The organism is uncultured Algoriphagus sp., assembly GCF_963974365.1.
Taxonomy (GTDB): domain Bacteria; phylum Bacteroidota; class Bacteroidia; order Cytophagales; family Cyclobacteriaceae; genus Algoriphagus.
Genome location: NZ_CAXBBX010000020.1, coordinates 1 through 57,671, shown reverse-complemented (window position 1 = coordinate 57,671; position 57,671 = coordinate 1). Strand labels below are relative to the sequence as shown.

At 41.8% G+C, this 57,671-nt stretch carries 53 protein-coding genes and 1 tRNA gene (1 of these 54 running past the window's edge); 29 read left to right on the top strand and 25 right to left on the bottom strand.

The features are described from left to right. Positions 1 to 60, top strand: the 3' portion of a protein-coding gene (locus AACZ87_RS21135; RefSeq protein WP_339870069.1) for an alpha/beta hydrolase. The gene continues 1,341 nt to the left of window position 1, outside the view; the window shows 60 of its 1,401 coding nt (coding positions 1,342-1,401); its start codon lies beyond the left edge, outside the window; it ends in the stop codon at positions 58 to 60. Positions 61 to 101: 41 nt separating this feature from the next. Here AACZ87_RS21135 and AACZ87_RS21130 read toward each other — a convergent pair whose 3' ends face one another. The 5 genes from AACZ87_RS21130 to dinB form a co-directional block, all read right to left on the bottom strand. After that, the gene (locus AACZ87_RS21130; protein WP_339870068.1) at positions 102 to 443 is read right to left on the bottom strand and encodes an STAS-like domain-containing protein; all 342 of its coding nucleotides are present in this window, start codon (positions 441 to 443) and stop codon (positions 102 to 104) included. Next, a complete protein-coding gene (locus tag AACZ87_RS21125) occupies positions 427 to 1,380 on the bottom strand; it encodes a hypothetical protein (RefSeq protein WP_339870067.1) in 954 nt (317 codons plus the stop codon). Before AACZ87_RS21125 ends, AACZ87_RS21130 begins: the two co-directional genes overlap by 17 nt. A 223-nt stretch (positions 1,381 to 1,603) precedes the next feature. Then, positions 1,604 to 2,185, bottom strand: a complete 582-nt coding sequence (locus tag AACZ87_RS21120) for a 2'-5' RNA ligase family protein (protein WP_339870066.1) — start codon at positions 2,183 to 2,185, stop codon at positions 1,604 to 1,606. Positions 2,186 to 2,203: 18 nt separating this feature from the next. Next, positions 2,204 to 5,170: a DNA polymerase III subunit alpha gene (dnaE, locus tag AACZ87_RS21115; protein ID WP_339870065.1), complete on the bottom strand. Its 2,967-nt coding sequence runs from the start codon at positions 5,168 to 5,170 to the stop codon at positions 2,204 to 2,206. A gap of 1 nt (position 5,171) precedes the next feature. After that, a complete protein-coding gene (gene dinB, locus AACZ87_RS21110) occupies positions 5,172 to 6,320 on the bottom strand; it encodes a DNA polymerase IV (RefSeq protein WP_339870064.1) in 1,149 nt (382 codons plus the stop codon). Positions 6,321 to 6,389: 69 nt separating this feature from the next. On the opposite strand from dinB, the gene AACZ87_RS21105 reads away from it, so the two are divergent. From AACZ87_RS21105 to AACZ87_RS21095, 3 genes are all read left to right on the top strand, one after another. After that, the gene (locus AACZ87_RS21105) at positions 6,390 to 7,199 is read left to right on the top strand and encodes a LexA family transcriptional regulator (RefSeq protein ID WP_339870063.1); all 810 of its coding nucleotides are present in this window, start codon (positions 6,390 to 6,392) and stop codon (positions 7,197 to 7,199) included. A 159-nt stretch (positions 7,200 to 7,358) separates the two neighbouring features. Continuing rightward, positions 7,359 to 8,237 carry an SMP-30/gluconolactonase/LRE family protein gene (locus tag AACZ87_RS21100; RefSeq protein WP_339870062.1) on the top strand — a complete coding sequence of 293 codons (879 nt, stop codon included), beginning with the start codon at positions 7,359 to 7,361 and terminating at the stop codon, positions 8,235 to 8,237. Between the two features lie 25 nt (positions 8,238 to 8,262). After that, positions 8,263 to 9,150 (top strand): sugar phosphate isomerase/epimerase family protein, encoded by an 888-nt coding sequence (locus tag AACZ87_RS21095; RefSeq protein WP_339870061.1) that lies wholly within the window; start codon positions 8,263 to 8,265, stop codon positions 9,148 to 9,150. 32 nt (positions 9,151 to 9,182) lie between these two features. Here the strand turns inward: AACZ87_RS21095 and AACZ87_RS21090 are convergent. Beyond that, positions 9,183 to 9,254, bottom strand: a tRNA-Arg gene (locus AACZ87_RS21090). A gap of 149 nt (positions 9,255 to 9,403) precedes the next feature. On the opposite strand from AACZ87_RS21090, the gene AACZ87_RS21085 reads away from it, so the two are divergent. The 6 genes from AACZ87_RS21085 to AACZ87_RS21060 all read left to right on the top strand — a co-directional run bounded on the left by AACZ87_RS21085 (position 9,404) and on the right by AACZ87_RS21060 (position 12,985). After that, on the top strand, positions 9,404 to 10,009 hold the full coding sequence (locus AACZ87_RS21085) for a 30S ribosomal protein S16 (RefSeq protein WP_339870060.1): 606 nt from the start codon (positions 9,404 to 9,406) through the stop codon (positions 10,007 to 10,009). Between the two features lie 11 nt (positions 10,010 to 10,020). Beyond that, positions 10,021 to 10,551 (top strand): ribosome maturation factor RimM, encoded by a 531-nt coding sequence (rimM, locus tag AACZ87_RS21080; protein ID WP_339870059.1) that lies wholly within the window; start codon positions 10,021 to 10,023, stop codon positions 10,549 to 10,551. A 3-nt stretch (positions 10,552 to 10,554) separates the two neighbouring features. Further along, complete coding sequence (gene trmD / locus AACZ87_RS21075) at positions 10,555 to 11,271, top strand: tRNA (guanosine(37)-N1)-methyltransferase TrmD (protein ID WP_339870058.1); 717 nt, start codon at positions 10,555 to 10,557, stop codon at positions 11,269 to 11,271. 49 nt (positions 11,272 to 11,320) lie between these two features. After that, positions 11,321 to 11,686: a 50S ribosomal protein L19 gene (rplS, locus tag AACZ87_RS21070; RefSeq protein ID WP_091692379.1), complete on the top strand. Its 366-nt coding sequence runs from the start codon at positions 11,321 to 11,323 to the stop codon at positions 11,684 to 11,686. An 85-nt stretch (positions 11,687 to 11,771) separates the two neighbouring features. Next, the gene (locus tag AACZ87_RS21065; RefSeq protein WP_339870057.1) at positions 11,772 to 12,581 is read left to right on the top strand and encodes a ThuA domain-containing protein; all 810 of its coding nucleotides are present in this window, start codon (positions 11,772 to 11,774) and stop codon (positions 12,579 to 12,581) included. 89 nt (positions 12,582 to 12,670) lie between these two features. Then, the gene (locus AACZ87_RS21060) at positions 12,671 to 12,985 is read left to right on the top strand and encodes a hypothetical protein (RefSeq protein ID WP_339870056.1); all 315 of its coding nucleotides are present in this window, start codon (positions 12,671 to 12,673) and stop codon (positions 12,983 to 12,985) included. Positions 12,986 to 13,130: 145 nt separating this feature from the next. Here AACZ87_RS21060 and AACZ87_RS21055 read toward each other — a convergent pair whose 3' ends face one another. Genes AACZ87_RS21055 through AACZ87_RS21040 form a run of 4 tightly spaced genes read right to left on the bottom strand, consistent with a single transcriptional unit; the run spans position 13,131 to position 16,301 of the window. Continuing rightward, positions 13,131 to 13,682, bottom strand: a complete 552-nt coding sequence (locus AACZ87_RS21055; protein ID WP_339870055.1) for an FKBP-type peptidyl-prolyl cis-trans isomerase — start codon at positions 13,680 to 13,682, stop codon at positions 13,131 to 13,133. A gap of 7 nt (positions 13,683 to 13,689) precedes the next feature. Then, positions 13,690 to 14,247 carry an FKBP-type peptidyl-prolyl cis-trans isomerase gene (locus tag AACZ87_RS21050; RefSeq protein ID WP_339870054.1) on the bottom strand — a complete coding sequence of 186 codons (558 nt, stop codon included), beginning with the start codon at positions 14,245 to 14,247 and terminating at the stop codon, positions 13,690 to 13,692. Between the two features lie 48 nt (positions 14,248 to 14,295). Then, positions 14,296 to 15,219 (bottom strand): FKBP-type peptidyl-prolyl cis-trans isomerase, encoded by a 924-nt coding sequence (locus AACZ87_RS21045; RefSeq protein WP_339870053.1) that lies wholly within the window; start codon positions 15,217 to 15,219, stop codon positions 14,296 to 14,298. 47 nt (positions 15,220 to 15,266) lie between these two features. Next, positions 15,267 to 16,301: a DHH family phosphoesterase gene (locus AACZ87_RS21040; protein ID WP_339870052.1), complete on the bottom strand. Its 1,035-nt coding sequence runs from the start codon at positions 16,299 to 16,301 to the stop codon at positions 15,267 to 15,269. A gap of 184 nt (positions 16,302 to 16,485) precedes the next feature. On the opposite strand from AACZ87_RS21040, the gene AACZ87_RS21035 reads away from it, so the two are divergent. The 10 genes from AACZ87_RS21035 to AACZ87_RS20990 all read left to right on the top strand — a co-directional run bounded on the left by AACZ87_RS21035 (position 16,486) and on the right by AACZ87_RS20990 (position 31,487). Then, positions 16,486 to 16,908, top strand: coding sequence for a nucleoside-diphosphate kinase (locus AACZ87_RS21035; RefSeq protein ID WP_283412333.1), 423 nt, complete (start codon positions 16,486 to 16,488; stop codon positions 16,906 to 16,908). A 419-nt stretch (positions 16,909 to 17,327) separates the two neighbouring features. Continuing rightward, positions 17,328 to 19,838, top strand: coding sequence for a nitrite reductase large subunit NirB (gene nirB, locus AACZ87_RS21030; protein ID WP_339870051.1), 2,511 nt, complete (start codon positions 17,328 to 17,330; stop codon positions 19,836 to 19,838). An 18-nt stretch (positions 19,839 to 19,856) separates the two neighbouring features. After that, positions 19,857 to 20,234, top strand: a complete 378-nt coding sequence (gene nirD / locus AACZ87_RS21025) for a nitrite reductase small subunit NirD (RefSeq protein ID WP_339870050.1) — start codon at positions 19,857 to 19,859, stop codon at positions 20,232 to 20,234. Positions 20,235 to 20,247: 13 nt separating this feature from the next. Further along, positions 20,248 to 20,826: a DUF4202 domain-containing protein gene (locus AACZ87_RS21020; RefSeq protein WP_339870049.1), complete on the top strand. Its 579-nt coding sequence runs from the start codon at positions 20,248 to 20,250 to the stop codon at positions 20,824 to 20,826. Between the two features lie 4 nt (positions 20,827 to 20,830). Beyond that, positions 20,831 to 22,642 (top strand): ATP-binding protein, encoded by a 1,812-nt coding sequence (locus tag AACZ87_RS21015; protein ID WP_339870048.1) that lies wholly within the window; start codon positions 20,831 to 20,833, stop codon positions 22,640 to 22,642. A gap of 63 nt (positions 22,643 to 22,705) precedes the next feature. Next, positions 22,706 to 23,368 (top strand): response regulator transcription factor, encoded by a 663-nt coding sequence (locus tag AACZ87_RS21010; protein WP_339870047.1) that lies wholly within the window; start codon positions 22,706 to 22,708, stop codon positions 23,366 to 23,368. Between the two features lie 145 nt (positions 23,369 to 23,513). Beyond that, the gene (locus tag AACZ87_RS21005; protein WP_339870046.1) at positions 23,514 to 24,938 is read left to right on the top strand and encodes an MFS transporter; all 1,425 of its coding nucleotides are present in this window, start codon (positions 23,514 to 23,516) and stop codon (positions 24,936 to 24,938) included. Positions 24,939 to 25,039: 101 nt separating this feature from the next. Then, positions 25,040 to 28,564, top strand: a complete 3,525-nt coding sequence (locus AACZ87_RS21000) for a molybdopterin-dependent oxidoreductase (RefSeq protein WP_339870045.1) — start codon at positions 25,040 to 25,042, stop codon at positions 28,562 to 28,564. Between the two features lie 48 nt (positions 28,565 to 28,612). Beyond that, positions 28,613 to 30,055: a rubredoxin gene (locus tag AACZ87_RS20995; RefSeq protein WP_339870044.1), complete on the top strand. Its 1,443-nt coding sequence runs from the start codon at positions 28,613 to 28,615 to the stop codon at positions 30,053 to 30,055. Positions 30,056 to 30,209: 154 nt separating this feature from the next. Continuing rightward, positions 30,210 to 31,487, top strand: coding sequence for an alginate export family protein (locus AACZ87_RS20990; RefSeq protein WP_339870043.1), 1,278 nt, complete (start codon positions 30,210 to 30,212; stop codon positions 31,485 to 31,487). Here the strand turns inward: AACZ87_RS20990 and AACZ87_RS20985 are convergent. Further along, positions 31,484 to 33,577 carry a cytochrome c biogenesis protein CcdA gene (locus AACZ87_RS20985; RefSeq protein WP_339870042.1) on the bottom strand — a complete coding sequence of 698 codons (2,094 nt, stop codon included), beginning with the start codon at positions 33,575 to 33,577 and terminating at the stop codon, positions 31,484 to 31,486. The genes AACZ87_RS20990 and AACZ87_RS20985 overlap by 4 nt on opposite strands. Before the next feature lie 46 nt (positions 33,578 to 33,623). Next, positions 33,624 to 35,012 (bottom strand): dipeptidase, encoded by a 1,389-nt coding sequence (locus AACZ87_RS20980; protein ID WP_339870041.1) that lies wholly within the window; start codon positions 35,010 to 35,012, stop codon positions 33,624 to 33,626. A gap of 191 nt (positions 35,013 to 35,203) precedes the next feature. Here AACZ87_RS20980 and AACZ87_RS20975 point away from each other — a divergent pair, with 191 nt between their 5' ends. Further along, positions 35,204 to 36,199, top strand: a complete 996-nt coding sequence (locus AACZ87_RS20975; protein ID WP_339870040.1) for an NADPH:quinone oxidoreductase family protein — start codon at positions 35,204 to 35,206, stop codon at positions 36,197 to 36,199. 52 nt (positions 36,200 to 36,251) lie between these two features. Here the strand turns inward: AACZ87_RS20975 and AACZ87_RS20970 are convergent, their stop codons facing one another. The 4 genes from AACZ87_RS20970 to AACZ87_RS20955 all read right to left on the bottom strand — a co-directional run bounded on the left by AACZ87_RS20970 (position 36,252) and on the right by AACZ87_RS20955 (position 39,726). Next, positions 36,252 to 36,674 carry an organic hydroperoxide resistance protein gene (locus AACZ87_RS20970; RefSeq protein WP_339870039.1) on the bottom strand — a complete coding sequence of 141 codons (423 nt, stop codon included), beginning with the start codon at positions 36,672 to 36,674 and terminating at the stop codon, positions 36,252 to 36,254. Further along, positions 36,675 to 37,109 (bottom strand): MarR family transcriptional regulator, encoded by a 435-nt coding sequence (locus AACZ87_RS20965; protein WP_339870038.1) that lies wholly within the window; start codon positions 37,107 to 37,109, stop codon positions 36,675 to 36,677. It abuts the gene before it with no gap. Positions 37,110 to 37,172: 63 nt separating this feature from the next. Continuing rightward, positions 37,173 to 38,390, bottom strand: a complete 1,218-nt coding sequence (locus tag AACZ87_RS20960) for a redoxin domain-containing protein (RefSeq protein WP_339870037.1) — start codon at positions 38,388 to 38,390, stop codon at positions 37,173 to 37,175. A 31-nt stretch (positions 38,391 to 38,421) separates the two neighbouring features. Then, positions 38,422 to 39,726, bottom strand: coding sequence for a Gfo/Idh/MocA family oxidoreductase (locus AACZ87_RS20955; RefSeq protein ID WP_339870036.1), 1,305 nt, complete (start codon positions 39,724 to 39,726; stop codon positions 38,422 to 38,424). 178 nt (positions 39,727 to 39,904) lie between these two features. On the opposite strand from AACZ87_RS20955, the gene AACZ87_RS20950 reads away from it, so the two are divergent. Further along, positions 39,905 to 40,837: a hydrogen peroxide-inducible genes activator gene (locus AACZ87_RS20950; protein WP_339870035.1), complete on the top strand. Its 933-nt coding sequence runs from the start codon at positions 39,905 to 39,907 to the stop codon at positions 40,835 to 40,837. Between the two features lie 3 nt (positions 40,838 to 40,840). On the opposite strand, the gene AACZ87_RS20945 is transcribed toward AACZ87_RS20950, so the two are convergent. The 4 genes from AACZ87_RS20945 to AACZ87_RS20930 all read right to left on the bottom strand — a co-directional run bounded on the left by AACZ87_RS20945 (position 40,841) and on the right by AACZ87_RS20930 (position 43,025). Further along, positions 40,841 to 41,299 carry a copper resistance protein NlpE gene (locus tag AACZ87_RS20945; RefSeq protein ID WP_339870034.1) on the bottom strand — a complete coding sequence of 153 codons (459 nt, stop codon included), beginning with the start codon at positions 41,297 to 41,299 and terminating at the stop codon, positions 40,841 to 40,843. Positions 41,300 to 41,463: 164 nt separating this feature from the next. Continuing rightward, complete coding sequence (locus AACZ87_RS20940; RefSeq protein WP_339870033.1) at positions 41,464 to 42,075, bottom strand: hypothetical protein; 612 nt, start codon at positions 42,073 to 42,075, stop codon at positions 41,464 to 41,466. A 132-nt stretch (positions 42,076 to 42,207) separates the two neighbouring features. Next, entirely contained in the window at positions 42,208 to 42,576 is a 369-nt protein-coding gene (locus tag AACZ87_RS20935; protein ID WP_339870032.1) for a glyoxalase, read from the bottom strand. Then, positions 42,573 to 43,025 (bottom strand): hypothetical protein, encoded by a 453-nt coding sequence (locus tag AACZ87_RS20930; RefSeq protein ID WP_339870031.1) that lies wholly within the window; start codon positions 43,023 to 43,025, stop codon positions 42,573 to 42,575. The genes AACZ87_RS20935 and AACZ87_RS20930 overlap by 4 nt, the downstream gene beginning before the upstream one ends. A gap of 196 nt (positions 43,026 to 43,221) precedes the next feature. Between AACZ87_RS20930 and AACZ87_RS20925 the strand changes: the two genes are divergently transcribed. The 4 genes from AACZ87_RS20925 (at position 43,222) to AACZ87_RS20910 (ending at position 45,929) form a co-directional block, all read left to right on the top strand. After that, positions 43,222 to 43,797, top strand: coding sequence for a hypothetical protein (locus AACZ87_RS20925; RefSeq protein WP_339870030.1), 576 nt, complete (start codon positions 43,222 to 43,224; stop codon positions 43,795 to 43,797). Further along, positions 43,784 to 44,071, top strand: a complete 288-nt coding sequence (locus AACZ87_RS20920; protein WP_339870029.1) for a transcriptional regulator — start codon at positions 43,784 to 43,786, stop codon at positions 44,069 to 44,071. The genes AACZ87_RS20925 and AACZ87_RS20920 overlap by 14 nt, the downstream gene beginning before the upstream one ends. A 47-nt stretch (positions 44,072 to 44,118) precedes the next feature. After that, on the top strand, positions 44,119 to 44,373 hold the full coding sequence (locus tag AACZ87_RS20915) for a hypothetical protein (protein ID WP_339870028.1): 255 nt from the start codon (positions 44,119 to 44,121) through the stop codon (positions 44,371 to 44,373). A gap of 332 nt (positions 44,374 to 44,705) precedes the next feature. Further along, positions 44,706 to 45,929 carry an alkaline phosphatase family protein gene (locus tag AACZ87_RS20910; protein ID WP_339870027.1) on the top strand — a complete coding sequence of 408 codons (1,224 nt, stop codon included), beginning with the start codon at positions 44,706 to 44,708 and terminating at the stop codon, positions 45,927 to 45,929. Positions 45,930 to 46,014: 85 nt separating this feature from the next. Here AACZ87_RS20910 and AACZ87_RS20905 read toward each other — a convergent pair whose 3' ends face one another. The 3 genes from AACZ87_RS20905 to AACZ87_RS20895 form a co-directional block, all read right to left on the bottom strand. Further along, entirely contained in the window at positions 46,015 to 47,898 is a 1,884-nt protein-coding gene (locus AACZ87_RS20905) for a mucoidy inhibitor MuiA family protein (RefSeq protein WP_339870026.1), read from the bottom strand. A gap of 166 nt (positions 47,899 to 48,064) precedes the next feature. Then, positions 48,065 to 48,625, bottom strand: coding sequence for a type 1 glutamine amidotransferase domain-containing protein (locus AACZ87_RS20900; RefSeq protein ID WP_339870025.1), 561 nt, complete (start codon positions 48,623 to 48,625; stop codon positions 48,065 to 48,067). Between the two features lie 211 nt (positions 48,626 to 48,836). After that, complete coding sequence (locus AACZ87_RS20895) at positions 48,837 to 49,826, bottom strand: SH3 domain-containing protein (protein WP_339870024.1); 990 nt, start codon at positions 49,824 to 49,826, stop codon at positions 48,837 to 48,839. 181 nt (positions 49,827 to 50,007) lie between these two features. Here AACZ87_RS20895 and AACZ87_RS20890 point away from each other — a divergent pair, with 181 nt between their 5' ends. Further along, positions 50,008 to 50,613, top strand: a complete 606-nt coding sequence (locus AACZ87_RS20890) for a DUF1684 domain-containing protein (RefSeq protein ID WP_339870023.1) — start codon at positions 50,008 to 50,010, stop codon at positions 50,611 to 50,613. 73 nt (positions 50,614 to 50,686) lie between these two features. On the opposite strand, the gene gldJ is transcribed toward AACZ87_RS20890, so the two are convergent. Together gldJ and mfd are read right to left on the bottom strand one after the other, a co-directional pair. Next, entirely contained in the window at positions 50,687 to 51,913 is a 1,227-nt protein-coding gene (gene gldJ / locus AACZ87_RS20885) for a gliding motility lipoprotein GldJ (RefSeq protein ID WP_339870022.1), read from the bottom strand. A 177-nt stretch (positions 51,914 to 52,090) separates the two neighbouring features. Next, positions 52,091 to 55,444 carry a transcription-repair coupling factor gene (gene mfd / locus AACZ87_RS20880; protein ID WP_339870021.1) on the bottom strand — a complete coding sequence of 1,118 codons (3,354 nt, stop codon included), beginning with the start codon at positions 55,442 to 55,444 and terminating at the stop codon, positions 52,091 to 52,093. Positions 55,445 to 55,818: 374 nt separating this feature from the next. On the opposite strand from mfd, the gene gltX reads away from it, so the two are divergent. Together gltX and AACZ87_RS20870 are read left to right on the top strand one after the other, a co-directional pair. Continuing rightward, positions 55,819 to 57,357 (top strand): glutamate--tRNA ligase, encoded by a 1,539-nt coding sequence (gene gltX, locus AACZ87_RS20875; protein ID WP_339870020.1) that lies wholly within the window; start codon positions 55,819 to 55,821, stop codon positions 57,355 to 57,357. An 11-nt stretch (positions 57,358 to 57,368) separates the two neighbouring features. Then, positions 57,369 to 57,572 carry a hypothetical protein gene (locus AACZ87_RS20870; RefSeq protein WP_283412301.1) on the top strand — a complete coding sequence of 68 codons (204 nt, stop codon included), beginning with the start codon at positions 57,369 to 57,371 and terminating at the stop codon, positions 57,570 to 57,572. Positions 57,573 to 57,671: the final 99 nt, after the last annotated feature.

Sequence of the window (57,671 nt, the reverse complement as noted above, 5' to 3'; positions counted from 1 at the left end):
ACCTTCTCCCCAAAAGCTCTCGAGGTGATTACCAATTGGATCAAGGAGCAGGTGAATTAAAATTAAGCTGTTGTTTTGATTACTTAAATCCATCTAACTTTTTAGTAAGCTAAACTTGCTTTTAGACGATCATTAATCGCCAAAGCAATCGTCTTTTTGACCAATTCACTAGCGTTGACAAATGTGGATTTAGACTTCAATTCTGGAAAGGGGAATTTCAAAAGCAACTTACCAAAACATTCATCAGAAAAACTGTGGGAAACGAAATCAACTCCTTTAAAATCAAAAATCACAAAATCATTTGATTCAAGAAGTTGTTCTATCTGCACACGTATTTCTTGCCCTAGAACTCTTGTTCCAAGGTTGCTAGCAAAACTATTAAATAAGATAGTGTGTGTCATTTTCGGTTCTAAAAGATTTTCAAATTTACCAAAGGTTCTCAAGATTGCCAAACTGGGATTCTTTAAACTCTTGAAACATATCGAGTTGACCCGAATCTTCCCCAAATATTTCTTTATAATTAACGGAAATATTCGTGTTAATTCTAAGGTAATTTATAGTGCCTTTCCATTGAGGAGTTTCATATAACGTTCCGTTACGAAGACATGAAGCTCCTGAATAGATTATAAAGTCTCCTTTATTTTTACTCATCATTTCTGAAGTAGCCCAAAGGCCAAAACCTAATCCTAGGCTATTGGTAACTCCCCTTTCTATACATCTAGTAACGGCTTCTGGTTCGGAAAGGTCTATAAATCTGGATTTTGGATGTCCTGTCAAAGCAGCATGGATTCCTTGCCCAGTGTCTGCAATGATAATCCTAATTTCTTGCGATCTGGGGAAGAATTGAGCAACTACAAACCCTGTACCAGCCCCATATCTGAATTCGGGACTAGAGTGGTTAAGTGTGTTGTCAAGAACTTCATACAAACAAAAATTCAGAACTGTTAGCATATCTTCATTCACACCGTTCACAATTAGGATTCGCATTATTTCTGCAAATACGATATTGATATTTGTCTCGTTGAACTTTGATATCTCGATAAATCTACCTTGCCTATCTCTTCTTATAAAACCCTCTTCAAGTTCAATCCCAAGAATTTCAAAAAAATTTATCCTACAGGCATAATTAGCTCTATTTGAATTTCGATTAAAATTAACCATAGAACAAATTACTTTTATATCGTTTCTTTTTAGGTATTCAATCCGAGCTACAAGAAGTAATAGTAAATCAGGGTAGATAAAGCCAGTACCATTAAGGTCAACTTGTAATTCTAATTCATCTCCAGACTCTAAGTGGTTTAGTTTTGTTAATGCTTCAAGTAAATCACGCTGTGATGAGATGTGATTAAAATCAATTAATACAGCAATTTGATGAGACATTTTAGAATTGAATACTGGTGGAGGAAGTTAAGTTGGTCAGCTCAATAATCGTTAATTCTAATTTCAAAAGTTAGGTATTTAATCGCTGATTTAGTTCGAAATCACCCTATCTAGTTATTTATCCTGTTTATAATTCCAATACCTTGTCTCAGTGTACGAATCAAACACACCTTCAATTCCATAGCCATGTTAAATTGCTCTGTCTATTCATTGGAAAATTATTTCAAAACCCAAAGCCTAGCTGTCTGATTGCTATTTCTTCTCCGGTGAAAGGAATAGTGGCAATCGTATAAAATTTCCGGATTCGCTTGGTGTCTATTTTGCGTCTTAAAAGTGTTAATTTATTCACTTCAAAAGACGCTTCAATCTCATGATTCTGCCAATCAGCCCAGGCTAGACTATGTTGTTCTGGAGTCATTCCTCTAGCAATTGAAATATGAGGAGTTTTATGGAATTGTGGTTTGTAGAGTAATGGGTTGGTAAACTGACTAAGCTCAATTATAATTTGCACGAGGTGATACTTATTGAAAATATCGACAAACACAGTGTTAGGAAATTGGCCGATTCCGTTTAGTTCTGCTGTAAATGGCTCCACCGTTTTTCCAAAGCGTTTGAGGTTTTCGATAAGTCGCATTTCCCGATAATTTGATTGCAGGCAGTTCATGATACTAATATGTGGTTTGAAAATGTCTGCCATTGTGCAGCCATATCTTTTCGTAAAATACTGTTTGTACGGCATGATCAACCCACAGATTTCCTGACTTGGTGAAATGATTAGGAAGTATTCATAGATATTGGGCTTCATAACTTTAAGATGTTCGTTTTATACAGATAGAGTAGAAAGCGCTGAGATTGGCGGTACCTCCTTCTTATCCTTCAGCCCCACTTTCCACATGTCATATACATCCACGGCGAAGGTGCCAAAGTCCTCTACTACTTTTCCACGCATTTTGTAAAAGCCTTTGCCTTGAAAAGGAAAGCGCTTCAGCGAAGGTGGGAAATGCACCGTATCCAGCCAGTCGCCCTTGGGATCCAGAAAAGTCCCGAAAGCCATGTGCTCCCGGTGTATGGTGCGTACGTCTTTCGTGACTACGAGTCGACCGAGAACTTCCACATTTTTCCCTAATAACTGAGGAAGTTGGGCAGCCAGCACAGTTCCTTTGCCATCGTGAGCACAAAGACGAAACATATCCGTCAATGCAAAACCCAGCACATTGATCTCGTCTAGCGCGTCTTCCAGCGGGTAATCAGGGAAGTCAGGTAGAGTAAAGTCCATGGGAGGTTCCTTGAAAAGCGCCGGAGAATCAGGAATAGATGTGAGATGCTTCTGCGCGAAATTGGCTTTCCAAAGCAATTTCTTTTTTCCCAAACCTGTAAAACCAAATGCTCCCACACTGATCAGAATGTTCAGTTGCTCCGGCCCGGCATGCGTGCGCTCGATAAAATCCTCTAAACCCAGATAAACTCCATTGGTCTGCCTTTCTTCCAAGATGAAGTTGCAAAGCTTTTTCTCCAGCTGTTGTATATGGATCAATCCCACAAATACCTCCTCGCCACGGATATTGGTAAGATACTCACTTCGGTTGACGCAGGGCGGGTTGACCTTTGCTCCGGTACGCTTGAGTTCATGGAAATAGAATTCGGTCGCATAGAATCCTCCGAAATTATTGATCACTGCCACCATAAATTCCATGGGAAAATAGGTCTTTAGGTAAAGACTCTGATAGCTTTCCACGGCGAAAGATGCCGAGTGCGCCTTGGAAAAGGAATAGCCGCCAAAGGATTCCATCTGCCTCCAAACTTCCGCTGCGACGGTGTAATCATGCCCAAGTTTCTTGCAGTTGGCAAAATATTTTTCACGGATCTCATTGAAGCGATTGTGCGATCTGTACTTGCCCGACATAGCCCGACGCAGAATATCCGCTTCGCCCATATCTAGTCCTGCGAAGTGATGGGCAACCTTGATTACATCTTCCTGATACACCATCACGCCGAAGGTTTCCTCCAGCAATTCCTTCATTTTAGGATGCAGGTAGATGATCTTTTCGGGGTCGTGAAATCGCTCGATGTATTGCTTCATCATACCGGACTGCGCCACGCCTGGTCGTATAATGGAACTGGCCGCCACAAGTGTGAGGTAATCGTCACATTTGAGTTTGGTGAGGAGCTGCCGCATCGCCGGACTCTCGATGTAAAAGCAGCCGATGGTGTCTGCTTTTCGGATTTGCTCGGCGACTTTGGGGTCGCTCATAAACTCTTCCACCCGATGGATATCGATGTCGATTCCCCGGTTTTGCTTCACCAGTCGAATAGCTTCCTTGATATGCCCCAATCCGCGCTGACTGAGGATATCGAGTTTGAATAAGCCAATTTTCTCTGCCAAAAACATATCGATCTGCGCCGTGCAAAAGCCCTTCGGAGGCAGTTCATTCACGGTGTATTGATAGATGGGCTTCTCGGAAATCAGCATTCCGCCCGGGTGAATGGAAAGGTGATTCGGGAAATTCTCCAGCAGCTGTCCGTATTTCAAAATCGTGCGCTGGATTTTATCCTCATTCATCGGCTGATCCTTGCCTCGGACGAGCTGGTCGATCTCTTCTTTGGGCAGGCCAAAAACTTTACCCAACTCACGGATCACGGCTCTGCGCTGAAAAGTGCTGTACATTCCCAGCAAGGAAACGTGATCTTTGCCGTAACGCTTGAAAATGTAATCGATCACTTCATCCCGGTCTTTCCAGGAAAAATCTATGTCAAAATCCGGCGGGGAAGTCCGGTGAGGGTTGAGAAATCGCTCGAAATATAGATCGAGTTTGATCGGATCCACATCGGTGATTTTCAGGCAATAAGCGATAATGGAATTGGCACCGCTCCCTCGCCCCACGTAGTAAAAGCCACGGTTTTGCGCGTAGCGGATCACATCCCAGACGATCAGGAAATACGCATTGAAATTCAGATCATTGATGATTTTCAGCTCTTTGATTACCCTTGCTTTGGCTACAGGATTATTACCATAGCGATAGTGAAAGCCTTCCATGGCGAGCTTTTCCAACAAAATCCGGTCATCTTCTCCGCTGGCACTGTAATGCTTTTTGTTTTTGTCGGTGCTCAGCTCTGTTTTGATTTCGCACTGATCAATCAACTGTAGCGTGTTGCTGATCATGCCGGGGAAATTTCGAAAAGCGCTCATTAGTGCTGCTTCCGAGACAAACATTTCATCCGGGGAGGCAAAGTCATTTTCTCCCAATTTACTGATCAGCGTATTTTTGCCGATGGCTCGAAGCAAACGATGAATATTGAAAGCCGTTTTGTCTTGAAAAGTCACCGGATGTCGGATGATGTATTTCTTGGGAAAGGCTTCCACCTCCTGCTTTTTCAGGCGATTCAGCTCGCTCGCCAATACGCCGATGAATTCATGTTCTTTTAGGTTTTGCGCAGCAAAGCTTCCAAACGGATAAATAATCAGTACCTCTGAAAAGCAGTCAGGTCGCTCAGGGAAAGCTAATTCCTGCTGTAAATGCTGAGACAAAAACCGATTGATTTCAAGAAGTCCCGCATCATTTTTCGCCAATAAGGTATAGCAGAAAACATCGGCGTTTCGGATTTCTGTTCCGACAATGGGTTTGATGTTTTTTACCCTACAGAAATCCACGAAATCCCAGCTGTCTGCCGTGCTTTTGATATTGGTGAGGCCAAGAGAGGAAAGGCCGCGCTCCGCCGCAGCATCTACAAGTGCTTCGGTGCTGAAGGTGCCATAGCGATAGCTGAACCAGGTTTTACAAGTAATAAACATCTTAGGCGCGGGTTAGGGTGATGGCTCGGGTCAGACTTTTTTCGCCGTAGCGGTTCTTGATCCAATCGATGGCTTGGTACAGGTTTACGCCCTCTTCGGTGTCTTGGAAAAGGTCGATCTGCTGATTTCCCTGTACGAGATGACTGACTTTTACACCAACTAGGCGCACGAGCATTCGCTTTTCATAGAGCTTCGCAAAGAGTTCCTTGGCTCTTTCCAGCAGTACCTCATCCGAACTGGTGTAAGATATAATGCACTGCCGGCTGACGGTATCGAAGTTGGCATATCGGAGCTTCACTGTGATGCAACCGCAGAGCTTGCGTTTCTGGCGGAGCTCAAAGCCGACTTTCTCCGTCATCCGCACGAGCTGGCTATTGAGAAAAGCCATGTCGATGGTGTCCGATTCAAAGGTGTTTTCCGTGCCAATGCTCTTTTGCTCGGTGTAAGGAATGACAGGAGATTCGTCAATTCCATTGGCTTTCCGCGAGAGATCGATTCCTGATTTTCCCAGGAGATTTTGCATCATGCGTGGAGGAATCTCGCTGAGCAGTTTGATGTTTTCCACGCCCATACGCTCCAATAGTGTTGAGGTTTTTTCTCCCACTCCGGGCATTCTTCGGATGGGAAGCGGAGCGAGGTAACCTTTCTCTTTGCCAAAGGGAATGGTGGTTTGCCCATTGGGTTTGGCGTCATGCGTGGCGACTTTGGACACGAGTTTGTTCACTGCCAAAGCACAGGAAATCGGCAAACCGGACTCATCAACAATCTTTTTCCGTAGTTCTTTGGTGAATTTTTCACAGCCAAAAAACCGATCCATTCCTGTCATATCGATGTAAAATTCATCAATGGAAGCTTTCTCCATCAGCGGAACCTGCTCCTGAATTACTTCTGTAACCAAGCGGGACTGTTGGCTGTAGCTGTCATGATCTCCTTTGATATAAAATGCCGATGGGCAAAGTCTCCGCGCCAGCTTCATAGGCATGGCGGAATGCACACCGAATTTCCGCGCCTCGTAACTGCACGAAGCCACTACTCCCCGGTCGGAACTGCCGCCGATGATGACGGGCTTGTCCTTGAGGGCAGAATTTTTCAACCGCTCCACAGACACAAAAAACGTGTCCAGATCCAAATGCACGATATGCCTTTCCATTTCTCAGATTACTTGCTATATTTGATAGTATTAGTATCAATTTATTGTCATTAATTGTATCGAATAAAAATGGGAAGTCAAAGCTTTTTCTGGGCGGGCAATCTGAAATTTCTTAGAAAGCGACGCAAATTGAGTCAGGACATGCTGGCCGAAAATCTTGGCATGACTCGCGCCAAACTGAATGCTCATGAAAATGGACATAGCAAGTCCCCGGCAATCGAGGATTTACTGCTGTGCGCGGATTATTTCAGGATGAGTGTGGATACGCTGCTGCGGGTGGATCTGTCGAAGCTCAGCGAACTGAAAATCCGGGATCTGGAGGCTGGAAATGATGTCTTTCTGAGCGGTTCAAAAGTTCGGATTCTCGCCACCACCGTGAGTTCAAGTAATGAGGATAACATAGAGCTTGTGCCGATCAAGGCCAAAGCTGGGTATTTGGGAGGTTTTGGAGATCCGGAGTATTTGAGCACACTGCCAGTTTTCAATCTACCCAATCTGTCTAAGGACAAAAAATACCGCATGTTCCAAACCGAGGGCGATAGCATGTTACCAATTGCTGATGGAGCCTATGTGATAGGTTCCTATTTATCCGAGTGGAGGCTAGCCAAAGAAACTCCCTGCGTAGTAGTGACAGCAAGCGAGGGTATTAGTTTTAAGATGTTGAGTTTTCAGGCTGAGGAGAGAAACTTTTTGCTGCGCTCGTTGAATCCTGTCTACACAACCTATGAAGTCCCTGCGGAGGAAATTCGTGAGATATGGAAGTTTGAATATTATATGAGTGATGAGTTTCCGCAGGAGCCTTTGACGTTGCAACAAGTCGGGATTGAGATCTCGGAGATCAACAGGAAGTTGGGGTTGATGCAGGCAGGTAACCTTTGAGGTGTAGTCCCGAACGTCGTAGACTTCGGGATTTCCTCGAAGATTCTGAATTCTGATGGTTTGTTTCTCGCGGTGGCGCTGCGGCGCAACTTATTTATTAAAATTTGAGATTTCTTTGAACCTCGAAGTTTTAATTACAATTTCAACAAATAATAAACCTTGAAAAACTACAATTATACTTCTATCCCCTCTCAATGCTTCCTCGGCGAAGGTCCCTATTGGTATTCAGACTTGCAATGCTTCTTTTGGGTGGATATTGAAAAGGGTAACCTTTTTCAGCACCATTTGGAAAGTGGACAAACCAAAACCTATTCTTTCACGCATCGTCTTGCAGTGGTTTTGGAAGGAAAAGGAAATCAATTGATACTTGGATTGGATAGAAAACTTGCCAGTTTTAATTTGAAAACCGAGGAATTAAGATGGCTTACTGAGGTGGAATCAGACCTCCGTTTGAATAGATTCAATGATGGAAAAGTAGATCCTAAAGGAAGAATTTGGATAGGGACTTTGAGCACCAAATTCACGGAAGGTGCTGGCTCACTTTATTGCGTCAATCAGGATTTATACCCTCAAAAGAAACTATCCAATTTGACTATTTCCAATGGAATGGCTTGGACGGAAGACAATCAAACTTTTTACTTTATCGATACGCCGACTCGGCAAATCAAAGCCTTCCATTTTGATCTAAAATCAGGTAAAATTGAATTTGATAGGATAGCTATAGAGATTCCGGAAGAATTAGGATTTCCTGACGGCATGTGCATCGACCGAGAGGGCATGCTTTGGGTGGCACATTATGGAGGTGCAGGAGTTTATCGCTGGAATCCAAAAAACGGTGAATTGCTGGATAAAATCGAGCTACCAGTTCCCCATATTACTTCCTGTTGTTTTGGTGGAGAAAACCTTGACACGCTATTGATCACATCTGCTCAGGAAAATATGAGCTCAGAGCAATTGAAGAAATTTCCGATGAGCGGCGATGTGTTTTTAGTAAAAACTGCCTGCCAAGGCTATTTACCTTTCAAATGCGAATTCTAATGCATCTTTAAATAAAATTAAGACTATGAACCGAAATCAGAAAGATAAAATCAACATTATTGTTCTCCTTCTCATTTTGGTCATTTGGTTTCCTTTAACAGGAAATTCACAGCAACAACTTCCTACAAAATTAAAGACCAGCCTAAATGCCTATTCATTTAATCGGCCATTGATGAAAGGGGAAATGAGCCTAGATGAATTGTTGGAATATTGTGCTGCCAACCAGTTTGATGCAGTAGACATTACAGCCTATTATTTCCCGGGTTACCCGGAAGTGCCTTCAGATGAGTATTTGTACCACATCAAGCAAAAGGCTTTTTTGTTAGGTTTAGAAATTAGCGGAACTGGTGTTCGCAACGATTTTTCAGATCCGGATCCTGCAGTACGAAAAGCAAGTGTTGAATTGGTGAAAAATTGGATTATAGCTGCAGAAAAACTTGGAGCTCCAGTAATCCGGGTTTTCTCCGGAACTGCTGATGTTAGTAATATCCCTCGCGAAAAAGTAGTGGATTATATGGTCGCAGATCTTAAGGAATGTGTTGAATTTGGAAAAGCTCATGGAGTTATTGTTGGCATACAAAACCACCATGATTTTTTAAAAACAGCGGATGAGACTATTGAAATCATCAATCGAGTAAACTCAGATTGGTTTGGGTTGATTCTGGATATTGGAAGTTTTCGTAATGATGCTTATAAAGAAATAGAAAAGGCTATTCCCTACGCCGTGAGTTGGCAACTCAAGGAAAACTTGTATCTAAATGGTGCGGAGCAAAAAACTGATGTTGCCAAAGTCATGGCCTTAATTAAGAATTCTGGCTATCGTGGATATATTCCAATTGAGACATTAGGCGAAGGTGATCCAAGAGTGAAAGTTTCAGTGTTTTTAAAAGAGATTAGGGAAGCAATGAAGTAAGGATTTGAATTTTTCAGCTTTACCCTACGAAGTAGCCCCGCTAGGAATCGAACCTAGATCTAGCGTTTAGGAAACGCTTGTTCTATCCATTGAACTACGGGGCCAAATAATATATCTCGCAAGATAAAAGAAAAGCCCGCTTTAAGGCAAATATTCTTTAGCCAACTTATGGCTTTACAAGTATTTACACTATCTTTGCACTCCAAAATTAGGATGGACGGGTTCCATCCACTCACTAAATACATTATAATTTATGTCAGTAAAAATCAGATTAGCACGAAGAGGTAGAAGAAAAATGGCTATCTACGACGTGGTTGTAGCTGATGCAAGAGCTCCACGTGATGGACGCTTCATCGAAAAAATCGGATCTTACAATCCAAACACGAATCCTGCTTCTATTAACATCAACAATGAGCGCGCTCTTAAATGGTTGTTGAATGGAGCTCAGCCAACAGACACTGTAAAAGCTATGCTTTCTTACAGAGGTGTGATGCTGAAAAAACACCTTCAGATTGGTGTATTGAAAGGTGCAATCACCCAAGAACAAGCAGACGCGAAATTCGAAGCATGGTTGACCGATAAAGAGACTAAAATTGCTGGAAAAACTGAGGGTATCACTGCTGCTAAAGCTGATGCTAAGAAGAAAGCATTCGATGCTGAAGCTGCTAAGAACCAGGCAAGGCTTGATGCTATCAAAGCAAGAGAAGATGAGCAAAAAGCTCTTCTAGCTGCTGCTGAAGCTGCTAACAATCCTGCCCCGGTAGAAGAAGTTGCAACTGAAGAAGCTCCTGCTGCTGAGGCTGAAGCTCCTGCAGAAGAAAAAGCTCCTGAGTCTGGCGAAGACGAAGCAAAAGCATAATATAAATCCCCATGAATAAGGACCAAAGCTTTCAGTTAGGCTACGTGTCTAAAGTTCATGGACTTCGTGGAGAAGTAATGATAGTGCTGGATGTCGATTATCCTGAGGATTATGAGACATTAGAGCATTTATTCTTAGAGCAAAAATCCCGGCTGGTGCCGTTTTTCCTGGAGCACTTTGTACTCCAACCTGGAAATAAAGCATTGGCGAAATTTGAGGATTTGAACTCGTTGGATCAGGTAGAAGATTTGGTTGGATTGGGAGTTTATCTTCCTTTGACAGCTTTACCTGAACTGAAAGATGACCAATACTTCTTTCATGAGTTGATCGGATTCGAAGTCTTTGACGAGACAGAAGGCCTGATCGGACCTATTCAGATCGTTTATGATCTGGAGACACAGAATCTCCTCGGAGTAACACACAAGGAAAAAGAAGTACTGATACCAATTCAGGACGGAATTATCCTAAAGGTGGACAAGGCAGCTAAAAAAGTTTACTGCCGATTACCCGAAGGTTTACTTGAAATTTATCTGGAAGACTAACCCATGCACATTGATATCATCACTGTAGTACCGGGATTATTGGAAGGGCCTTTTGCTCACTCCATTCTGAAAAGAGCGGAGGACAAAGGACTAGCTAGTATTCGCGTGATTAACCTACGGGATTATTCAACAAGCAAGCAAAAGCAGGTCGATGACTACGCTTTTGGAGGGGGAGCAGGGATGGTAATGTCAATCGAGCCCATCGCTCGTTGCATAGAAGCACTTCAGAAGGAACGCACGTACGATGAGATCATCTACATGACACCTGACGGAGCTCGTTTCAATCAGCCCATGGCAAATGCCCTTTCGCTCAACCAAAACCTACTGATCCTTTGTGGTCATTATAAGGGCGTGGACGAGCGAGTAAGAGAACGGTTCATCACCAAAGAAATTAGCATTGGTGATTACGTACTTTCCGGAGGAGAATTAGCAGCAGCTGTAGTGGCTGATGCAGTGATTCGCCTGATTCCGGGAGTGCTGAATGATGAAACCTCAGCTTTGACAGATTCTTTCCAGGATGGACTGCTTGCACCGCCGGTGTACACTCGCCCCGCCGAATACGACGGGATGAAAGTACCAGAGGTATTGCTATCAGGACATGAAGCCAAGATAAACGAATGGAGATTTGAAGCATCGGTTCGCCGAACCCAAGAGAGAAGACCTGACTTGCTCAGTGACAACCAACCTGGGAAAAGCGATGCAGAATCGTATAAGAAATAATCAATAAGCCACGCGTTGGCAAACAGCGAAAGCATAAAAATATAAAGCTATGAGCGATCTAATGAAAATAGTAGAAGCGGAATACAGCGAGGTAAGAGCTAAATTCCCTTCATTCAAAGCTGGCGATACCATCAACGTACACGTACGTATCAAAGAAGGTAGCAAGGAGCGTATCCAGCAGTTCCAAGGAACTGTGATCCAGCGTAGAAACCCTAACTCTAATGGTGAAACTTTCACTGTAAGAAAAATATCCAATGGTATCGGTGTAGAGAGAATCTTCCCTATCATCTCTCCTGCTATCGAGCAAATCGATCTGTTGAGACAAGGTAAAGTAAGAAGAGCTCGTCTATTCTACCTAAGAGGACGTCAGGGTAAAGCTGCACGTATCAAGGAAAAAATCAGAGTGAGAAAGTAAGATTTCTCCCGTTTGAAATCGAAAAGGAACTCAGTAATGGGTTCCTTTTTTTATTTCCTAAATTAGGAAGGATAACCCAACTACTTTGAAACAATTTATAATTCTTCTGATTGCTCTTTCAACCCCATTTTTAGGAAGCGCTCAGCAACGCCCCAAAGTCATCGCATTCTATACTGCGAAAAATGATCTAGCCCATATTTCCTTTGTTAACGAAGCGCTACCATGGTTTGCAAGGCAAGGGGATGAAAATGGGTTTGAGTTCTACTCTACTTCGGATTGGGAGGAAATGCATGTGGAGAATCTGAGTAACTATCAACTGGTAGTTTTCTTAGACACCAGACCTGAGCTGCCGGAACAGCGTGAAGTTTTTGAGAGCTACATGAAAAAAGGTGGCGCTTGGTTAGGCTTTCACTTCTCTGCTTTTGCTCTGACACCTTCTGATTTCCCACAAGACTGGGATTGGTACCACGAGGAGTTTCTCGGATCTGGGCAATACTCCGGCAATACCTGGAGACCGACTTCTGCTATTCTGAAAGTAGAACAACCCTCACACGACATTTTCGAGAGCATTTCTGCTACATTTAACGCTGCTCCAAATGAGTGGTACAGATGGGAACACGACCTTCGTACAAATCCCGACATACAGATTCTCGCTTCTATTGACCCTAGCAGCTTCCCTTTAGGCACAGGACCAAAAGTGCATGAGGTCTGGAATCAAGGCTATTACCCCGTGATCTGGCGCAATAAAAACTATAAGATGATCTATTTCAACATGGGCCACAACGACATGGATTATGAGGGGGGAAGCAATGAAACACTGAGTTCGACATTTAGCAGCACAAACCAGGAGCATGTGATTCTCAATTCGATACTTTGGCTTATCAATAAAAAATGAGTTTCAAAAAGATACTTTTCACAGTATTTAACGTTAAGAAATTGGTATATAGACGATTAAACCTCAATTTCACCTGAAACTCTTTGACTATGAATGCTACTTTTTCCATTGACCCAAGTTATGCTCTCGCAAAAGTTTTCATTAGAATCGCAATGGTATTCTGTGCCTTGATGATCGCAATCATGGGTTACATGATCTACCTAGCCTACTTAGGAATCATAGACGATTGGGATCTCTGGCTTCAATTTTCTCTTTTTGAATTTTATCCAGAAAGCAACAGTACGGTTTGGCAAATGATCTTTTTCTCCTTTCCTGCTGTAGGATTTCTGATCGCATTTTTCCTGCTAGGATGGTTACATAAAAAAATCCAAAAAGAAGGAAAAACCCAACATCTTGTGGCTTGAAAAAAGCCAGTTCAGTTAGCTAATGAATGAACAAATAAGTCGACAAAACAAGCAAATTACAGTGCAAAGAGGCATCACTAAAAAATAGCACAACTACCTAAAAGCAAAAAAAAAGAGGGCCGAAGCCCTCTTTAGTAGGTTATGACTAGTCCATTCCTTTGAAATCAACATCAAATATCAAGACTGAATTTTCTGGTATTCTATCAGTATTAGGAGAATCCCTGTACCCGTATGTAGACGGAATAATAAACTGTGCCTTGGAACCTGGCCTCAATCGTCTGAATGCTATATCCCATCCTTCTATAACAGTCCCTGTCCCAAGTAGGAAGCTAAGAAGGTCATATTCTTTACCTTCCACATAGAGATCATTATCTCTTGCCACACTTTCAATATTCGTGTCAAACACAGTACCGTCACTCATCAGCGAGCCTATGTATCTAGAGTAGATTACATTGCCTGTAATCGGACGTGAGCCAGCTCCTTCTTCTTGCACTATGATGACTACTCCACTCGGATCATATATTCTGTATAGACTATCTATTTCCGCTGTCTCCAAGTAATCAACGATTAATAAACTGTCTTTGGCTAAATTTCCTTCTCTGTCATAGGCAGGCCCTGTATCGTAGGGATTTTTCGCATCGCAACTTACGAATGCGACTGCTAAAACTAAGAAAGCGAAAATACTAAGTCTATACATCTTCATTTTATTGTTGAGGTCCAGGAGTAACTTCTAATAATTCCAGTTCGAACATGATAGGTGTGTTTCCAGGGATACGTCCATCCGAAGTACCTTGTCGACCATAAGCATAAAAAGAAGGAATAAATACCGTTGCCTTATCTCCAACCTCCATTACTGAAGTGGCCACTTCGAATCCAGTAACTAATTGTCCAATACCGATTCGAAAGACAAGAGGCATGTATTTTCTTTGAGAATTATAAACCCCCTCTGCTTTTGCGACATCTTCTAAAGAAGTATCAAATGCCTTACCAGAAAGTAATCTCCCTATATAATTTACTTTAAGAGTATCTCCTAGAGCCACGGTATCATTGCTTGCAGATAGTTCTTGCCAGATCACAGTGATTCCCCTACCCTCATCATAATACTCCTTAACATTAACAATAGAAGTAGTATCAAGGTAAGCTTGAATTTCAGCTAAGTCTTCATTGAAGACAACCTCTTCTGTGGCCTCATCATCGATGCATGAAGAAAATGCAAGAGTCGCAGCGATCAAGCTTAAAATGGCAAATATTCTAATTTTCATTGTAGTTGGTTTAATAGTTTTCAATTAGCACTAGCTCCTATACGGATACTATTGCACATCCGCTACATCCACATCAAAAACTAGAACTGAATTTGCTGGAATCATAGCACCTGCACCATTTTCACCATAGGCTAAAGGTGATGGAATAAGGAATTTACCTTTAGATCCCTTTTTCAAAAGCAACAAACCTTCGTCCCATCCTGGAATCACCTGACCCATTCCTACAGTCACTGGAAGAGGCTCATACGGTCTTCCTTCGTTAAACATATTGTTATCTCTAGCTATTGACTCGATAGAGGTATCAAATAAAGTACCGTCGATCAAATAACCAGCATAATCCACAGACATGGTAGCGCCCGGAGCTACTGGGTCTCCTGTTCCTTCTTCTTCGATTACGTAATAAAGACCGCTCTCTGTTTTCTGTGCTTCAAGGCCTTTCTCCTTGATGTAATCTTGGATAATCTTATCTTCTTCAATTAACCTTTCTTTCGCACGCTCAGCTTTCTTCTCGTCTTCTGCAGCCATTACCTTCTCGAAGTAAGCTTGAATGGCCTCTTCGTTCATGATTTCAAAAGCTCCCAATCTCACTTTGACCTGATCATCCTCTTTCAACGGTGGCGGGAAGTTCTCACCAAAAATAGTTTTTACATTCGACTCAAGCGTGATGCTGTCTCCTTTGCGCAAGCCAAGGAAGATTTCATCCATACCATTATTGATTGGCATAGTATCATCCACTTTCAGGTAACCTGGAAAAGGATTATCTGCAGTAGAAAAAATAACTGAATCAGACGAGGTGGTAATTTTAAGGTTATAAAGCAAAAACTCTCCATTTGGAGCTTTTTCATTGCCTTCTTTCACATAGGTATATTCTATACCATCTTTCTCTGTGACTTTTGTTTTTTTACATGCAGTCAGTGAACTCGCTCCTACCAAAAGAGCAAGGATTGCCAAAAGGCTTTTTGAATTTTTCATAAAGGATAAGTGATTTTTCAAGGTAATTAAAGAAGGCTTATAGCTATTCAATCTGCTGTAGCGGGCATAATCCGGAATAATTCTTCCTGATGCTCTTCTACCAGCGATTCAAATCGCTCTACGGTATCTTTCAAACTCAACGTAGACTTGCCTCCAGAGGCATTTTTATGTCCACCTCCATCGAAGTATTCTGCAGCAAACTTGTTGACAGCCACTTCACTGGAAGATCTGAAAGAGATTTTGACTCCGTCTTCGCGTTCCGAAAACAAGGCAGCCAGCTTTATCCCATCCAAAGATAATGCATAATTGACCAAACCTTCGGTGTCACCGGTGCGGCTTTGATATTTTTTAAGATCTTTTTTGCTGATCGCAAAATAAGCCATGTGGAGATCTTCGTGGACCACCAGACGACGACTAATCGCAAAACCTATAAACTTGAGTCGGTTGACAGAATTGGAATCGTAAATCCAATTTGCAATCTGAGAACTGTCAGCTCCTAGATCCAGCAATTCTGCTACAACTAGGTGAACATTTTTGGTAGTATTCGGATGTCTAAATCCACCCGTATCGGTCATGATCCCAGCATAGAGACATTCAGCGATGTCCTTGTCTAGCAGTGATTCATCGCCTAGTTGCACGACCAATTCATAGACCAACTCACAGGTCGCCGCGGCCACTGTACTCCATACACGATAATCAGCAAAATCTTCAGGGTCTTGATGATGATCAATATTGACGATGTACGCATCCGAATTTCGGATCATTTCGCCTAATTCATTTACCCTATTAAGAACAGAGAAATCCAAACAGAAAATAACATCCGCCTCATTCAACTTTTTGGTGGCTAATTCTGTCTGTGTAGGATTGCTAAAATCCAGTACATCATCATTGCCTTTCATCCAGTTGAGAAATGAAGGATAATCCGTAGGAGTCACCACAGTCACTTCATGTCCTTTCTTGAGCAGGTAGTTAGCCAATCCCAATGAAGAACCCAATGCGTCGGCATCGGGCTTGACGTGAGTAGTGATGAATATTTTTTTGGGTGAAGATATCTCTCTCTTAAACGAGGCTAAAGCTTCCATTTTATACATTTAGCTGCTTTTTGGCTCTTGTAGCTCGCAAAGGTCAGGAATTTTTCGACAATTCCCAATTATTCTATTACACTGATTATGAAGACAGTAAGGGATAAAAACAAAACTTTATAGGGAGATTGAACTGAAAAAGTCTATTTTTGCGCCCGATTTAAACCAATGAAATACCAATAACATGGCAACTAACAGAACATTCACCATGATCAAGCCTGACGCTTTCTCTGCAGGCAATTCTGGAGCAATCCTTAAAATGATCGAAGAAGCAGGCTTCAAAATCGTAGCCATGAAAGCTACTCAATTGACTCCAGCTATCGCAGGTAAATTCTACGAAGTTCACTCAGAAAGACCATTCTACGCTGATCTATGCGCATATATGTCTTCTGGACCTATCATCGCTGCTATCCTTGAGAAAGACAATGCAGTGGAAGATTTCAGGAAATTGATCGGTGCTACTAATCCTGCTGATGCAGCAGAAGGTACTATCCGAAAGATCTTCGCTAAGTCGATCGAAGCAAATGCAGTGCACGGTTCTGACTCAGACGAAAACGCAGCTATCGAAGGAGCATTCTACTTCTCTCAAATCGAAAGAGTAGGTTAATTCTTAACGAAAATAAAATTGAAAGCACCTCATCTTGGGGTGCTTTTTTTTGATTAAAATCAATCTTTTTTAACTGCAGTGAGCGCAGAGGTTTAGCAGAGATCGCGATAATGGATAATCCTTCTTTTCTAAAAACTCTGGAGTAAAAGTCTCTTCATTCCGTACAGCAACGCCCAGCAGTAGTAGGCAAATTCTAAGTTTTACTTAAAAAAACAAATCAGGTACGTAAGCCATACACTTAGTATGAGAAAATACGTATTAAGCTGGATCCAACACAAAAATTAACCATAAAACCTCACTAGGGGCACTTTTTCACTTTAATAGCTAATTGAAATTACTTATTACAATTAAGTATTTATTTAATTTTTTCTTTTGAATTACGTATTTATACTTATATTTGAGCTCTAAATTACGTAGCCATGAAGAAAGTTATTGTCATAGGAAATGGAATGGTGGGGTATAAGTTTTGCGAAAAACTAGCCGCTCACCCTCTTCGTGATCAGTTTGAGGTGGTTGTCTTCGGTGAAGAATTCCGCCCAGCATACGATCGTGTTCACCTCAGTGAATACTTTTCGCTGGACTCTGCGGACAAGCTGCTCTTAGCTTCCCGCGAATGGTATGATGAGAATCACATCGAACTTCGCACGGGAGAAATGATTACCTCCATCGAAACTGAAACTAAGCGGGTTTTCACGCACAAGCATGACTATTTCGAATACGACTACTTGATCTTAGCCACAGGTTCCGCCCCTTTTGTCCCGACTATCAAAGGCGTTGATAAACTTGGTGTTTTTGTTTACAGGACTATAGAGGACCTTGATGCGATTCAGGAGTATGCAGAAAAACTGAAGCATGAAGGAAAATTCAAAGCTTCAGTCCTTGGCGGCGGACTGCTAGGCCTGGAAGCTGCAAATGCCGCCAAAGAACTTGGAATGCAAACAGACGTAATCGAGTTCGCTCCCCGCTTGATGCCTCGTCAACTGGACAAAGCTGCCAGTGATATGCTTCAGAGAAAGATTGAGAGCCTTGGGATGAAAATTCATTTGGGCAAAAACTCCCAGGAAATCATTGGTGAAGAAGGTATTGAAAAAATCAATTTTACAGACGATACTTCACTTCAAACAGACATGCTGATTATTTCAGCCGGGATTCGCCCGCGAGATGAATTGGCGGTGAAATGTGGCCTGAAAACCGGAGAGCGCGGTGGAGTCTATGTAAATAATAAAATGGAAACCTCCGATCCGGCTATCTATGCGATCGGGGAAGTAGCACTATATAATAATGGCATCTACGGCCTAGTAGCTCCAGGCTATGAGATGGCTGGGGTGGCTGTGGAGCATATCACTGGAGGAGAAAAACTCATGAGTCCTTCCATAGATATGTCTACCCAGCTGAAACTGGTAGGTACAGAAGTGGCTTCTTTTGGTGATCCTTTTATCGAAAACGATGAAGTCACCGCGATTGTCTATGAAAACAAGCAACGAGGAGTTTACAAAAGAATCAATATTGCCAAAGATGGCTCAAAGCTCCTTGGAGGCATCATGGTCGGAGATTCTTCAGATTACAATACCCTGTTTCAACTTTACATTAATGCGATGAAGCTTCCAGAGAATCCGGAAGATTTGATCTTGGGTTCCAGAGGTGGTGAGAGCAAAAGTGCATTAGGCTCAGTACTCGATCTGCCAGATACAGCACAAATTTGCTCTTGCGAAGCAGTCTCCAAAGGCGCCATTTGTGGTGCGATCACGAGTGGTTCCTGCTGTTCTTTCGCAGATGTGGTAAAGAGCACCAAAGCTTCCAGTTCCTGCGGCGGCTGTAAACCAATGGTGACCGACTTGGTGAAAGAGACTTTGAAGTCCATGGGTCAGGAAGTGAAGGAAACCATCTGCGAGCACTTCGAATACAGCCGTCAGGAAATGTACGATTTGGTGAAGCTTCATAGCATTATGGATTTTGACGAAGCACTGGATCGTCATGGCAAAGGTCACGGTTGCGAAACCTGCAAACCTGTTTTAGCTTCCATTTTCGCCAGTATTTACATGGAAACTGCCAATCGCCAGGCTCCCATCCAGGATTCCAACGATAGATTTTTGGCAAATATTCAGAGAAACGGCACTTACTCCGTAGTACCTCGAGTACCGGGCGGAGAAATTACTCCTGAGAAACTGATGGTTCTGGGGCAAGTCGCTAAGAAATACGATCTCTACACCAAAATCACAGGAGGTCAACGTATTGATCTTTTTGGAGCTCAGCTTCATGAACTTCCTATGATTTGGAAAGAACTTATTGATGCTGGCTTTGAAAGTGGTCACGCCTACGGCAAATCACTTAGAACAGTCAAAAGCTGCGTAGGATCGACTTGGTGCAGATACGGTTTGCATGACAGCGTAAGCTTTGCAATCCGAATCGAAGAGCGCTACAAAGGTCTTCGTTCACCTCACAAATTAAAAGGCGGTGTTTCTGGATGTATCCGTGAATGTGCTGAGGCAAGAGGAAAGGACTTTGGCGTAATCGCAGTGGAAGGCGGATGGAACCTCTTCGTCTGTGGAAACGGCGGAGCTACACCGAAGCACGCAATCCTTTTGGCAGAAAAACTGGATGACGAAACCTGCATCAAATACTTAGATAGATTCCTAGTCTATTACATCAGAACTGCTGCTCCCCTTCAGCGGACAGCTCCTTGGCTGGAAAAACTGGAAGGTGGAATTGACTATTTGAAAAAAGTGGTGGTGGAAGATAGCCTCGGAATCGGCGAAGAACTGGAAGCAGAAATGGAGGAACTGGTGCAGCGATATGCCTGCGAATGGAAAGAAGCCATCGAAGATCCACAAATGATGAAGCGATTTAAGCCTTTTGTCAACTCTGATGAGACCGACGAGAGTTTGGTATTCGTGCCGATGAGAGATCAAAAAATGCCTAGACCTTGGTAATCCTATACGAATAAGATCATGGAAGAATTATTAAAAAATTATCAATCCGTAGCAGAGGAACATGCTATTCATTGGATCAAAGTAGGTCAGACAGATGACTTCCCTGCTAATGCCGGTGCCTGTGTGAAATACAACTCCAAGCAAATAGCAGTTTACTATTTTACGAGAACCAACTCTTGGTATGCCTGCCAAAACCTTTGCCCCCACAAGATGGAAATGGTCTTAAGCCGAGGCATGACGGGAGATTCACAAGGAATCCCCAAAGTGGCCTGCCCGCTTCACAAGAAGACCTTTTCGCTGGAAGATGGCAGCAATCTGAACGGCGAAGAATATAGTATTGCAACTTATCCGGTCAGGATTCAGGAGGGAAATGTATATATTGGATTCGCAGATTAATCCAATTTCACACATGAACAAATTCCAAAAAGCAATCTCATTGATCGATCAGGTCAATGCGGAAGACCCCATCAAAGAAGTAGTAGCGGGAAAAGAGATTGCAAAAGAGCTGTTGTACTCCATTCGTATGACCGAAAAACTGGATCAATTCGATCCTGAATCATCAGAAGCTATGCAGCTAGCCGTCAGGGCACAGCACATCGGAAGATGGAAGATTCCAAGGTCAGACTACCCAATGGATAGAGTAGGATATCTCAAGTGGAGAGAAGAGCTGAAAAAGATGCATGCTGACATGGCTGCTGAGATACTTCAGGATGCTGGTTACGATGAAGAGACCATAGAACGAACGAAATTTCTTATCCGAAAGAAGCAACTGAAAACAGATCCAGATACTCAAACCATGGAAGACGTCATCTGCCTGGTCTTTTTGGAGTATTATTTTGAAGAATTTGCGGCCAAGCATGAATCCGCCAAAATCATCGACATACTTCAAAAAACCTGGGCAAAAATGTCTGAAAAAGGGCACAGGGCAGCATTACAATTACCTCTTTCACCCTCAAGTTTAGAATTAGTCAAAGAAGCCATTACCTAATCAAATGACTGGTACACCGCGATCCCTGGATCAAGATACTTTTAATCGTCTACGTAGACTTTACATCATTGCCTTGGGAGCTATAGCCATCTCCCTGATTGCGAGCCAGATTCTCATCAGAAAACATCTGAATGATCAGGAAAATGACAGCCGACTGGTCAATGTGGCTGGTCGGCAGCGCATGCTCAGCCAAAAGCTGAACAAGGAAGTGCTTCTGCTTTCTACAGCCACGTCTCCTGAAGCTATTGGGCTACTCGCCGATTCGATCCAGCACACCATGAGTCGCTGGGAAAACGCCCATCAAATCCTGCAACTCGGGGATGAATCCCAGGATTTCAGCGTGGAAAATAGTCCCGAGGTCACGAAGATGTTTGAAGAGATTAATCCTTATTTCAAGCAAGTCACTGAGGCTACACAGAATTTCATTTTTCTCAAATCTGCTGATGCACCAGACTCCACAGCCATGGCAGATCAGCTGAAAAGCATAGAGAGTAATGCAACAAGCTTTTTGGTGAAAATGGATGAGATCGTGAACCAATACGATCACGAAGCAAAGGAGAAAGTCTCAGCCCTTCAGCGGGTGGAATTACTCATTACCCTTTTCACCTTGCTCGTGCTGGTTGGTGAGTTTTTAATCATTTTTTGGCCTTCGGCAAAAGCCATGAAAGCCAGTATTCACGAGCTGATGGATGCCGAGGAAAAAGCTATTCAAATGGCCAAAAACGCGGATATCTTGAGTCAATCCAAGGAAAAATCTGTACGGGAATTACAGGCTTTGAGCAAAGCTATGGATCAGATTCTGCTTTTCGCAAGGATCACTCCGGAAGGATACATCACCCACATTGGTGAGCGCTTCAGCAGATTATATAAAGCACAAAAATTCAACATCAATGCGAAGATTTCAGATTTGCTTTCCCCTCTTGAAAATGAGCAGCTCACGATAGATCGCATCATCGCCGAAAACAAAAAAGCAGGCTGGGAAGGTGAACTAAAAACCACTTCACAGACTGGCGAAGATATCTGGCTTGACGTCTCCATGATTCCTTTCAATTCTGCTGAGGACAAATCCGAACTGATTTTGATTTGCCTGGATATTACCAAGCGTAAGGAATTTATGCATCAGGTAGAGCAACTCACAAAGGAGAGTTTCGAGGAAAAAATGCATCAACAAAAGGTGATTTCCCGGCAAATCATCGAGAATCAGGAAAATGAGCAAAATCGTATTGCAAAAGATATTCACGATGGTATCGGTCAGATGCTCACTGGACTGAAATACTTACTGGAAAGTGTGGACACCACCGATCCTGAGAAAGCCGAGGTGAAGATCATTAAGCTCAAAGAGCTGACTTCGAATATCATCAAAGGAGTAAGAACTGCCACTTTCAATCTTACCCCACCTGAATTAAAAGATTACGGAATTGTCCCTGCCCTGACGGAATTGACTCAGGAGCTCTCAAAGCTCACCGGAAAAGAGATCGTGCTTTTCAACAAATCTGAATTCTCCCAGCGATTAGATTCCTTGATAGAAATTAATTTGTATCGAATTACGCAAGAAGCGATTAACAACGCAATTAAATATGCAGAGTCCTCTCACATCATCGTGACAGTTTCGCATAGTCAAAATATCCTGAGCATAATCGTGGATGATAATGGAAAAGGGTTCGATAAGTCTAAGCTGAAATCCAAACCAGACAAAGAAGGCGGAATGGGACTGACCTTCATGCGGGAGCGGGTGAAATACATCAATGGAAGATTATTCATCAATTCTTCTCCAAACGAAGGTACCAAAGTCACTATCAACATTCCTTTGACTTAGATTTTCTAGATTTTTATACGTAAATTCTGTTACTTTACTACGTATTTATTTACTTAAGCTCATATGAACCCAATAAAGATAGTTTTAGCAGATGACCACGAATTGGTACGGGATGGAATCAAGTCACTACTTGAAAGTGAGGCTGAATTTCAGGTGATCGATGAGGCATCTGATGGTAAAGAAGCGCTGGAAGTAATTGCCAAGCAAAATCCTGATCTACTAATAGTGGACATTCGAATGCCTCGAATGAACGGATTGGAAGTAGTTAAGGAAATGACCAAATCCTTTCCAAAAATCAAGAAACTCGTGCTTTCCATGCATGATTCGGAAGAGTATGTAGTAGAGGCTATTCAGGCTGGAGCAGATGGGTATTTGCTGAAAGGATCCTCTAAAAGTGAGTTCTTAAAGGCTTTACACACGATTTCCAATGGCGGGAAATTTTTTGCTGGAGATGTGTCGGCATATATTATCAGCAATTTTGTGAACGGAAAACCCAAAGCATCTTCCAAGTCCGATGTGCTTCCGGAAGAATTGGCTAATCTGACAAACAGAGAAAAGCAGATCTTAGAACTCATACTGGAAGGAAAAGGAAATAATGAAATCGCCGATGCACTGGAAATCAGCAAAAGAACGGCAGAGGTTCACCGGTTTAACCTGATGAAGAAAATGAACGTGAAGAATCTGGTAGAGCTCACTACCAAATCCAGAGAATTGAATTTGATCTAGAAAGTCTTACTAAGTTTTATAAGTAGTCTTAAGTCCATTTAGAGCAATCTGAATGGATTTTTTATTTTTATTCTAAATTAATTACGTATTATTTTTACTAATTACGTATTTATACTTACTTTTATGGTAGATAAAATTAAGTATTATGGAACCACTACTTACACACAAAGCGACACGGTTAAATCTACTAGACATTAAAACCGTTCCGATCCGAACTTTCTGGATCACCTCTATCGCATTCTTCATCTGCTTTTTCGCATGGTTCGGCATCGTCCCATTCATGCCAGACGTAGTCAAGGATCTTGGCCTTACTCCTGCCCAAAAATGGAACGCTACAGTATTAGCAGTAGCGGGAACAGTTTTCGCCAGACTTCTTATCGGCAAACTTTGCGATAAGTACGGCCCGAGACTTTGTTACACCTGGCTTTTGATTTTGGGATCCATTCCTGTTGTTTTGAGCGGACTGGTAACGACACCAATGCAATTTATGATTTGCAGACTGTTGACAGGATTTATTGGTGCTTCTTTTGTCATCACTCAGGTCCATACCTCGCTGATGTTTGCTTCCAATGTCGTAGGAACTGCCAATGCAACGTCCGCAGGCTGGGGGAATTTAGGCGGAGGCGCCAACAGGCTTGGAATGCCGATCATCGCAGCCATAGTAATTGGAGCTGGGGTAGCAGAGGCAGATGCCTGGCGTTACGCCATGGTGATTGCAGGAATTGTTTGCTTTTCCATGGGCCTAGTTTACTATTTCTTCACAAAAGACACTCCTGAAGGTAATTTCAAAGAATTGGAAGCACGAGGAATGCAGGTTCCTTCGACCAAAAAAGACAAAGTGGGATTTGCAGAAGCAGTTAAAGATTACCGAGTATGGTTACTGTTCATTGTCTATGCTGCCTGTTTTGGAATAGAACTAACCGTATATGGAACCATGGACGATTACTTGCAGAACACCTTCCAACTGGAGCGAATCACTGCGGGTAATATCGTACTTTCCTTCGCGCTGATGAACATTTTTGCCCGTACACTTGGCGGATACTTTGGGGATAAATTTGGAAAATTAAGAGGATTAAAAGGGAGGGTCTGGTTTCTTGCTGCAATCCTAATTGTAGAAGGACTGATGCTTAGTTTGTTTTCTTTGGCCACAGGTCTTTTCGTAGGCTTCGCACTACTAATTGCTTTCAGTTTGTCTGTGCAAATGGCCGAAGGAGCCACCTTCTCAGTCGTCCCTTTTGTGAATAGAAAAGCAATAGGATCAATTTCAGGAATAGTTGGTGCCGGGGGAAATTTCGGTGCATTTATGGCGGCACTTTTCTTAAGTTCCAAATCTGCCGTCGCTGAGAAAACTGCTCTAATTGCAAGCGAGGCATTAGGAGCTGAGGCAGCCGCAGCTGCCCAATCAGCAGCAGCTGCAAGTGCTGTATCAGCAGGATACTTGGTCATAGGTGGATTGATCGTGGTATCAGGAATGGTAGCTCTAGCCATTCGATTCAGCACCGAAGATGAAAAAGTAGCAGAGGTAGAATTAAGCAAACTGCAACCTGAATTAGTGAGAATTGATAATTAACTTGTAGCATTACTCCCAAAATAGCTCTTCTGCCCTTGACCATTTGTCGTGCGGATGAGCTATTTTGTTCTTAACCTATTTCCAACAGTAACTATTGAGTAGTGATCCCAGATAAAAAAATCAAAACCACTTGTTCTTACTGCGGCGTTGGCTGCGGAATAGTTGCAGAGGTAGATGCTCAAAACAAAGTTCAGGTCGAAGGTGATCCGAATCATCCCGTGAACCAGGGCATGCTTTGCTCCAAAGGTCGCAATCTACACTATGTGGTCAACGATACTTCGGATAGAATTCTATATCCTGAGATGCGCTGGAGCAGATCTCATCCTCGTGAGCGGGTGAGCTGGGACGAAGGACTCGACAGAGCTGCTGGTGTATTCAAATCTTTGATTCAGAAATACGGACCGAACAGTGTAGGCTTTTACATTTCAGGACAATGCCTTACTGAAGAGTATTACATCGCAAATAAGCTTACAAAAGGCTTTTTGGGGACAAATAACATCGATACCAACAGTCGCTTGTGCATGAGCTCGGCGGTAGTTGCCTATAAGAAAACTTTCGGAGAAGACTCAGTTCCTATTTCCTACGAGGACATAGAACTTGCAGATGCTTTTTTGATTGCTGGCGCAAATCCCGCCTGGTGTCATCCCATCCTCTTTCGCAGATTGGAAAAGCATAAGGAGAAAAATCCCAATGTGAAGATAATAGTCGTGGATCCACGCAAAACCGATTCTGCTACTTTCGCGGATATTCACCTGCAAATCATTCCTGGTACTGACATTATTTTATACAATGCCATCGGCCGTAGAATCATCGACATTGGACTGGCAGATAAAGAATTCATAGAAAAACACACCGAGAACTACCTGAAGTACCGCAAGCAAGTGATGGCAACTTCCTTGAAAGAAGCTTCAAAACTCTGCGGAATTTCTGTTGACGACATTAAAAAAGTAGCAGAGATCATCGGCGAATCCAAAGGATTCATCAGCATGTGGGCGATGGGTCTGAACCAAAGCGCCATAGGTACCGATAAGAACTTTTCTCTACTGAATCTTTCGCTGGTTACTGGTAGAATAGGCAAGCCAGGAAATGGACCTTTCTCGCTTACAGGTCAGCCAAATGCCATGGGCGGACGTGAAGTAGGCGGAATGGCGAGTTTACTGGCCGTTCACAAGGACCTGAATAATCCTGTACACCGACAGGAAGTCGCGAATTTTTGGGGCGTAAATGAGATTTCTCCAGAACCTGGATTATCTGCCACTGAGATGTTTGATGCTTTGGAAAGTGGGGAAATGAAAGCCGTATGGATCATCTGTACCAATCCTATGGTGAGTTTGCCAAACTCTAAGAAGATCGAAAAGGCGATGAAAAATGCCAAATTCGTAGTCGTACAGGATATTTCACACAAAGCTGACACGGTTGAATACGCAGACTTAGTCCTGCCTGCCGCAGGATGGCTGGAGAAAGAAGGCACTATGACCAATTCTGAGCGTAGAATTTCTTACCTCAACAAGGGAATCAATCCTCCGGGAGAAGCTAGAACTGACGTAGAGATACTTTGCGATTTTGCCCGCAGAATGGGTTTCCGAGGCTTTAATTTTAACAATACGGAGGAGATTTACGAGGAATATTGTGCCATGACCAAAGGTACAAACATTGATATTTCCTTTTTGAACTACGATAGACTGAAAAGTGAGGGCACCTTTCAATGGCCAGTGCCTGAGTACAGACACACAGGTACTGCAAGACTCTTCGCAGACAATAAATTCTATACACCGTCCCAAAAAGCGATCTTCAATATCCCTGCTCAGATCGCCAATACTTCAGAAAAAACCAGCAAGGAATTTCCATTGATTCTTACGACTGGACGTGTTCGTGATCAGTGGCACACCATGACCAAGACGGGAAAAGTATCCCGACTTCGCACACATTACCCGAGTCCCGTCCTGGAAATAAATCCAATCGATGCATACTTGGACAAGGTGAAAGACGGAGATGTGGTAGAGGTGAAAAGCAAGAATGGCGTAGTGAGAGTAAAGGCCAAGCTTTCCAAAAGCATTCGAGAAGGCGTGGTCTTCCTACCAATGCACTGGGGGAAGCAATTGCAATCGGATCTAAACCGTGCGAATAACCTGACCAAAACTGTAGTCGATCCTCAATCCAAGGAACCGGATTTTAAATTTACGACGGTATCAGTATCCAAATACAAAAAAGAAAAAGAGAAAATAGTGGTTGTGGGTGCTGGTGCAGCAGCTTTCCGCTTTATCCAAAACTACCGAGAGCACAATGATTCCGATCAGATTCATGTATTTTCTAAGGAGCCTCATCCCTTTTACAACCGGGTGCTTTTGCCGGAATATGTGACAGAAGAATTGACTTGGGAGCAACTTCAGAAGATAAAGGAATATGAGCTTCAGAAGCTTAAAATCTCTCTTCATACTGGCCTTTCCATAGAAAAGATCGATCCAGAAAAGCAGGTGGTGGTTGACGATAATGGGCAAGAATATCCTTTCGACAAGTTGATCCTAGCTACAGGAAGTAGAGCTTTTATACCGAAAGATGCTCAGCTAGACCTGCCTGGTAGATTCACTATGCGTAGTAAAATTGATGCGGATAGATTTAAAGACTACTTAGATTCGACGAAATTACCACCTGAAAATCAGCATGTGGTCATCATAGGCGGTGGCCTGTTGGGACTAGAACTTGCTGCGGCCTTACAGCACAACCGTGTGAAAGTGACAATCGTGCAGCGCGCTTCCAGACTCATGGAACGACAACTGGATGAGGTTTCCAGCAAGCTGCTTTCATTGGATGTGCAGGAGCGTGGAATCCACGTTTACTTCGATAACGAAGTGAGCACAGTTTTCGACGATGAAGAACACAAATCGCTTTCCATTACCCTGAAAAGCGGAAAAATCATTTACGCCAATGCGGTAGTTTATGCCATTGGCACTCAGCCGAACATCAAGATTGCCCGGGATAATGGGATCCTGTGTGGTCGTGGCATCAAGGTCAATCAGCACTTACAGACCAATTACCCTAACATTTTTGCCATAGGCGAGATCGCAGAATTCCAAAATCAACTCTTCGGAATCACTTCTGCTGCTGAGGAGCAAGCTATGGTTTTGGCAAATTATATCGCTGGTGATGTGAGTAGCATTTACAGCGGATCTGTGCTGATGAACATTCTAAAATTTAAGGATCTGGAACTTTGCAGCATTGGAGATATTCTCATTCCTGAAAATGACGACTCCTACGAGGAAATCATTTTCACTGACATGAGTCGGCGTTATTACAAGAAGTGTATTGTCAAAGATGATTTACTTATTGGGGCAGTTTTGATGGGAGACAAGAACGAATTTGCTGAATTCAAATCCCTAATAGAAAACAAAATTGAGCTTTCTGAAAAACGAAAATCCTTGTTAATGGGATCTTCTGATACAAGGCCAGTAATAGGAAAATTAGTATGTAGCTGTAGCCGTGTAGGCGAAGGAAATATCCAGGAAGCTATTGCAGGAGGATGCACGGATTTTACTGCTCTATGCCAGCAAACTGGCGCAGGATTGGGTTGCGGAAGTTGTAAAACAGAAGTTAGAGAGATTCTCCATCAATCAAAAGTACTGGCGTGAAATCAACCATCACCCTAAGTAAATCCTTTGAAAGTAACTTGTAAGCAGATGAAGCAAAATTATTCTAGAGTAGTCGTAAGAGGCGGAGTACTTTCACCCGCAGAATTAAAGCAGATTTTGGAACTGGCAGAAAGCGCAGGATTGGACACGATTTCTCTGGGCTCGCGTCAGGACATTCTTTTCATCAAAGAAGACGACAAGTTAGAAATTGATCCTCAAGACAAATTTCAGCTGGTTTCTCCAGAGGAAATTGGGGCAGAAAATATCATCTCATCCTATGTGTCCTCTGACATTTTCCCAAATACTCCATGGCTCACTGGCGATCGGTATTTATACATTTTGGAACAATTTCGGGTACAGCCAAATCTAAAAATCAACATCACTGACCCAAAGCAACGATTGGTTCCGCTGTTCACAGGACACTTGAATTTCGTTGCTTCGGAGCATGAGGATTACTGGTATCTGTACGTCCGTCTGCCAGAATGGGAAGAGACAATGATGTACCCGGCGCTTATCTACAGTTGGGATATAGCAAAAGTAGCTGCGTCAATTGAAGACATTTTGAAGGAAGAGCCAGCCGATGTGCAGTTTCTTTTTGAGTTGGTGAATGAAGGGGTAGACTCAAACAACCGGACGGTTGACAGTCCGTTGGAAGTGCCTTTTTATCCATTCCCCTACTATGAAGGCATTAATCGGGTCGGTAATGATCGCTATTGGTTGGGATTGTATTGGAGAAATAATAAGTACTACATAGACTTTTTGAAGGTGCTCTGTGACCTCTGTGCGGACAGCCGAATCGGAAAAATCTCCATCACGCCCTGGAAATCCATTATCATTAAAGGAATTCCAGAAAACACAAAAATCGAATGGGAAAGACTGCTGGGCCGTTACGGAATCAATGTACGTCACTCCATGCTGGAGCTGAATTGGCATCTTCCTGTCAACAATAAATCTGCGCTGAAACTCAAAGAGTATCTTGTTGACAACTTTGACAAACGCGACATCAGTACTTACGGACTTACTTTTGGAATCACTGATTACACCAGAAAGGCATATTATTTCACGTCCATTATCATAGAGAAAAATCAGCCTCCGGCAGGATTGGAAGGCATCAAAATCCGAAATACGTACAATCTTCTTTATGCAAAAAACTTTGATCCAAACTCACAGCAATACATCGTCTACGTACAGGAAGTGGATAAGGTAGAACTGCCGGGACTTTTGATCGAGCTAAGTAAGATGTACTTCGACCAGTTGGGAAAAAAGCCAGAGGGTTCCAAAAAATTGGCTACTCCAAAGGAGACTATAAAAACTGAAGCTTATCAATGCTCGGATTGCCTCACAGTATACGATCCTACATATGGAGATTTGGTTCAGAATATTGCTCCATTGACTGCATTTGAGGATTTACCCGAGACTTACCTTTGCTCTCTTTGCGAAGCCCCTAAATCGAAGTTCGTAAAAAAGACTTTTGAAAAGCAGGTTGAATAGTGGGCAGGGATCAGTTTTCAGTCGTATAATGAATACTGATTCGAGAAGAAATAACAGAAAATAAAATACTTAGTATTTATACGTATTTTATCTAGAATTTAATAAGTATTTATACTTATATTTGGTTCGAGATTTAACCACTAACCCTCGAACTATGAAAAAGATTTTTACGCTAATTCTTGCCTTCGTAGCATACCATCAAATTGTATTGGCTCAGGAATTCACATTAGACGCGGACATACGTCCTCGGTTTGAATATAGACACGGCTTTGGTAGCCTATTCCCAGATAATGGAAAACCTGCAGCATTTGTAACGCAGCGATCTAGACTCAATTTGGGTTTTCAAGACGAAAAGCTAAGCCTCTATTTAAGTGTACAGGACGTAAGTACTTGGGGCGACACCCAGCAACTCAGTGCAGCAGATGGAAATGACTCTTTTGGCCTTTTTCAGGCTTGGCTTCGCTATTCTTTTACTCCAAACTGGGCATTAAAGCTTGGCCGTCAAACGATTTCTTATGAAGATCAGAGAATACTTGGCGAAGTGGATTGGGCGATGCAGGGAAGATTTCATGATGCCGCGATGATCCAGTATTCCAAAGATCAGTTCAAGCTGGATTTAGCTTTTGCCTACAATCAGGAGAATCAAAAAACTATAGGTAGTGACTATACCATTACTGGGTTTTTCTCCTACAAAACCATGCAAATGGCTCACCTTACTAAGGCGTGGGACAAAGGATCGATTAGCTTTCTCTTTATGAATAATGGTTTTCAGAAGTACAGTAGCGATCCCATTCCTCAGACAGACGGACTTTATTACCGCCAGACTACAGGCACTTACTTTACCTTCCCGCTTTCTGCCCTCACTATTACGGGTTCAGCTTATTTGCAGACTGGAAAGGCAAATGCCTCCACAGATCTGAGCGCGTACCAATACATGGTTGAGGCAAAATATAAAGCTGGAAAAGTGACTTTAATTGGGGGTTTTGAGTCATTGAGTGGGACAGATCAAGCTGGGGAAGAAAAGAATAAATCCTTTTTCCCATTATATGGTACCAACCATAAATTCAATGGATACATGGATTATTTCTACGTGGGAAATCATGCCAACAATGTAGGACTGAATGATGTCTATGGAAAAATAGCCTTACCAACTGGAGAGAAATCCACTTTGGGTCTGAATGCCCACGTGTTTTTTGCCAACGGTGAAATGGCAGACGATTTATCACAAAACTTGGGAACAGAGCTTGACTTAGTCTATGGTAACTCCCTGGGAAAATATGTGAAAATGAATGTGGGGTACTCTCAGCTATTTGCCACGGAAAGTATGAGTGCTGTGAAAGGCGGAACAAGTTCAGAAAACACCAATAATTGGGGTTGGGTGCAATTGATTGTGAATCCTAGATTGCTGACTTATAAAATGAAGCAAGATTAATTCGCTTGCTTAAACCTCTCTTTCGCTCCGTCTAAAAACTCAACAAATTCCTGAATATCGGTTTCATATCCCTTAGGCTGAGCGAGGAGATTTTCACTGTGATCTAGGATCACATAGTAAGGCTGTGCATTGTTTTGAAAGTGGGTAATCTGGAAATCAGCATTTTGCTTGCCCAAAGTCTTCTTGACTTTTCCGTCATATTCTGAGGTGTACCATTCGCTTTCAGGAAGCTCCAATCGTTCATCGATATAGAGTGCCACCATTACAAAATCTTCTTTCAGCCTCTTCAAAACCTGCGGATCTACCCAGACGTTTTCCTCCATCTTCCGGCAGTTCACGCATCCATGCCCAGTGAAGTCAATGAGAAGTGGCTTATTTGCCTTTTTTGCAGCTCTCATTGCTTGCTCATAGTCAAAATACCCCTGAATGCCGAGAGGTATTTCCAGTGGGATATCTGCATATTTTACTGGTTCACCCAGGATATTCTCTCCAGCCTCAACCATACTTTGCCCACCAGTCATTTTAAACTGCTGAGTGGACATGGGTGGAAGGTAACCGCTTAGGTATTTCAGCGGCGCTCCAAAAAGACCTGGAATCATGTAGAGCACAAACATAAAGGTGAACAAAGCCAAAAGTAGTCTTGGCACGCCTATGGTCTCCATAGGTGAATCGTGTGGAAGGCGAATTTTACCCAAAAGATAAAGTCCCAATCCAGAGAAAATCACAATCCAAATAATCAGGAAAATATCCCGATCCAGGATTCCCCAGTGATATACCAGATCAGCGATGGAAAGGAATTTGAATGCTAAAGCCAGTTCTAGAAATCCCAAAACCACTTTCACAGAATTCAGCCAACCACCGGACTTCGGCAAGCGATTCATCCATTCAGGGAAAATAGCAAACAGCGTAAATGGAATTGCAAAGGCTAGGGAGAATGCAAACATTCCCAGAATCGGTTTAATCAATTCTCCACCAGCCGAAGAGATCAAAATAGATCCAACGATAGGGCCTGTGCAGGAAAATGACACCAACACCAAAGTGAAAGCCATAAAGAAAATACCTGTCAAACCATCTTTTTCAGCCTTTTCATCTACTTTATTTACAAAGCCAGAAGGCAAGGTAATCTCGAACATCCCAAGAAAAGCCAAGGCGAAAAAGATAAAAATCCCGAAGAAAAAAAGATTCGGAAGCCAATGTGTTGCTAGCCAATTGGCGAATTCAGGACCTTGAATAGCGGCCACTGCAGTTCCAGCAATTGTATAAATAGCAATAATCGACAAGCCATAAATGATGGCATTTCGTATTCCTGTTGCTTTGCTTCCAGCACGGCCAGTAAAGAAACTTACAGTCATCGGTATCATTGGAAATACACAGGGAGTAAGCAAAGCGGCCAAGCCAGCCAAGAAAGCTAAAACCATAAATCCCCAAAGAGATTCGCTCTCTTGAACTTGAACGATCTCAATAGATGGAGAAGAATTGGCAACTGGCTCATCCACCTGATTTTCCTGGATACCAAAAAGAGCATCCTCTGTTTCAGAATCAGAAGAAGAAACTGAATCTATTGCTGGAACAGTACTTTCTGAAGGAGTTGAGGTAATAGGAGGCTCACTAGCCTCGAATTCAGTCTCTATATCAAGATCATAATTAACACACTTACCTGAGACATCAGAACACATTTGATATGACAACGTTCCGGTAATTTTTCCAGAAGAAGTTTTAGGAATAAATAATTGCTTAAACCTCCCTTTCCCTATAAAATACTTTACATCACCTTCCCAGATATCTTCATATTTTGTCTTGGAATCAATGGCTTTAAAACCACCTGTCAAAGTATATTCTTCAGAATTATCCAACTCCAAAGTCGCCAAAATCGGACCTAGATCCGGATCAAAATCATTGGCATAGATATACCAACCAATTGGAATTTGTGCTTCGAATACCAACTTAGCCTCTTCACCTTTAACCAGACTTTTTGGCTCGATTGAAATCGTCCATTTTGGCGGAGCAATAATCTGTGCTTGAGCGTAGAAGCTGAAGAAAAGCAGTGCCAGTAGCAGTAGTTTTCCTGATTTTCCTTTGGCTTTAGTCATGAAGTTGGAAAAGAGATGAATTGAGAATTAGGGGCAAGGGCTGGGTTTATTTTTCGGAGAGCTTTCTAAACTGACGGAAGAATGCTGCAATGGTTTCGATACCTACAAAGTAATTTTTCACTCCATAGTGCTCATTTGGTGAATGAAGCGCATCCGTATCCAGTCCAAAACCGAATAAAATCGGATCAGAACCTAATTCCTTTTGGAACAACGCAACGATAGGAATAGATCCACCTTCGCGAGTCGGAATAGGTCTTTTCCCAAAAGTCTCTTCCATTGCAGCTTCTGCTGCTTTGTAACCAAAAGATGAATCGGAAACTACCGCAGGGGAACCGCCATGATGAGCTTTCACTTTTACTTTTACTGATTTTGGAGCAATAGATTTGAAGTGATTTTCGAATAACTCAGCGATTTCTCTCCAGTCTTGATCAGGTACGAGACGCATAGAGATTTTCGCATGTGCTTTTGACGGCAAAACGGTTTTGGCTCCTTCTCCAATATATCCACCCCAGATACCGTTGACATCTAGCGTAGGTCGAATACCAACACGCTCGATAGTCGTGTAGCCTTTTTCCCCATGAACATCATCAATGTCCAATTTCTCTTTGTACTCATTCAGATCAAACGGAGCTTCGTTCAAGCGCTCTCTTTGCGCAGCCGTCAGCTCTTGCACTTTATCGTAGAACCCAGGAATGGTAATATGCTTATCCTCATCCTGCATGGAAGCAATCATGTCACAAAGTACATTGATCGGGTTGGCAACAGCGCCACCGTATGTACCTGAGTGCAAATCACGATTGGAACCTGTCACTTCCACTTCCATGTAAGCCATACCGCGAAGACCAACCGTGATGGAAGGATCTTGCATGGAAATCATATGCGTATCAGAAATCAAAATGACGTCTGCTTTCAGCTTCTCTTTATTCTCGATGACGAATTTATCCAAGTTGTCAGACCCGACTTCCTCTTCTCCTTCGATCATAAATTTGACATTGCAAGGCAAATCTCCAGAAGCCATCATTGCTTCAAAAGCTTTCACATACATGTAAAATTGCCCTTTGTCATCCGCAGATCCACGAGCGAAAATTGCTCCTTCGGGATGAATCTTCGTCTTTTTGATCACGGGCTCAAAAGGAGGAGAATCCCAAAGTTCATAAGGATCAGCAGGCTGCACATCGTAATGTCCATATACCAAAACCGTTTGCAAAGCAGGGTCAATGATTTTCTCTCCGTAAACAATTGGATAACCTTTCGTCTGGCAAATTTCCACTACATCAGCTCCTGCTTTTTCCAAGCTTTCCTTCACAAAATTAGCCGCAGCAAAAACATCATCTTTAAATTTAGGATCAGCACTTACCGATGGAATGCGGAGCAAATCCAACAATTCATTAAGAAATCGATCTTTGTTGTCTCGGATAAAATCATTAACTGCCATATATCTGGGGATTATTTAGTACAGCTTCAAAATTATCCTTTTCAGCCTGAAATGCCTATTTTAAAGATGTAATTGTCAGGCAGGAAGGTAGCAAGAACCTGCGAAGCTGATTAGTGGCGAAAAAGTTTAGCCAAATAGAATCATAGAAAACATAGACTTAAAGATCTTTATCGTAAAAAAATTACATAGAAATGAAAGCAGTTATTTGCGAGGAGTTTGGCCTACCTGAAAACTTAAAAATTGGAGAATTACCGGATCCTAGACCTAAGGAAAATCAAGTTCTAATTCAGGTAGAAGTATGTGGTGTGAGCTATCCTGATTTGCTAATCATCCAAAACAAGTATCAATTTAAGCCAGAGCTTCCTTTTTCTCCTGGTGGAGAAGTAGTGGGTAAAATCATCAAAATAGGCGATAATGTAAGCAATTTGAAGATTGGAGATCGCGTATTGGCACTTTGTCGCTGGGGTGGATTTGCGGAAAAAATAGCTGTGGATACTGATCGACTTTTTGTACTTCCTGATGGAATTTCTTCAGAAATAGCTGCTGGCTCGCTTTATTCCCTGAGCACAGCTTATCATGGGTTGAAAGATCGAGCTAATCTTCAGGAAGGAGAAACCTTACTTGTGCTAGGAGCTTCCGGAGCAATCGGAATTGCTGCAGTTGAATTGGGAAAAGCCATGGGAGCAAAAGTCATTGCCTGTGCATCTTCGGATGAAAAACTGGAATACTGCAGTAGTAAAGGTGCTGATGAAACGATCAATTACGAAACGGAAGATCTGAAATCCAGAATTAAGGAGTTAACAAATGGAAAGGGAGCTGATGTGATTTTAGATCCTGTTGGAGGAAAGTACACTGATCCCGCTTTGCGAGGAATCGCATGGAAAGGCCGGTACCTGATTGTAGGATTTGCCAATGGAGATATTCCTAAAATCCCCATGAATTTACCTTTACTCAAAGGATGTTCTATTGTTGGAGTTTTTTGGGGGAATTTCTCAAAAGTGGAAGCTTCACAGAATAGGCAGAATATGGAGACCCTTTTTCACTGGATTTTGGAAGGAAAAATCACTGGACACGACCTAGGATTATATGCTTTAGAAAATGCACCAAGTGGACTTATGGCTCTTCAAGAACGCAAAATTTTTAAAAAAGGGATCATAAAAATAACTCAACCACAATCCATCAAATAAACATATCTACAGTCTAGGCGAGTAGCTAGACTGTAGATTTTAAGAGCGAAAGCTAAGAGATAGCCTTCACATTTACTTCTATATTCCCTTTAGTTGCTTTGGAGTAAGGACAAACTTTATGCGCTTCCTCAACTAGTTTTTGGGCTGCTTCCAAAGAATCAGCATGCGGTATTTTCACAAAAATATCCACCGCCAAACCGAAATCACCCGGACCATAATTACCCAGATGTACTTTGGCGGTAATCTCTGAATCTCGTAGACTCGTCTTCCCAGCAACAGCACCTAATGCACCACCGAAACAAGCCGCATACCCTGCAGCAAAAAGTTGCTCTGGATTAGTTTTACCTCCTTCTCCTCCTATTTCTTTAGGCATGGCGACATCAAAATCCAAAAGCCCATCATCCGTTTTCACATGTCCTTTTCTACCACCCGTATTTATGGCTACCGCGGTATAATCAATATTCAACTTCTTCATTTAGTTAGATCTTTTTAGTTTTTCAATACTATCTAACAAGTGAGAAATAGAATGGTTTAGCTCAGCCAATTTTAAATCTGAAGATTCAGTCATTTGCTCATTTAAGGGCTCAATTATTTCATGGGCTTTAACTTGAAGTGATTTTCCAGGATAAGTCAATTCCACATGAACTGTTCGTTCATCCGCCTCCCCTCTCTGCCTCCTCACATAATTCATTGCCTCCAGTTTTTTCAACAGTGGCGTCAACGTCCCCGAATCAAGGTATAAACGCTTCCCTATTTCATTGACCTTCAATCCATCTTCTTCCCACAAAACTGATAGCACAAGAAATTGTGGATACGTTAAATTCAGTTCATTCAAACCGCTTTGAATGAACTGAATTAATAATCTGGAACTTGAATAAAGAGAAAGCGAAAGCTGATGGATTGGAAGCATGAGACGAAAATTAGGATTTTATACAATCTAACTGTATAATACCTAAAACATAAGCTCTCCCGCTTAAAAACACCTTCCAATCATAGGGTTATCTACTATTTTCTTTTTTAACACATTAGCATCGATAGTTCCATTGACCCTATAAGCCACTTTCCCTCCTGGCTCTATCAGCAGTGTAACCGGCAGACTTCCATCCCACTCCTTCCCGACCACCTCTATCACTTTATATTTATCGTCAGTATCCATGATATAGTTTGGAAGTGCTGAGGCTTTACCTTTAAGATATTTAAGCGCTCTATCTGACTGCTCAGGACTATCCATACTCACGGATACAAATTGAAAGTCCCGTTCTCCATACATGCGTTGGATAGTGACAAATTCTGGATATTCTATGATGCATGGACCACACCAGGTAGCCCAAAAGTTCACTAGCTTTAATTCGTCTGTATCATTTTTCAAAAGCTCAGCTAATCCGTCCGGTGAAAGATTTTCAATAGTTACTTCTTTCTCTTCCCAAGCTTTATTAGTCTTGATGGTGTATTCATTTTTCCAGGCCCATTTCATTGAGCAACCGAATGCAGGAGTTTGAGCTTCTCCCTCTGGAAGTGCTTCTCCCGCCAAGGCCATGTCAATTGCTTTTCGAAGATCTTCCGCATTTGCCGTCCCAGGCTTCTCGGAAGCATCTATCCTTCCTGAATAGCTAAGCTTCCTGTCTTTATCAAAAACGAAAACATGTGGCGTAGCTGTAGGACCATAGGCTAAAGAGAATTCATGAGCATCTCCATCGTAGAGATAAGGAAAATTATAGGATTTATCCTTTGCCCTAATTTTCATTTCTACAAACGTATCACTCAGGTCTGTATATCCCAATTCTTCTGGAAGAATCCCTATCGGACTATTTGCAGAAATCGCCACAAATGCCACCTCTTTCCCGGAGTAATCATCCACGACGTCTATAAACCTATCCTCGTAAGCTTGTGCTGTTGGGCAATGATTACATGTGAAGTTGATCACAAGAATCTTCGCATCTGAGTAGTCCTCAAGCTTATGAAATTGATCATCAATCCCTGGAAGATTAAAGGGCGGCGCAGCATCTCCAATTGCCAACTTCGCTACGGATTTCTCCTCTACTAAAATAGGATTGGCTACAAAAACTGTTTCTGGATTGGTTTCCGAAGAAATAACTTCTGATTCTTTTGAATTACCCGTGCATTGACTGAGCAAAATAGTAGCGCCAAGCAAGACTTCACATATTACAACATACTTAATTTTAGTGTTCATAGATTATTAGGGTTTAAGATCGAAATAGGCACTAGACTTTTAATGAATAACCATTTTGGTAGGCATAATGAATCTTTGTATTTGCTTCCCAGTCATCTTCAAACACCTGAGCTACCGGATCCCATTTCAACGGCCTACCCAACTCATGTGCAATATTGCCAAGGGTGCAAGCTGTACACGAGCTATGACCGATTTCAACAGGCACCACAGGATCTTTTCGCTTAACTACACAATCAATAAAATCTACGTGGTGATCACCGAAACCAAACTCCTCTTTCTCGAATTTACGCTCACAGGCTTGCACATCGGTGTCGTAATTACCTCTAGAAACCTTGATCCAGCCTTTCTCCCCGATGAACTTCACGCCCTGCCTACCTTCGTCAAAAGGCTCAATAATCATGGGCACTCCATTTGAGTAAATGTATTTCAGCGGCGTAGAATCAGTAGCAGGGATTATTTCAACAGGACCACTTCTATCCATACCAAGTCCCCACTGGGCTATGTCTATCATGTGAGCTCCCCAATCGGTCATTAACCCGCCGCCCGTTTCCTTATACCATCTCCATGCTCCCCACACTTTCTCATTTTGCTCTGGTTTGAGGGAAATAGGTGGATCTAGTTCTTCATTGTAATGAATGTCGGGAAGTGGTCCAACCCAAGTTTTCCAATCCAATCCTGCCGGAACTGATTGAGCAGGTAAATCATAAGGTTTGGGATGTGGTGGAGTCCCGACATTGACCAGAACTTTTTTGATATTTCCAAGCATTCCTTTTTGGACCATTCTGGCTGCATGTTGAAAATTAGCCCCCGATCGCTGCATGCTTCCTACTGCAAGCACGGTTCCATTGGAGCGCACTGCTTTAACTAATTCTTGTCCTTCTCGAATTGTGAACGTGAGAGGCTTTTCCAAATAAATGTCTTTTCCGGCATGACAGGCATCTATTGCCATCATCGCATGCCAATGATCTGGAGAGGCGATCACCACCGCGTCCACTTCTGGATTTGCTAGTAACTGTTTGTAATCGGCATAAACCTTGAGTGCTGGAGCTTGCTTTTTCTCATCCTTGTATAGCTTAGCAACTCGCTTTTTAAATCTATCCAATTTAATCTCATAGACATCAGCACCAGCTACAACATCCACAAGTGGATTTTTCATCATGTTGCCAAGCAAGCCCATTGCTTGCCGCCCTACTCCTATGAATCCTATGCGAATTTTAGAGGTGTCGGCAGTACGCATATTCGTGCCAAAACTTAGATTGGGAATAGCTGAAAAGCCCATTGTGCTGAGTAGCGATGCACTGAGAAATTTCCTTCGGGAAAAATATGATTTGCTCATATCAAGAGTTAGTGAGGTTAATTGAGGGTTATTTGTTTTAGGTGAAATAAAGTACTGATTTTCTTCACCATAGAAAAATAAATAGATGGCAATTTGATCAATGGAGTATTTTAGAAAAGATGGAGACAGGAAACTCTTTTCTGAAATTTATACTTTTGACTAACAGAGCCCTTTTCCTATGACAATCCAACAACTCGAGTACCTCATCGCTGTCGACAAGCACAGACACTTTGGCCATGCAGCCGAAAGCTGCTTTGTTACCCAACCTACGCTTAGCGCCCAGCTAAGTAAGCTGGAGCGAGACCTTGGTGTGATACTTTTTGATCGAAGTAAAATGCCTGTGATCCCTACAGAAATGGGTGTGCAGATCATCGAGCAGGCCAAAAAGGTTGTTTCTGAAAGTAAAGGGATATTTGAGTTGGTCGCTCAGATGAAGGGAGATATTTCCGGTGTGATCAAATTGGGAATTATTCCTACGTTGGCTCCTTATTTACTTCACCTTTTTATACGAAAATTCCTCGAGAATTACCCCCACGTAAAACTGGAAGTACAAGAAATGGTCACAGAGGAAGTTGTGAAAAAGCTCAAAAATGATGAATTGGATTTGGGAATTGTAGTCACTCCTTTGCTGGAATCCGGGGTAGTGGAAAAGCCGATGTTCTATGAAAAGTTTTATGCCTATTTATCTAAGGATCATCCTTTGCTCAAGGAAGATGTATTCCATCCGGAGAAAGTTGCCCAAGAAGATTTATGGGTGCTTCAGCAAGGTCATTGCTTCCGGGATCAGGTGATCAATCTTTGTGATCAAAGTCTAAGCGGCCCAAAGAATTTTCACTACGAAAGCGGATCTCTTGAAGGGTTGAAGAACATGGTTAACCGATACAAAGGAGTTACGCTATTACCTGAACTGGCAACTTTGGAACTCTCTGATGAAGAAAAAACAAGATTGAGACCCTTCGCCGGCCTAGCCCCTACTCGGGAAGTGAGCATTATCCTGAATCGAAGTTTCCTCAAACAAAAGCTTGTCGAGCTTCTATTCAAAGAGATTACGAGTTCTATTCCTCAGGAGATGACTTCCAAAGCTCATGGAAAAATTGTGAGGTTTAAGTAAGATTTATTGCTTGGTCAGTATGTAATGATCTGCAAGATCTCCGGTGATCATTTTTCCTTCCATATCAAGCTGCCAAAGGCGGTTTTCACCCACTTTATATTGGCTAGGTCCGTTACTTACCTGCTCTAGTGTGATAATCGATCCTGTTTCGTCCCAGGTAAATGTACCCATGTCATCTTCTTCTAAGGCGTCATTTCTACCAAAATAATGGGTTGATAATTTATAGGTGCGGTCGATATTGAGCGTAAGGGTGGTCTCTATTCCCTCACAGCTGGCGCAGGGAACAGTTCCTTTGTAAGTACCATTCCAGTCTAGTGCAGTGGCCGAATTGTCACCGCTATATAAAGCCTGTTCTGTTGAATTAATTTCAGTTTCCTCTTCAGCAACTGATTCGGAATTGGAGCAGGAAGTGGTAAGTGCCAAGGATGCAAAAAGCCCTAGTAGGATCAGGTTTTTATTCATATTCAGGTAATCATTTTTGCAAAAAAGATCAAGAATCAGACCGAAAGATGTCTCTAGCTTAAGTTTTAGAGCTTTTCTATTAAGGAAGCAGTAGATTGCCATCTTTCAATATAAAAAAAAGAGAGCCTAAGCCCTCTCCAGTATTTCCTGATTTTTTAAGCAATTCAAAGAGATTTTGGGCCCTGTGCTGCATATCCCACAATCACTATTTCTGTCAACATTTTGTCCTTAAGAAATTCGGCCTGATTCAAATCCATTTCTGCACGGAGTTGCTGACCTTCATTCTCCAATAATTCAGCTCTGTTTGTATATAATTTTGGGGAATATGGATTTTCTACTAATGCTAGGCTGACCGCCTCCAATGGTGATATCTCCTTTGTTTTCTGAGATGATGTTAAAAAAGGATTTGGAGGAAATGCGCCCCCTTTTGAAAGCTTAAATTCAAAACTCATCAAATACTCCTGACCATGACTTTTCCCTATTAGATAAGAAGGATCCCAGTTTTCTTTTAGCAGTTTGACGTTTCTTTCTATCTCCTCCTGAAAAGCCAAATCACCTGACAGAAGCTCATATTCCCCAGTCATGATGCCTCTCGCATCAACTTCAATAGAAATAACCACCGTCCCTTGGGTATCCGATTGACGCAATTCAGTAGGGTATTTCAAATTCTTTGAGAGCAATCTATTCATCTCACTACGAGAATCAGTAGTCTGAGCAAAGACGCTACTCATACTTAGGAGGAATAGAAGCAAAAATAATCCAGGTAACTTTTTCATGATGCATTTTGGTTAAAGTGTTAAAGAATTTAATCTACTGACTATGAACGGAGTAAACAAGAAACATGTTCCAAGAAGTTAGTTTTCAGTTAAATTCTGACACTTTTTAACTTCAGGTTCGAAATTGTAGTATCAATGGAAGATTCCAAAATGCCATAACACTCCAGCTGGATCATGAAGGAAAAATTCATTACCCCAATCGTTGTGCTTAATGGTACTGAGTTTTGTGCCTGGGAATTTGTCTGGCAAACCTAAGACTTTGACTGCTTCCCAATAGGACTCGAGATCACTTTCTATTTCCAGAAAAATCATGGAGTTTTCGCACCAAGACTTTAAATAATAATCTTGCAAATAGAATGCAAGAGAATCATTAACTCTCACCAAAGACATCTTGGGGTCAAGAGGTTTCACCTCAAATCCCAACACCTGGTAAAACCGAATACTCTCTTTGTAATTTTTGGAGCCAAGAAAAGTCCGAATAGACTTTGCAGGATGTATCATACGCCAAATTGAGTTAGATGGTGATCGAGGTGCTTATAGAAAAGGGAATTCCATTCCTGAGCAGTAAGAGGTCCAAAGGAAAGAGACTCCAATCCCTCAAAGTGGGGAATCCCCAAGTCTCTTGTCTTTTCCAAATAGCCAATCAAACGGGCTTTTTCAGTCTCGAAATCTTTTCGCTCTGCAATAATAAAAGCAGGTGCCGTCCTTGCATTTTTGGGATATGGCTTGTCATTAACCACTCCATTTTTCACAAACGTCTTTAAAATGAAGCGCATAAATGCATTCGGCTTGGGGTGCTTATCAGTATAAACCATCTCATAGGCAACAGAGCAATGGGCCATCATTTGATCCACACGCATGATCCCCCAACGAGGCGTGGTCTCCGGAGTCAGCTCATTTATTCTATCGATCAGTTCCTGAACGATCTGAGGATGAAAAATATTCTTCATGGCTTATTATCAATAGGATGAAAATTGAAGATAAGAATTTGAACTCAAAAATGAATTTTCAAAGGATCACTAATTTTTCAAAGGGTTCGTTGACGTTTTATATGTTTCAAGAATCAAATTGGAGCTAAAAAGAAAATTAGGTTTATATTATAAACTTATTTACATTTATAAAATTCAAATTTTAGCACAGATACTTATGGAACAAAAACTAACAAGTAATGAGTCTCTAGCCATCATCACAGATATGATTGCTAAGGCTAAAAAAGAAGCAGCGGGAGATGGAAGTTTCCACATATTACTTTGGGGCTGGGTGATTGCAGTATGCAGTCTGGGGCATTATGCACTTGAAAAAGCGAACTATGAACATCCTTACTACATTTGGATCCTGATTCTTCCAGCTACTTTCTTCAGCTTCTTTTGGGGATACAGAAAACGAATAAATGCTAAAGTCCGAACTCATCTAGATCAGGTCCTCAACCAAGTCTGGATTGGTGTATTTGTTGCCATTCTAATTATACTTGGATTTATGCCCGTATTGGGTTTTAATCACAATCCGGTGATTTTGATTTTGGCAGCCGTGGGAATGTTCGCTACGGGGAGTTTGATCCGGGTATCCATTATCAAGATGGGCGCATTGGTCTTAGCCATTGGAGCGATTGTAGCTTTCCTCGTACCTGTATCAGAGCAGTATTTAGTTGCTGGCATTGCCATGGTTTTGGGATATCTTGTGCCCGGTTATTACATGAAAAACACCTATCGTGAGCGAGTTTAAGCCTTTAGATCCCTTATTACATTCACAGTTACGCCTGGCAGTCATGTCTTTACTGATCAGCTTGGAATCAGCCGAATTCACTTTTTTAAAGGAGAAAACGGAATCAACTGCGGGAAACCTGAGCGTACAGTTGGACAAGCTTGATAAGGCAGGTTACCTTAAGATCACCAAGTCCTTCAAAGGAAAACGTCCGCTAACTACCTGTGCGATAACCCAAACTGGTGTGAAGGCATTCGAGAGTTATGTGGAAAATCTTAAGAATTATATCACTTAAAAAAATTTGACCCAACAGTTTATATCATAAACCAATTTATAGAAATTATGAAAAAATCAACAATTCTAATACTCGCTCTTTCGGTTATCACAAACCTATCAATTGCACAAAGCAGTGAGACAGATAAAGCTGCTCAAACTGAAGTCAAAAAGCTTTCTTTCCTAGTCGGTGAATGGTCGGGATCCGGTTGGATGGTTGGCCAGGATAGAGTTAGGCACACATTTGAGCAAACTGAAAAAATTCAGTTCAAACTAGATTCTACAGCAATTCTAATTGAAGGATTAGGTAAATCAGATGGATAAATTGTTCACAATGCGCTAGCCATCATCACATCTTCCGGAGCAGAAAATCAGTTTGATTTTCAATCATTCCTTCCATCTGGACAAAAAGGGACTTTCAAATCTGAAATAAAAGAGGATGTATATTATTGGTATCCTGCAGAATCGGTCAGGTACATTATCAAAATAAATGAGAAAGGTCAATGGTTTGAAATCGGCGAATTCAACCAAGGAGATACCTGGTACACCTTCTTGGAGATGACATTGGACCGGAAGTAGCAGGGGAGCTAAAAACCTATTCCATTTCATTTTTAACTTTAGGGAGTAACTTTAGAATCTCTTAGAAATAGCCAAGAATGAAAAGAATTTTAACGCTTGCAGCCGTTGCCTTGTTTGCATCTCACAGTTTTGCTCAAACCAACTCCAAAAAAGTGTTATTCGTAATCCTAGATGGAATCCCTGCAGATGTGATCGATTCAGTTGCTACTCCAAATATGGACAAGATTAGTGCAATTGGAGGATTTACTAAAGCTAGTATGGGAGGTGAAGTAGGTGGATATTCTGAGACGCCTACTATTTCTGCAGTGGGATATAATTCCTTATTAACTGGAGTTTGGGCGAATAAGCATAATGTATGGGGAAACAGTATCAAGGCGCCGAATTATAACTACTGGACAATTTTCAGAATACTAAAAGAAGCTAACCCAACTAAGAAAACGGCCATTTTCTCTACTTGGCTAGACAATAGAACTAAACTGGTGGGAGCCAATTTACCGCAAACAGGAAACTTTGTGTTTGATTATTATTTTGATGGAATGGAGCTGGATAGCTTGAATTTCCCTCATGACGATGATAAATTTTACATCCATAGAATAGACGAAGCAGTTTCCAAAGAAGCTGCCCGCTATATTTCTGAGGAAGCTCCAGATTTATCCTGGATGTATTTGGAATATTCCGATGATATGGGACATGGCTTTGGCAATAGTCCTGAAATGATTGACGGAGTCAAAAAAGCAGATATCCAAATCGGACGTGTTTGGGAAGCAATTCAATACAGAGAAGAAACCTTTGGAGAAGATTGGCTAATAGTCATCACTACAGATCATGGAAGAACTGATGATGGTTTTGATCACGGAGGTCATAGCGCCAGAGAACGTGCCACATGGATAGTCACCAATTCAAAAAACACCAATTCACATTTTGAGGAAACACCAGAGATGGTGGACATTCTGCCTTCTATAGCAAATCATTTAGAACTCAGCATCCCTAAGAAGATCGCAATGGAATTAGACGGAACACCATTTATTGGAACAGTGGACGCAAGTGGACTGAAAGCTGAATCGAAAAATGGAGAAATCTCAATGACCTGGAAATCACTTTCAACAGGCGAAAAAGGAAGAGTTTGGGTATCAACAACAAATAACTTCAAGACTGGCGGCATAGATAATTACTGGCTAGTCGATGAGATCAATTTAGCCGATGAGAAGAAGTCATTTTCCCTTAATGGGACACAGTCCGACATATTCAAAGTGGTACTGGAAACCCCATCTGGCTATCTGAATTATTGGATAGTGAAATAAGGAGTTCATTCATTTCTGACCATTAAAAAAAGGGGTTAAACTTAATTGTTTAAGCCCTTTTTAGCTATTTACCAAAGCATCAACCTTAATCCAAAATCACTTTTTCCCGCTTTGGATATTTCACTTCGTACTGAAGTTTGAGCTCTTGCTGAGCCCCCGGCTGCAAAGTTATCGTCCAAGTGACTAATCCAGTATTCGGATCTAATTTCCCCCCAGAAAGTCCTAATGCCTCGACGGTAATATCAGAATTGACAGAAACAGGAATTTGATCCTCTACATTGATCGTCACGGGCTGAGACTTATTGTTTTTCACAGTGATTTTGTACTCGCGACTCTCAGTGATATTAGACCCAATTGCCCGCTTTTTGGAAAATTCATCATTTTTCTCCCGTTGGATCACAATGCTTCTATCCCGCCCCATTGAAATTTCCAAGGTATCCTGCAATGAAGACCCATTCAATATTGATCTGCCTACATAGCCATCTTCAAAGTATAGATTGCTTTCTCCTTCCAGCAAACTGTATTGACTCCAATCGGCAATCTCAGCAATCAGGAATGCATCATTATCGAGCTTAGGAACAACCGAGTACCTATAAGAAGCTTCCACTTGGTAATTCTTCAGATCCACCAAGGTTTTCTCTCCATTGGATTTGATTGAATAAGGCTCTGCAACTTCGATTTCTACTGTGGTTTGGTTTTCTACTACGGAAGTCTGTAGCGGGCTTGCTTCCATGGCATCCATTGAATTTGTGCCACGAATTCGAACAGTCGCAACACTTCCTGTGATTGATTTTTTTTGCTGAGTTCCATATCCAGTCACTACAACTTCCTCCAACATCATAGTATCTTCTTGAAGTGATACATTCACTCTAGAGGAATTAATCGCTATATCCCTAGGCTGATAACCAATAAAGGAAACACTTAATTGACTGGCTCCAGAAGGTAAGGTAAGTGAGTAATTACCATCTATATCTGTGACGGTACCAATTGTTGTGCCCCGCACCATTACAGTTGCACCAGGAATCCCTTCCCCGTCACCTGCATCAACAACTTTCCCAGAAACTGACCCGAAGTTTTGAGTCCTAGGATTGAAAGTGGTCAATCTGGCAAAATTCAATTCCCATTTTTCTAAATCAGGGATTTGTCCGCCTTGGTTTGGGTTACCGTTGGAAAATCTCAGTTTCACGTCCTTCCAGTCAACTCCGGTATTTTGATAAACTTCTGCTTTGTAGATAAGCGAGAGAGGAGAACTCACATTCTTCACCCGCACATCGTATTTTGGGTACCATCCTGCATTAGCAACCAGGTAATTGATTTCAAAGTTGGCAACACCTGCTCGATCTGTTTTCACTCTAATTCTGATTTCGGAGGTTGATTCATTACCGGATTCCTGCATTGCAGCAATTTGATTGCTGAGCTTATTCATCTCCTCATTTTCCTTTTGAAGATTCGCTTGTATTTTCAATTCCTCAGCTTTGATTTTCATCAGCTCAGTATCATAAAAATCCATCGCCTGCTTCAATTCTGTCAGAGTCGATCCATTCTGAGTTCCACCGATATTCTTATTTGCATTTAGCAAACTGGTTTTTTCCTTTAGCACTTCCAGGCGCGCCATTTCTATACTTTGGTTTCTTTGGATTGCCAAAATAGAATCCTGAAGCATTTTCACTTTCTCCCCTGTTTGTTGCTCAGAGAGGTAATCCAAGCGCTTATTAACTGCCTGAATGGTAAAATCACCCATTCCTTTGACTTGAATACTCTTTTCATCCACATAGGGAGAAAGTCCCTTAATTAAAATAAATGATTCGCCTGCAGAAATTTGCCCAGAGGCTGTTTCAAAAATCTGCGCACCTGAGAGAAATACCGTGACTTCTTGGATTTCGGATTTAAAAGAAGTTTCCTTGATCTCCTGCGAATAAGCAAGCATGGTGAACAAAGAAAACAGTAGGGCAAAGGAAAGTCTTTTCATATAAATGCAGTTTAACTATGAATAACGTAATAATAGTACGCTTTCTGAAATGCTGTGTTCACAATTCCGATGTTAAGATTTCAAAACAGATGTATTAATAGTTTTCTTTTACCTGAATACGAAAAGCATCCAATAAAAAAAGCCCGATAACTCGGGCTCTTGTATATTAAGCTGTTTGTCCAGCGTGTTTTCCTTCCCGGAATTCCTCAACCATCTTTTTATTGAAGGCGGGCAAATCTTTTGGACTCCTAGACGTGACTAAGCCGCTATCTACGACTACTTCTTCATCTACCCAATGTGCTCCTGAATTTTCTAGGTCTTTCCTCACTGAGGCAAATGAAGTCAAGGTACGGCCGTTGGTCACTTCAGCTTCTATGAGCATCTGCGGACCGTGGCAGATGGCAGCTACTGGCTTATGATCTGCAAAAAAACTCTTTACAAATTCCACGGAAGCCATATCTCTTCTCAATAGATCCGGATTAATTACTCCACCTGGAAGTAACAAAGAATCAAAGTCAGTAGCGCTTACTTGATCAACCCGTGCGTCTACTTTAATCGCCTCACTCCAATTTCCATTCTTCCAGCCTTTGATTTCATCATTTTCCGGCGATATAATTAATACTTCAGCACCTTCTTTTTCAAGGGCACGTTTTGGCTCTACTAATTCTGATTCTTCAAATCCATTCGTAGCTAATATTGCTACTCTTACATCTTTTAATAAACTCATAGTTTTAGTGGTTAAGTTGGCAATTACTCTCTTTGCCAGAAAGCAGCTTCGGTTTGGAAGCACTTATATAGAAGCTAAGAATGTTCCAAAAAAAGGAAACCCGTCTTACTGTTAGATAGACGGGTTTAGGTAGCAAAAGCAACTTAAGAAGTTCCACGAAATGAGAAAACAACTCACATATCGGGAAAGTTAGATGGAAGGTTTACCCAGATTAGTTGAAATCCAAATAACTTTTACTTAGCCATTTTTCTTCCAAACTCATTTTGCACCAGCCATCTGATTCTTTGGAAATGAAGACTTCTTCTGATTTCATCAGGTTGTCTACGATTGGATACTCTGTCCCAGGACCGCTCCTAACCCGAAGCACATTGGCATTGATAGTAGCTCTTAGAACCTCAGTTGTGTATCTTCCATAAACCCAGTGCGATTGACTATTTGATATTTTCAGCCAACCATTGGACTCCTCGTATATTCTCAGAATTGCGCCCAGCTGAGCAGCTTCTCTATCTGGAGCTTTGGAAGCAGACCCACTAGGTCCGGTTCGGACATTAAGCAAGTTGGCTGTCACTGCTACATATTTTTCGATTTCGGGAGGAGAGGTAGTGAGATGAGAACCCTGAATCGCCTGATGCACCAGAGGAAGGAAAAAAGTCATGCAGTCATCCACCTTATTTCCACCAAAAAAATTAGTACCTGGACAGGATTTATTGCCGCCCATTCCATTGTTTCTTTTTCCTGTACTGAGTTCAAACCAATGGTGATAAATGATACTCAAAGTATTGACTGGAAGTCTGAATTTATCACAAAGAGCCGCTGTCATCTGGACAATGGTTTCTCTATGCTCATTAGTCATCCTATCACCATCCTTATCAAAATTGCCTAAATGTTCAATACAAATGGAATCTCTATTCGCACCAAAAATGCATGCAGGAGTAGCTTCCAGAGATCTTCCTGTGACAATAGTACCATCTGGAAAAGTAGTGAAATGCTGACCTATATCGCTCCAGCCATTATTTCTCACATGGTGATTTTTCATAGCCAGCTGCCGATCGAAATGATTTTCCCCATTGAAATGGGTATAGTTAGGACTCCAGGTGTGATGTTGCTGAACTGTCAGAATGGTTCGGGCAATACGCTGAGACTGAATCCAAGGGATAAATTCAGCAATACTCATTTTCAAAAATCCATGTTTGCTTTCCATACTCGTATCTAGGTTAAAAGTGATCAATTCTAGATATCAATTTAACGAGAATAGATTAATCATTGAAAATGAAGAGCTTGTAATTTCTCATTAAGTCTAATTGAAATTTCACTTTGGTAAGTTTCTTTATTACTCTGAAAACTTATTGATATTTTGCAACAGTTTCTAAGAACTTCATTATATGAAAGCATTTCTTCTCTTCACATGTTCTCTTTTTCTAATTTCTCTCCGTCTGTTTGCTCAAAATGAGTATGAGAAATCCATCCTCGAATTTCAGCATGAGCTGAATGAGGAGTTTAAAAACCCAGAAGAATCTCCTTTGACAGCACAGGAAAGAAAGGCGTTCGAAGGACATCATTTTTTTCCGATTGATCAGAAATATCATGTGACCGCTAAGTTTGAAAAACTTCCTCCAGCCAGTCTCTTTCAAATGAAAACAACCGCCAATTCCATCAAAGACTACGATATCTATGGAATAGCAACTTTTACCTTGGATGGAAAAGAGTACCAATTAAACATCTATCAAAGTCATCAGCTCAGGACTCAGGAAAAATACATAGACTATCTTTTCTTGCCGTTTACTGACCAAAGCAATGGCGCAGAAACATATGGTGGTGGAAGATACATGGATCTGAGAATACCTACAGGCACCACAATAGAACTGGACTTCAACAAGGCTTATAATCCCTTCTGTGCGTATGCAACTGGATATGCCTGCCCTATTCCTCCAAAGGAAAATGACATATCTGTGGCAATCAATGCTGGCGTGATGAAGCCAGCGAAATAGAGCATTAATGAATTTACATGAAAAAAGCCCCACCAAAATCAATTGGTGGGGCTTTTCGTGAATTCGTTATTTCTTAGTTGCCTTTCTCTCCGATGGAGATCATCGCACATCTAAAACCAATATGATTGGTAGCTGAGTCTTGATGCATAAATCTTCTTGTACCTGGAGCTAACCAATAAGCTACATCTCTCCAAGATCCTCCTTTATAAACTCTCAACTCATCTGTAAGCATTGAAGTCATGTAGGTATCTTCTTCATCACCGATACCTGTATTTCTAACCGGGTTAAGATCATCTACATCTTGATAGGATAGCGGACGGTAAATATCCTGAACCCATTCGTTCATGTTACCAGCCATATGGTACAATCCGAAATCATTCGGCGCCATATCGTAGACGTTGGTAGGAATAATGTCTCCATCATTTCTTTGCCCACCTGAGATTCCGCCGTAATCACCTCTACCTCTTTTGAAGTTGGCAAGGAAATCACCTTGCTTACCTTTTCTTTTTACGTTATAAGGATTTCTAACACCCCTTCCGTCCCATGGATAGATTCGGCCGAATTCCTGATTTTCATCCAAGTATTGAGTACCTATCATCGCTTTGGCGGCGTATTCCCATTCAGCTTCTGTTGGAAGTCTATAATCCGCAAGGGCTACACCTCTTTCGATAAGCTGATTTTTAGTAAATGTGGAGTCTATCTCTCTCTCTTTTCTGATTATTTCCTGTACATATTCAGTTCTCCACTTTGAGTAGGCATTTGCCTGAACCCAAGAAACACCTGCAACAGGATAGAAGTTGAAACCTGGGAATCTGAAGTAGTATGACTGGTACATGTCATTGAAACTCATTTCTCCGCCGGCCCATACATTATCTTTAGGCTCAAGTTTAAGAAGTGAATCTGCACTTACTTTTTTACCCATATCGAAAAGATACTCTCTATAATCGTTATTGGTAACTTCTGTCTCATCCAGATAGAAGTTGGCAAGGGTTACAGTTCTTTCCTGATTATCACGGAAAGCCATCACATCCTCTTCCTGAGAACCTAATACGGCTCTACCACCTTGGATAAACTTCAAGTTTGGACCTGGGATTTGCTCAGCATTTTTGGCTACAAAAAATTGAGTAGAATCGTTTTCATCAAAACTAAACTCTGCTCCGGTGGTAGCACTTTTTTTGCCAGGCTTATCTGCAGTTCTTCTGCCATAGCCAGGAGTTTTATTACAAGAGGTTAAAATAGAGCTTCCAGCTATCGCTAATGCTGCTACCCACATTCCCCATGATTTGTTACTCAGACGCATATTTCTAATTGTTTTAGGTCTTTTTCAGTGTGCTAATATAATTGCAATGTAAAGCACTTCCAATGATTTGAGTTGAAGTCCTTTTATTCCATTTGGCAAAAAACCACCAAAATCCCAGAAAATCAACAAAATCGGTAGGCAAATCTGCAATTTTTATGCCATTAAAATATTTCAAAATCAGGCTTCATTCATTTCTTTTAGCTTGATCTGCGCTTTGGAAATCGTAGAAACATTCGATAATGTAAGAATCAAACGATTCTTGTACTCCTTTATTTTGCAAAGTTTACTATTCATCTGAGCAAATCGCATAACTTTTTGGAAAATATCGGAGGAATAGTAATCATCTCGGGTAGAAGGAAGAAGGTGACACTTCATCAGGTTTCCTTTCAACACAAGTTTCTCAATACCAAGTTTTTCCGCTTTCCACCTCAATCTTACCGTTTCCATCAAATCCTCCACAGATTCCGGCAAAGGTCCGAATCGATCCAGCAGCATAGCGGAAAATTTACTCAGCTCTTCTTCATTCTTGATCGCATCAAGTTTCGAATAAAGCCCCAATCTTTCACTGATATTTCCAACGTATTCTTCAGGAATCAGTAATTCCAAATCTGTCTCAATCGTACAGTCCTGAACCAACACCTTCACCTTCTCCGAAAGATCGGTTTCAAATAAAGCTGCAAACTCATTTTCCTTCAACTCCTGAACAGCTTCATCGAGGATTTTATGATACATTTCAAACCCTAAATCGGTGATAAATCCACTTTGTTCGGCTCCTAGCAAGTTGCCTGCTCCTCGAATATCCAAATCCTTCATAGCCACCTTAAATCCATCTCCAAGATCCGAGAATTCTTCCAGCGTCTGCATACGTTTCCTTGCTTCTGCGGTCAAGCCAGACATAGGCTTCGTTAGCAGATAGCAGAATGCTTTCTTATTACTACGTCCAACTCGTCCGCGCATCTGGTGTAAATCACTCATGCCAAACATATGAGCTCGGTTGATAATAATCGTATTGGCATTAGGGATATCCAAACCTGATTCGATGATGTTAGTAGACACCAGCACATCGTATTCGTGGTGAATAAAATCCACCATGACCTTTTCCAGTTTTTTCCCATCCATCTGACCATGAGCACCAACTACTCTGGAATCAGGCACTAATTTCATGATCAGATTGGCAATGGAATCAATTTCTCCCACTCGATTATGAACAAAGAAAACTTGCCCACCACGTCTCAGTTCATACGAAACAGCATCCCGTATCACTTCTTCCTGAAAGGTTTGAACTTCGGTGGTGACGGGTTGACGATTTGGAGGAGGTGTTGCGATCACAGACAAATCTCTTGCTCCCATGAGGGAAAAATGTAATGTCCTAGGAATTGGCGTGGCTGTTAAAGTCAAAACATCCACATTCAAGCGTAGATTTTTCAACTGATCTTTCACTTTCACTCCAAACTTCTGCTCTTCATCAATCACCAACAAACCCAAATCCTTGAACTCAATATCCTTATTGACAATCCTATGAGTACCTACAAGGATGTCTATCTCTCCGGTTTTTACTTGAGCGATGATTTCCTTGATTTCTTTTGCAGTGCGAAAGCGGTTGATATACTCCACTTTCACAGGGAAATTCTCCAATCGCTCACTAAAAGTTTGATAATGCTGCATGGCAAGAATGGTCGTTGGGACCAAAATGGCAACTTGCTTTCTATCATTTACAGCTTTGAAAGCTGCTCTTATAGCTACTTCAGTTTTTCCAAATCCCACATCTCCACAAACCAAGCGATCCATAGGATAAGATTTTTCCATATCCGATTTTACATCTTGTGTAGCGGAAGCCTGATCAGGTGTATCCTCATAGATAAAAGAAGATTCCAACTCAATTTGCAGAACAGAATCTTGACTAAAAGCAAATCCTGCCGCTGACCTTCTTTTGGCATAAAGCGCAATCAGGTCCTTTGCAATGTCTTTGACCTGCTTTTTGGCTCTGGATTTCTTGTTTTCCCAATCCGGAGATCCAAGCTTAGACATAGAAGGTACTGTACCCTCTTGCCCGGAAAACTTTGAGATTTTGTGCAAAGAGTGAATATTCACATAAAGCAAATCATCATCTCTGAAGATCAAGCGAACCGCTTCCTGCATTTTGCCTGCTACATCCACTTTCTCCAAACCTGCAAATCGACCTACACCATAATCAACATGAACAATGTAGTCTCCAGGATGTAGTGCTTTCAGCTCTTTGATAGTAAGGGCTTTGGATTTACTGGCTTTATCTCGGGTTTTATAGCGATGAAAACGCTCAAAAAGCTGATGATCTGTGAAACAGGCTATTTTTGATTGTTTATCATCAAATCCCTCGCGCAAGCCAAGAAGCATACTTTGGACTTGTAAAGTCGGATCCAACTCTTTGAAAATACCGAGCAACCTATCGATTTGCTTGGCATTTTCAGCGGTCAAAACATTGACAAAACCCTTCTTTTCATTTTCTGAAAGTTGGGTGACAAGCAAATCAAAATTCTTGTTGAATGAAGCCTGCGGCTGCGACTCCCAAGTGGTTTGCTTAGCATTCTTTAGGTAAAACTGCTTACCAAATTCCACTCGCGAGAAATTGGTGGAAAGCGTAGCAAAGTCGGCTCCTTTATCAAATAAGTCCCCAGGACCGAGAACTGTTTTTGTATTATTTGTTTTTTTGACGATCTGATCAAAAGCTAGAGAAGCTTTGTGAAAACATTCGTCCATTACATCAAGTGTCAGCTGATAATCTTTGATCCAGATAATCGTCTGCTCAGGCAAAAATCCCAAAAAAGACTGCCTTACTTCCTGAAGAAGTTTGGTTTGAACATTTGGAATCAAAGCAATTTGATCTACGCTAGCAATAGAGAGTTGCGATTCCGGATCGAAAGTTCGGATGCTTTCAATCTCTTTTCCAAAAAGCTCCAAGCGGTATGGATTTTCATTTGAGAATGAAAAAACATCCAAAATCCCACCCCGGATAGCAAATTGCCCAGGTTCATAGACAAACTCAGTCCGCTCAAAATCATAGCTGGCAAGAATTTCCGATACAAATTCCATATCCACTTGCTCCCCGACTTTAGCAGAAAAGGTATTCTCCAAGAGTGATCTCTTGTTGATTACCCGCTCATAGATTGCCTCTGGATAAGTAATGATGATGCGTGATTTTCCCTTTTCCTCCAACACCAGATTCAGAATCTCCGAGCGCATCAGCACATTGGCATTGTCGATTTCCTCGTATTGATATGCGCGCTTGAAACTGGAAGGAAAGATCATGTGCTCTTCCGTATTCAGCAAATTCTGAAGATCCGAATTGAGGTATGCAGCTTCCTCTTTATCCTGAGCCACGATCAAATGAAAACCACCCTTGGCCTGATAAAGTGCTGAAAACAACACCATATCCAAACTCCCAGATAGTCCTTTTATCTGGTGAGTAAGCTTATCGCCACTTGATATCTCATGGGCGATAGTTTGAAAAATAGGGTCTGATTGGTAAATGGAAAGAAAATCCTGACGATCCAAAAGCTTGTGATTTTAATACTAGGTTGGTGGGGTAAAGTTAGTGCTTTATGATTTCCAACGATTGATATAAAGCAGCTTTTCCCTGCTAATTAACATCTGAAGTCAATAAGAGTTCAGAATAAAAAGTACAACTCGATTTGAAGTAGTTTCTTATCTCAAATGGCTAATTAGTCTTCAAGTGGAAAGAAGTATGAGTGATTAGTAGCAATTATATAAAATATCATTGAGGAAAATATGGTTAAGTAGACGCTTTTTTAACTTAGTAACATATGTGAATACGGTCCGCTTCCACTACAATTCCCTATCTTTGCACCCCGACTGTAAACTAAAACAAGCCCTCTGCTTTACTATTGAGGGTATTGACATAAAAATCCATGAGTAGAGAAGTTCGCGTAAGATTCGCTCCATCACCGACGGGGCCTTTACATATTGGCGGTGTACGTACCGCGCTTTACAATTACCTTTTTGCCCGCAAAATGGGCGGAAAATTCCTATTAAGAATCGAAGACACAGATCAAACTCGATTTGTACCTGGAGCGGAAGATTACATTAAAGAATCATTGGAATGGCTAGGGATTTCTCCTGACGAAAGCCCTTGGAATCCTGGCGAATGTGCACCATACCGACAATCTGAGCGCAAGCCAAGCTATATGCAATATGCACTGGACTTGGTAGAAGCTGGACATGCCTATTATGCGTTTGACACCTCTGAAGAACTGGAAGCTATGCGTGAGCGATTGACCGCTGCGCGCGTAGTTCAACCACAATACAACAGCATCACAAGAACTCAGATGAAAAACTCGCTCACACTTCCTGAAGAAGAAGTGAAGGCAAGATTGGCATCAGGAGAACCCTATGTGATCCGTGTAAAGATCCCACGCAAGGAAGAAGTTCGACTCAATGACATGATCCGTGGCTGGGTGATGGTGCAGTCTGCTACGCTAGATGACAAAGTATTGATGAAATCTGACGGGATGCCAACTTACCATCTGGCAAATATCGTCGATGATCATCTGATGAATATTACACACGTGATTCGCGGAGAAGAATGGCTCCCTTCAGCTCCTTTACACGTATTGCTTTACAAGTTCTTTGGCTGGGAAGATACCATGCCTGAATTTGCTCACTTGCCTCTTTTGCTAAAGCCAGACGGAAACGGCAAGCTTTCCAAGCGTGATGGTGATAAGCTAGGATTTCCTGTCTTCCCACTGAATTGGGAAAACAAGGTAGATGGCGATACGGCAGCTGGCTTCCGTGAGCAAGGTTATTTGTCAGATGCCTTTTTGAATTTCTTGGCATTCCTTGGCTGGAATCCAGGCGATGAGCGGGAAATTTTCTCTTTGGAAGAATTGATCGAAGCTTTCTCGGTAGAGCGAATCGGTAAGTCAGGGACTAAGTTTGATATCGCGAAAGCAAAGTGGTTCAATGAGCAGTATTTGAGAGCAAAATCAAATGCAGACTTAGCACCCTATGTGATAGCAGATGCCGCTAAAGAAGGAGTAACTATTATTCAGGACACAGCCGAAGCTTTGGTAGCATTAATGAAGGAGCGCGTGACTTTCCCCGCAGAAATTTGGCAAGGAAGTAGATTCGTGGTGGAAGCTCCTACGAAATTTGATCAGGATATTGCAGGCAAAAGATGGAATGCTGATGCGGTGACAATCCTTACTGCTTATGCAGAGACACTAGAAGGGCACACTGGTGATTTCGATGCAGAAAAAGCTAAAGCTTTGCTTGGAGAAACTGCCGAAGCAAAAGAACTAAAATTAGGAAAATCAATGCAAGCGGTTCGCTTGGCTGTGACAGGTGTAGGTGCAGGTCCTGATTTGATGGAGATTTTTGCTATTTTAGGGACTGAAGAAGTGGCCAAGCGAATCAGATTTGCGTTAGCTACTCTAGAAGTAATCGGCTAAATACACAAGCTATGACAAAGAAGAAAAAGAAAAACGAAGACCCAAAAGTTCATGAAGACTTGAACGGCTTTAAGATGAACATAAATTCCTTTGGTGAGATTTCCTCTTCCTTTTCTATTGACAAAATCAATGAGTTTCTCAATAAGAATGTGGAAGACAAAAAATTAAAGGACAGAGACGATTTGAAATCTGATGAAAAGGAGAAGAAATCCTAAGGTCAATTTTCGTAACCAAATGTACAAAGAGGCTGTCTCAAAAGTAGATAGTTTAAAAGGCTAGTCGATTACTCGGCTAGCCTTTCCTGTTTTACTCAA

Bases quoted from the DNA above. Each gene is read 5' to 3' on its own strand.
- AACZ87_RS21125 (WP_339870067.1), bottom strand. From the start codon at position 1,380: ATGTCTCATCAAATTGCTGTATTAATTGATTTTAATCACATCTCATCA.
- AACZ87_RS21120 (WP_339870066.1), bottom strand. From the start codon at position 2,185: ATGAAGCCCAATATCTATGAATACTTCCTAATCATTTCACCAAGTCAG.
- dnaE (WP_339870065.1), bottom strand. From the start codon at position 5,170: ATGTTTATTACTTGTAAAACCTGGTTCAGCTATCGCTATGGCACCTTC.
- dinB (WP_339870064.1), bottom strand. From the start codon at position 6,320: ATGGAAAGGCATATCGTGCATTTGGATCTGGACACGTTTTTTGTGTCT.
- AACZ87_RS21105 (WP_339870063.1), top strand. From the start codon at position 6,390: ATGGGAAGTCAAAGCTTTTTCTGGGCGGGCAATCTGAAATTTCTTAGA.
- AACZ87_RS21095 (WP_339870061.1), top strand. From the start codon at position 8,263: ATGAACCGAAATCAGAAAGATAAAATCAACATTATTGTTCTCCTTCTC.
- AACZ87_RS21085 (WP_339870060.1), top strand. From the start codon at position 9,404: ATGTCAGTAAAAATCAGATTAGCACGAAGAGGTAGAAGAAAAATGGCT.
- rimM (WP_339870059.1), top strand. From the start codon at position 10,021: ATGAATAAGGACCAAAGCTTTCAGTTAGGCTACGTGTCTAAAGTTCAT.
- trmD (WP_339870058.1), top strand. From the start codon at position 10,555: ATGCACATTGATATCATCACTGTAGTACCGGGATTATTGGAAGGGCCT.
- rplS (WP_091692379.1), top strand. From the start codon at position 11,321: ATGAGCGATCTAATGAAAATAGTAGAAGCGGAATACAGCGAGGTAAGA.
- AACZ87_RS21060 (WP_339870056.1), top strand. From the start codon at position 12,671: ATGAATGCTACTTTTTCCATTGACCCAAGTTATGCTCTCGCAAAAGTT.
- AACZ87_RS21055 (WP_339870055.1), bottom strand. From the start codon at position 13,682: ATGTATAGACTTAGTATTTTCGCTTTCTTAGTTTTAGCAGTCGCATTC.
- AACZ87_RS21050 (WP_339870054.1), bottom strand. From the start codon at position 14,247: ATGAAAATTAGAATATTTGCCATTTTAAGCTTGATCGCTGCGACTCTT.
- AACZ87_RS21045 (WP_339870053.1), bottom strand. From the start codon at position 15,219: ATGAAAAATTCAAAAAGCCTTTTGGCAATCCTTGCTCTTTTGGTAGGA.
- AACZ87_RS21040 (WP_339870052.1), bottom strand. From the start codon at position 16,301: ATGGAAGCTTTAGCCTCGTTTAAGAGAGAGATATCTTCACCCAAAAAA.
- AACZ87_RS21035 (WP_283412333.1), top strand. From the start codon at position 16,486: ATGGCAACTAACAGAACATTCACCATGATCAAGCCTGACGCTTTCTCT.
- nirB (WP_339870051.1), top strand. From the start codon at position 17,328: ATGAAGAAAGTTATTGTCATAGGAAATGGAATGGTGGGGTATAAGTTT.
- nirD (WP_339870050.1), top strand. From the start codon at position 19,857: ATGGAAGAATTATTAAAAAATTATCAATCCGTAGCAGAGGAACATGCT.
- AACZ87_RS21020 (WP_339870049.1), top strand. From the start codon at position 20,248: ATGAACAAATTCCAAAAAGCAATCTCATTGATCGATCAGGTCAATGCG.
- AACZ87_RS21015 (WP_339870048.1), top strand. From the start codon at position 20,831: ATGACTGGTACACCGCGATCCCTGGATCAAGATACTTTTAATCGTCTA.
- AACZ87_RS21010 (WP_339870047.1), top strand. From the start codon at position 22,706: ATGAACCCAATAAAGATAGTTTTAGCAGATGACCACGAATTGGTACGG.
- AACZ87_RS21005 (WP_339870046.1), top strand. From the start codon at position 23,514: ATGGAACCACTACTTACACACAAAGCGACACGGTTAAATCTACTAGAC.
- AACZ87_RS20995 (WP_339870044.1), top strand. From the start codon at position 28,613: ATGAAGCAAAATTATTCTAGAGTAGTCGTAAGAGGCGGAGTACTTTCA.
- AACZ87_RS20990 (WP_339870043.1), top strand. From the start codon at position 30,210: ATGAAAAAGATTTTTACGCTAATTCTTGCCTTCGTAGCATACCATCAA.
- AACZ87_RS20985 (WP_339870042.1), bottom strand. From the start codon at position 33,577: ATGACTAAAGCCAAAGGAAAATCAGGAAAACTACTGCTACTGGCACTG.
- AACZ87_RS20980 (WP_339870041.1), bottom strand. From the start codon at position 35,012: ATGGCAGTTAATGATTTTATCCGAGACAACAAAGATCGATTTCTTAAT.
- AACZ87_RS20975 (WP_339870040.1), top strand. From the start codon at position 35,204: ATGAAAGCAGTTATTTGCGAGGAGTTTGGCCTACCTGAAAACTTAAAA.
- AACZ87_RS20970 (WP_339870039.1), bottom strand. From the start codon at position 36,674: ATGAAGAAGTTGAATATTGATTATACCGCGGTAGCCATAAATACGGGT.
- AACZ87_RS20965 (WP_339870038.1), bottom strand. From the start codon at position 37,109: ATGCTTCCAATCCATCAGCTTTCGCTTTCTCTTTATTCAAGTTCCAGA.
- AACZ87_RS20960 (WP_339870037.1), bottom strand. From the start codon at position 38,390: ATGAACACTAAAATTAAGTATGTTGTAATATGTGAAGTCTTGCTTGGC.
- AACZ87_RS20955 (WP_339870036.1), bottom strand. From the start codon at position 39,726: ATGAGCAAATCATATTTTTCCCGAAGGAAATTTCTCAGTGCATCGCTA.
- AACZ87_RS20950 (WP_339870035.1), top strand. From the start codon at position 39,905: ATGACAATCCAACAACTCGAGTACCTCATCGCTGTCGACAAGCACAGA.
- AACZ87_RS20945 (WP_339870034.1), bottom strand. From the start codon at position 41,299: ATGAATAAAAACCTGATCCTACTAGGGCTTTTTGCATCCTTGGCACTT.
- AACZ87_RS20940 (WP_339870033.1), bottom strand. From the start codon at position 42,075: ATGAAAAAGTTACCTGGATTATTTTTGCTTCTATTCCTCCTAAGTATG.
- AACZ87_RS20935 (WP_339870032.1), bottom strand. From the start codon at position 42,576: ATGATACATCCTGCAAAGTCTATTCGGACTTTTCTTGGCTCCAAAAAT.
- AACZ87_RS20930 (WP_339870031.1), bottom strand. From the start codon at position 43,025: ATGAAGAATATTTTTCATCCTCAGATCGTTCAGGAACTGATCGATAGA.
- AACZ87_RS20925 (WP_339870030.1), top strand. From the start codon at position 43,222: ATGGAACAAAAACTAACAAGTAATGAGTCTCTAGCCATCATCACAGAT.
- AACZ87_RS20915 (WP_339870028.1), top strand. From the start codon at position 44,119: ATGAAAAAATCAACAATTCTAATACTCGCTCTTTCGGTTATCACAAAC.
- AACZ87_RS20910 (WP_339870027.1), top strand. From the start codon at position 44,706: ATGAAAAGAATTTTAACGCTTGCAGCCGTTGCCTTGTTTGCATCTCAC.
- AACZ87_RS20905 (WP_339870026.1), bottom strand. From the start codon at position 47,898: ATGAAAAGACTTTCCTTTGCCCTACTGTTTTCTTTGTTCACCATGCTT.
- AACZ87_RS20900 (WP_339870025.1), bottom strand. From the start codon at position 48,625: ATGAGTTTATTAAAAGATGTAAGAGTAGCAATATTAGCTACGAATGGA.
- AACZ87_RS20895 (WP_339870024.1), bottom strand. From the start codon at position 49,826: ATGGAAAGCAAACATGGATTTTTGAAAATGAGTATTGCTGAATTTATC.
- AACZ87_RS20890 (WP_339870023.1), top strand. From the start codon at position 50,008: ATGAAAGCATTTCTTCTCTTCACATGTTCTCTTTTTCTAATTTCTCTC.
- gldJ (WP_339870022.1), bottom strand. From the start codon at position 51,913: ATGCGTCTGAGTAACAAATCATGGGGAATGTGGGTAGCAGCATTAGCG.
- gltX (WP_339870020.1), top strand. From the start codon at position 55,819: ATGAGTAGAGAAGTTCGCGTAAGATTCGCTCCATCACCGACGGGGCCT.
- AACZ87_RS20870 (WP_283412301.1), top strand. From the start codon at position 57,369: ATGACAAAGAAGAAAAAGAAAAACGAAGACCCAAAAGTTCATGAAGAC.